This is a genomic window from Streptomyces sp. NPDC049541 (assembly GCF_044465725.1).
In the GTDB taxonomy this organism is placed as follows: Bacteria; Actinomycetota; Actinomycetes; order Streptomycetales; family Streptomycetaceae; genus Streptomyces.
On sequence record NZ_JBITLY010000006.1, the window covers coordinates 226,512 to 283,882 of the forward strand.

45 protein-coding genes, 1 tRNA gene and 3 pseudogenes (2 of these 49 cut by a window edge) are annotated in these 57,371 nt (G+C 70.5%); 25 read left to right on the forward strand and 24 right to left on the reverse strand.

All coding sequences use genetic code 11. The features are described from left to right. The 4 genes from ACIBW9_RS23565 to ACIBW9_RS23580 form a co-directional block, all read left to right on the forward strand. Positions 1 to 258 carry the 3' portion of a low temperature requirement protein A gene (locus tag ACIBW9_RS23565; RefSeq protein WP_398958020.1) on the forward strand. Its footprint begins 999 nt before the window's first position, so only the last 258 of its 1,257 coding nucleotides appear in the window; the start codon falls outside the window, past its left edge; it ends in the stop codon at positions 256 to 258. Between the two features lie 38 nt (positions 259 to 296). Next, a complete protein-coding gene (locus ACIBW9_RS23570; RefSeq protein WP_398958022.1) occupies positions 297 to 1,325 on the forward strand; it encodes a P1 family peptidase in 1,029 nt (342 codons plus the stop codon). A 147-nt stretch (positions 1,326 to 1,472) separates the two neighbouring features. Next, positions 1,473 to 2,711, forward strand: coding sequence for an Ig-like domain-containing protein (locus tag ACIBW9_RS23575; RefSeq protein ID WP_398958024.1), 1,239 nt, complete (start codon positions 1,473 to 1,475; stop codon positions 2,709 to 2,711). Between the two features lie 168 nt (positions 2,712 to 2,879). Then, positions 2,880 to 3,626, forward strand: a complete 747-nt coding sequence (locus ACIBW9_RS23580; RefSeq protein ID WP_398958026.1) for a DUF6227 family protein — start codon at positions 2,880 to 2,882, stop codon at positions 3,624 to 3,626. 15 nt (positions 3,627 to 3,641) lie between these two features. Here ACIBW9_RS23580 and ACIBW9_RS23585 read toward each other — a convergent pair whose 3' ends face one another. The 4 genes from ACIBW9_RS23585 to ACIBW9_RS23600 all read right to left on the reverse strand — a co-directional run bounded on the left by ACIBW9_RS23585 (position 3,642) and on the right by ACIBW9_RS23600 (position 8,013). Further along, complete coding sequence (locus ACIBW9_RS23585; RefSeq protein ID WP_398958028.1) at positions 3,642 to 3,869, reverse strand: hypothetical protein; 228 nt, start codon at positions 3,867 to 3,869, stop codon at positions 3,642 to 3,644. Between the two features lie 81 nt (positions 3,870 to 3,950). Continuing rightward, positions 3,951 to 6,038 (reverse strand): fructose-specific PTS transporter subunit EIIC, encoded by a 2,088-nt coding sequence (locus ACIBW9_RS23590; RefSeq protein ID WP_398958030.1) that lies wholly within the window; start codon positions 6,036 to 6,038, stop codon positions 3,951 to 3,953. Between the two features lie 226 nt (positions 6,039 to 6,264). After that, positions 6,265 to 7,212: a 1-phosphofructokinase gene (pfkB, locus tag ACIBW9_RS23595; protein ID WP_398958032.1), complete on the reverse strand. Its 948-nt coding sequence runs from the start codon at positions 7,210 to 7,212 to the stop codon at positions 6,265 to 6,267. A gap of 39 nt (positions 7,213 to 7,251) precedes the next feature. Continuing rightward, on the reverse strand, positions 7,252 to 8,013 hold the full coding sequence (locus ACIBW9_RS23600; protein ID WP_398958034.1) for a DeoR/GlpR family DNA-binding transcription regulator: 762 nt from the start codon (positions 8,011 to 8,013) through the stop codon (positions 7,252 to 7,254). 249 nt (positions 8,014 to 8,262) lie between these two features. On the opposite strand from ACIBW9_RS23600, the gene ACIBW9_RS23605 reads away from it, so the two are divergent. From ACIBW9_RS23605 to fxsT, 4 genes are all read left to right on the forward strand, one after another. Beyond that, positions 8,263 to 9,102 carry a toll/interleukin-1 receptor domain-containing protein gene (locus tag ACIBW9_RS23605; RefSeq protein ID WP_398958036.1) on the forward strand — a complete coding sequence of 280 codons (840 nt, stop codon included), beginning with the start codon at positions 8,263 to 8,265 and terminating at the stop codon, positions 9,100 to 9,102. Then, complete coding sequence (locus tag ACIBW9_RS23610; RefSeq protein ID WP_398958038.1) at positions 9,099 to 10,646, forward strand: hypothetical protein; 1,548 nt, start codon at positions 9,099 to 9,101, stop codon at positions 10,644 to 10,646. Before ACIBW9_RS23605 ends, ACIBW9_RS23610 begins: the two co-directional genes overlap by 4 nt. A 50-nt stretch (positions 10,647 to 10,696) precedes the next feature. Then, positions 10,697 to 11,617: a MoxR family ATPase gene (locus ACIBW9_RS23615; protein ID WP_398958040.1), complete on the forward strand. Its 921-nt coding sequence runs from the start codon at positions 10,697 to 10,699 to the stop codon at positions 11,615 to 11,617. Between the two features lie 163 nt (positions 11,618 to 11,780). After that, on the forward strand, positions 11,781 to 15,626 hold the full coding sequence (fxsT, locus tag ACIBW9_RS23620; RefSeq protein WP_398958042.1) for an FxSxx-COOH system tetratricopeptide repeat protein: 3,846 nt from the start codon (positions 11,781 to 11,783) through the stop codon (positions 15,624 to 15,626). 91 nt (positions 15,627 to 15,717) lie between these two features. On the opposite strand, the gene ACIBW9_RS23625 is transcribed toward fxsT, so the two are convergent. Continuing rightward, on the reverse strand, positions 15,718 to 17,505 hold the full coding sequence (locus ACIBW9_RS23625) for an HEXXH motif domain-containing protein (protein WP_398958044.1): 1,788 nt from the start codon (positions 17,503 to 17,505) through the stop codon (positions 15,718 to 15,720). 415 nt (positions 17,506 to 17,920) lie between these two features. After that, entirely contained in the window at positions 17,921 to 19,465 is a 1,545-nt protein-coding gene (locus tag ACIBW9_RS23630; RefSeq protein ID WP_398958046.1) for an MFS transporter, read from the reverse strand. A 61-nt stretch (positions 19,466 to 19,526) separates the two neighbouring features. Between ACIBW9_RS23630 and ACIBW9_RS23635 the strand changes: the two genes are divergently transcribed. Further along, positions 19,527 to 20,504 carry a helix-turn-helix transcriptional regulator gene (locus tag ACIBW9_RS23635; protein ID WP_398958048.1) on the forward strand — a complete coding sequence of 326 codons (978 nt, stop codon included), beginning with the start codon at positions 19,527 to 19,529 and terminating at the stop codon, positions 20,502 to 20,504. A 462-nt stretch (positions 20,505 to 20,966) separates the two neighbouring features. Here ACIBW9_RS23635 and ACIBW9_RS23640 read toward each other — a convergent pair whose 3' ends face one another. Beyond that, on the reverse strand, positions 20,967 to 21,965 hold the full coding sequence (locus ACIBW9_RS23640; protein WP_398958050.1) for an RNA polymerase sigma factor RpoD/SigA: 999 nt from the start codon (positions 21,963 to 21,965) through the stop codon (positions 20,967 to 20,969). A gap of 198 nt (positions 21,966 to 22,163) precedes the next feature. Here ACIBW9_RS23640 and ACIBW9_RS23645 point away from each other — a divergent pair, with 198 nt between their 5' ends. Continuing rightward, positions 22,164 to 22,679, forward strand: coding sequence for a GNAT family N-acetyltransferase (locus tag ACIBW9_RS23645; protein ID WP_398958052.1), 516 nt, complete (start codon positions 22,164 to 22,166; stop codon positions 22,677 to 22,679). 167 nt (positions 22,680 to 22,846) lie between these two features. Here the strand turns inward: ACIBW9_RS23645 and ACIBW9_RS23650 are convergent, their stop codons facing one another. Continuing rightward, positions 22,847 to 23,638, reverse strand: coding sequence for a dioxygenase (locus ACIBW9_RS23650; RefSeq protein ID WP_398958054.1), 792 nt, complete (start codon positions 23,636 to 23,638; stop codon positions 22,847 to 22,849). Positions 23,639 to 23,735: 97 nt separating this feature from the next. Between ACIBW9_RS23650 and ACIBW9_RS23655 the strand changes: the two genes are divergently transcribed. Next, a complete protein-coding gene (locus ACIBW9_RS23655; protein WP_398958057.1) occupies positions 23,736 to 24,275 on the forward strand; it encodes a MarR family winged helix-turn-helix transcriptional regulator in 540 nt (179 codons plus the stop codon). A gap of 279 nt (positions 24,276 to 24,554) precedes the next feature. On the opposite strand, the gene ACIBW9_RS23660 is transcribed toward ACIBW9_RS23655, so the two are convergent. After that, positions 24,555 to 26,096 carry an MFS transporter gene (locus ACIBW9_RS23660; RefSeq protein ID WP_398958059.1) on the reverse strand — a complete coding sequence of 514 codons (1,542 nt, stop codon included), beginning with the start codon at positions 26,094 to 26,096 and terminating at the stop codon, positions 24,555 to 24,557. A gap of 133 nt (positions 26,097 to 26,229) precedes the next feature. After that, positions 26,230 to 26,889, reverse strand: a complete 660-nt coding sequence (locus ACIBW9_RS23665) for a TetR/AcrR family transcriptional regulator (RefSeq protein WP_398958062.1) — start codon at positions 26,887 to 26,889, stop codon at positions 26,230 to 26,232. A 274-nt stretch (positions 26,890 to 27,163) separates the two neighbouring features. Between ACIBW9_RS23665 and ACIBW9_RS23670 the strand changes: the two genes are divergently transcribed. From ACIBW9_RS23670 to ACIBW9_RS23680, 3 genes are all read left to right on the forward strand, one after another. Beyond that, entirely contained in the window at positions 27,164 to 28,447 is a 1,284-nt protein-coding gene (locus ACIBW9_RS23670; protein WP_398958064.1) for a M6 family metalloprotease domain-containing protein, read from the forward strand. Positions 28,448 to 28,516: 69 nt separating this feature from the next. After that, positions 28,517 to 30,223 (forward strand): IclR family transcriptional regulator C-terminal domain-containing protein, encoded by a 1,707-nt coding sequence (locus ACIBW9_RS23675; protein WP_398958066.1) that lies wholly within the window; start codon positions 28,517 to 28,519, stop codon positions 30,221 to 30,223. A gap of 63 nt (positions 30,224 to 30,286) precedes the next feature. Then, positions 30,287 to 30,359, forward strand: a tRNA-Arg gene (locus tag ACIBW9_RS23680). A 91-nt stretch (positions 30,360 to 30,450) separates the two neighbouring features. Here the strand turns inward: ACIBW9_RS23680 and ACIBW9_RS23685 are convergent. From ACIBW9_RS23685 to ACIBW9_RS23695, 3 genes and pseudogenes are all read right to left on the reverse strand, one after another. Beyond that, positions 30,451 to 30,594: pseudogene (locus tag ACIBW9_RS23685) on the reverse strand (site-specific integrase); the annotation flags it as partial. A gap of 263 nt (positions 30,595 to 30,857) precedes the next feature. Then, a complete protein-coding gene (locus ACIBW9_RS23690) occupies positions 30,858 to 32,336 on the reverse strand; it encodes an aldehyde dehydrogenase (protein WP_398958068.1) in 1,479 nt (492 codons plus the stop codon). A 151-nt stretch (positions 32,337 to 32,487) separates the two neighbouring features. After that, entirely contained in the window at positions 32,488 to 35,457 is a 2,970-nt protein-coding gene (locus ACIBW9_RS23695; protein WP_398958070.1) for an AAA family ATPase, read from the reverse strand. A gap of 637 nt (positions 35,458 to 36,094) precedes the next feature. On the opposite strand from ACIBW9_RS23695, the gene ACIBW9_RS23700 reads away from it, so the two are divergent. Beyond that, positions 36,095 to 36,568, forward strand: a complete 474-nt coding sequence (locus ACIBW9_RS23700) for a hypothetical protein (RefSeq protein ID WP_398958072.1) — start codon at positions 36,095 to 36,097, stop codon at positions 36,566 to 36,568. 254 nt (positions 36,569 to 36,822) lie between these two features. On the opposite strand, the gene ACIBW9_RS23705 is transcribed toward ACIBW9_RS23700, so the two are convergent. Further along, positions 36,823 to 37,485 carry a TetR/AcrR family transcriptional regulator gene (locus tag ACIBW9_RS23705; protein WP_398958074.1) on the reverse strand — a complete coding sequence of 221 codons (663 nt, stop codon included), beginning with the start codon at positions 37,483 to 37,485 and terminating at the stop codon, positions 36,823 to 36,825. A gap of 112 nt (positions 37,486 to 37,597) precedes the next feature. Here ACIBW9_RS23705 and ACIBW9_RS23710 point away from each other — a divergent pair, with 112 nt between their 5' ends. The 3 genes from ACIBW9_RS23710 (at position 37,598) to ACIBW9_RS23720 (ending at position 40,287) form a co-directional block, all read left to right on the forward strand. After that, on the forward strand, positions 37,598 to 38,800 hold the full coding sequence (locus ACIBW9_RS23710) for an FAD-dependent oxidoreductase (protein ID WP_398958076.1): 1,203 nt from the start codon (positions 37,598 to 37,600) through the stop codon (positions 38,798 to 38,800). Between the two features lie 792 nt (positions 38,801 to 39,592). Next, positions 39,593 to 39,844: a type II toxin-antitoxin system Phd/YefM family antitoxin gene (locus ACIBW9_RS23715; protein WP_398958078.1), complete on the forward strand. Its 252-nt coding sequence runs from the start codon at positions 39,593 to 39,595 to the stop codon at positions 39,842 to 39,844. Continuing rightward, positions 39,841 to 40,287, forward strand: coding sequence for a PIN domain-containing protein (locus tag ACIBW9_RS23720; RefSeq protein WP_398958081.1), 447 nt, complete (start codon positions 39,841 to 39,843; stop codon positions 40,285 to 40,287). The genes ACIBW9_RS23715 and ACIBW9_RS23720 overlap by 4 nt, the downstream gene beginning before the upstream one ends. Before the next feature lie 137 nt (positions 40,288 to 40,424). On the opposite strand, the gene ACIBW9_RS23725 is transcribed toward ACIBW9_RS23720, so the two are convergent. Together ACIBW9_RS23725 and ACIBW9_RS23730 are read right to left on the reverse strand one after the other, a co-directional pair. Then, entirely contained in the window at positions 40,425 to 40,955 is a 531-nt protein-coding gene (locus tag ACIBW9_RS23725; RefSeq protein WP_398958084.1) for a hypothetical protein, read from the reverse strand. 58 nt (positions 40,956 to 41,013) lie between these two features. Continuing rightward, positions 41,014 to 41,610, reverse strand: coding sequence for a hypothetical protein (locus tag ACIBW9_RS23730; RefSeq protein ID WP_398958086.1), 597 nt, complete (start codon positions 41,608 to 41,610; stop codon positions 41,014 to 41,016). Positions 41,611 to 41,844: 234 nt separating this feature from the next. On the opposite strand from ACIBW9_RS23730, the pseudogene ACIBW9_RS23735 reads away from it, so the two are divergent. Then, positions 41,845 to 42,262 (forward strand): annotated as a pseudogene (locus ACIBW9_RS23735) (Uma2 family endonuclease). A 253-nt stretch (positions 42,263 to 42,515) separates the two neighbouring features. Here the strand turns inward: ACIBW9_RS23735 and ACIBW9_RS23740 are convergent. From ACIBW9_RS23740 to ACIBW9_RS23755, 4 genes are all read right to left on the reverse strand, one after another. After that, positions 42,516 to 43,385 carry a polysaccharide deacetylase family protein gene (locus tag ACIBW9_RS23740; protein ID WP_398958088.1) on the reverse strand — a complete coding sequence of 290 codons (870 nt, stop codon included), beginning with the start codon at positions 43,383 to 43,385 and terminating at the stop codon, positions 42,516 to 42,518. 138 nt (positions 43,386 to 43,523) lie between these two features. Further along, a complete protein-coding gene (locus tag ACIBW9_RS23745; protein ID WP_398958090.1) occupies positions 43,524 to 44,309 on the reverse strand; it encodes a hypothetical protein in 786 nt (261 codons plus the stop codon). A gap of 500 nt (positions 44,310 to 44,809) precedes the next feature. Then, positions 44,810 to 46,321 (reverse strand): ricin-type beta-trefoil lectin domain protein, encoded by a 1,512-nt coding sequence (locus tag ACIBW9_RS23750; RefSeq protein ID WP_398958092.1) that lies wholly within the window; start codon positions 46,319 to 46,321, stop codon positions 44,810 to 44,812. 294 nt (positions 46,322 to 46,615) lie between these two features. Next, the gene (locus ACIBW9_RS23755) at positions 46,616 to 47,458 is read right to left on the reverse strand and encodes a serine hydrolase domain-containing protein (protein WP_398958094.1); all 843 of its coding nucleotides are present in this window, start codon (positions 47,456 to 47,458) and stop codon (positions 46,616 to 46,618) included. A 143-nt stretch (positions 47,459 to 47,601) separates the two neighbouring features. Between ACIBW9_RS23755 and ACIBW9_RS23760 the strand changes: the two genes are divergently transcribed. Then, entirely contained in the window at positions 47,602 to 47,823 is a 222-nt protein-coding gene (locus tag ACIBW9_RS23760; RefSeq protein WP_398958096.1) for a hypothetical protein, read from the forward strand. A 361-nt stretch (positions 47,824 to 48,184) separates the two neighbouring features. Here ACIBW9_RS23760 and ACIBW9_RS23765 read toward each other — a convergent pair whose 3' ends face one another. Then, positions 48,185 to 48,496: a hypothetical protein gene (locus ACIBW9_RS23765; RefSeq protein ID WP_398958098.1), complete on the reverse strand. Its 312-nt coding sequence runs from the start codon at positions 48,494 to 48,496 to the stop codon at positions 48,185 to 48,187. Positions 48,497 to 48,658: 162 nt separating this feature from the next. Further along, a complete protein-coding gene (locus ACIBW9_RS23770; protein WP_398958706.1) occupies positions 48,659 to 49,555 on the reverse strand; it encodes an EamA family transporter in 897 nt (298 codons plus the stop codon). A gap of 8 nt (positions 49,556 to 49,563) precedes the next feature. On the opposite strand from ACIBW9_RS23770, the pseudogene ACIBW9_RS23775 reads away from it, so the two are divergent. Both ACIBW9_RS23775 and ACIBW9_RS23780 read left to right on the forward strand, forming a co-directional pair. Next, positions 49,564 to 49,816, forward strand: a pseudogene (locus ACIBW9_RS23775) (LysR family transcriptional regulator); the annotation flags it as partial. A gap of 135 nt (positions 49,817 to 49,951) precedes the next feature. Continuing rightward, the gene (locus tag ACIBW9_RS23780; RefSeq protein ID WP_398958099.1) at positions 49,952 to 52,903 is read left to right on the forward strand and encodes a SpoIIE family protein phosphatase; all 2,952 of its coding nucleotides are present in this window, start codon (positions 49,952 to 49,954) and stop codon (positions 52,901 to 52,903) included. Positions 52,904 to 52,921: 18 nt separating this feature from the next. Here the strand turns inward: ACIBW9_RS23780 and ACIBW9_RS23785 are convergent, their stop codons facing one another. Further along, the gene (locus ACIBW9_RS23785; RefSeq protein WP_398958102.1) at positions 52,922 to 53,215 is read right to left on the reverse strand and encodes a putative quinol monooxygenase; all 294 of its coding nucleotides are present in this window, start codon (positions 53,213 to 53,215) and stop codon (positions 52,922 to 52,924) included. Between the two features lie 41 nt (positions 53,216 to 53,256). Then, positions 53,257 to 54,201, reverse strand: coding sequence for a carbohydrate kinase (locus ACIBW9_RS23790; protein WP_398958104.1), 945 nt, complete (start codon positions 54,199 to 54,201; stop codon positions 53,257 to 53,259). Between the two features lie 190 nt (positions 54,202 to 54,391). Between ACIBW9_RS23790 and ACIBW9_RS23795 the strand changes: the two genes are divergently transcribed. The 3 genes from ACIBW9_RS23795 to ACIBW9_RS23805 all read left to right on the forward strand — a co-directional run. Continuing rightward, positions 54,392 to 55,408 (forward strand): sugar ABC transporter substrate-binding protein, encoded by a 1,017-nt coding sequence (locus ACIBW9_RS23795; RefSeq protein ID WP_398958106.1) that lies wholly within the window; start codon positions 54,392 to 54,394, stop codon positions 55,406 to 55,408. A 154-nt stretch (positions 55,409 to 55,562) separates the two neighbouring features. Continuing rightward, positions 55,563 to 56,576, forward strand: a complete 1,014-nt coding sequence (locus tag ACIBW9_RS23800) for an ABC transporter permease (protein ID WP_398958108.1) — start codon at positions 55,563 to 55,565, stop codon at positions 56,574 to 56,576. Further along, positions 56,573 to 57,371, forward strand: partial view of an ATP-binding cassette domain-containing protein gene (locus tag ACIBW9_RS23805; protein ID WP_398958110.1) — the 5' portion only. The gene runs 38 nt beyond the window's last position; 799 of the gene's 837 nt are visible here — the first part of the coding sequence; the start codon lies at positions 56,573 to 56,575; its stop codon lies beyond the right edge, outside the window. The genes ACIBW9_RS23800 and ACIBW9_RS23805 overlap by 4 nt, the downstream gene beginning before the upstream one ends.

Sequence of the window (57,371 nt, forward strand, 5' to 3'; positions counted from 1 at the left end):
ACGGCGCTGTATCTGCTCACCGTGTGGGCACTGCACTCGCGTTACTACAAGGTGGGCATCGCCCAGCAACTGGTGCTGCCGGGCACGGCGTTGCTCGTGATCGTCTGCACCTTCCTGGGCCACTGGGCGGTGTTCGCGGCGGGCCTGGTCTCGGCGCTGGCGGTGGCGTCCGGGGTGGTGCTGGCGGCACGCAGGGGCGCCGGGGAGCGTGGGGCGAGCGGATCGAGCGGGCAGCGCACGACGAGTCCGGTCGGCTGACGGGGCGCTGCCGTGCCGGGTCGGGCGAGACTGACTCCATGACAGTTGACGCTTTGACGGACGTCACCGGGGTGCGGGTGGGGCATGCGACGCGCACCGGCGGCGGGTGGCTCACCGGCACCACGGTCGTCCTCGCCCCGGAAGGCGGCGCCGTCGCCGCCGTGGACGTGCGCGGCGGCGGTCCCGGCACCAAGGAGACCGACGCGCTCGACCCGCGCAACCTCGTGCAGAAGGTCGAGGCGATCGTGCTGACCGGCGGCAGCGCCTACGGGCTCGATGCGGCGTCGGGGGTGATGGCCTGGCTGGAGGAGCAGGGGCGCGGGGTGCGCGTGGGGGTGGACCCTGCGCACGTGGTCCCGGTGGTGCCCGCCGCCTGTGTCTTCGACCTCGGACGGGGCGGCGACTTCCGGGCCAGGCCCGACGCCGCCACCGGCCGGGCGGCCATCGAGGCGGCCGCGGCGAGCGCGGTCGGGGCGCGGGTGCGGGAAGGATGCGTGGGCGCGGGCACCGGGGCAGCCGTGGGGCCGGTGAAGGGCGGGGTCGGCACCGCGAGCACGGTGCTCGGCTCCGGGGTCACGGTGGCTGCCCTGGTGGTGGCCAACGCGGTGGGGTCGGCGATGGATCCGGAAACGGGCGTCCTGTACGGGGAGTTGTTCCAGGGGCGCGTGAACTGTCCCGAGCCGCACGTCCATGAGGCCGCGCGCCTGCGCCTGGCCGAGGCCGCGCAGAAGAACGGGGTCCCGCCCCTGAACACCACGCTCGCCGTGGTCGCCACCGACGCGGACCTGTCGAAGGCGCAGGCGCAGAAGCTGGCCGGTACGGCGCACGACGGCATCGCGCGGGCCGTGCGGCCGGTGCATCTGCTCAACGACGGGGACACGGTGTTCGCCCTGGCGACCGGAGCGCGCCCGCTCGACGCGGGGCACCCGCTCGCGCTGAACGAGATCCTCGCGGCCGGCGCGGACCTGGTGACACGGGCGATCGTGCGGGCCGTGCGCGCCGCCGAGCCGGTGGACGGGCCCGGCGGGATGTGGCCGTCGTACGAGGAGTTGTACGGGAGTCGGTAACAACAGGGCTGCGTTCGCCCGCGATTGTCCCGGTTCTGTCACGTGATCGCGTTCATCGCGCTCGGAGGGAACCTCACGGTCCGCCGAATCCCTCCTTTCCCACGCACTGGAACGGACAACGCACATCACACGAACCTGGAGCAGCCCGTGACAACGCCGGACATTGCCGCGCGGCGCGTACGCGTACTGGGAGCCTGTGCCGCCCTGATGGTCGGCGCCCTCACCCTGACCGCCTGCGGTGGCGACGCCAACGCCAACTCCTCGAACTCCCCGAGCAACAGCAAGGGCGGCGGGAGCTCGTCCAGGACATCGACGGCGAAGATCGTCATCTCGGCGAAGGACGGCTCGACCGACGCGTCGATCAACACGACCGGTGTGAAGGTCAGCGACGGCAGGCTGACCGAGGTGAAGATGACGGTGGCCGGGTCGGGTCAGGCGGTTCCGGGGGCGGTATCCGCGGACGGCGGGACGTGGAAGCCCAAGGGGCAGCTGGAGCGCGGGACGAAGTACCAGATCTCGGCGACCGCGAAGGACGGCAGCGGCCGTACGGCGGCCGCCAACTCGATCTTCACCACCGTCACTTCGGCCAACAGCTTCATCGGGACGTACACACCGGACAACGGGACGACGGTCGGCGTGGGCATGCCGGTGTCGTTCGACTTCGACAAGGCGATCAGCGACAAGAAGGCCGTGCAGTCGCACATCACGGTCACGTCGAGCAGTGGGCAGAAGGTGGTCGGGCACTGGTTCGGGGCGCAGCGGCTCGACTTCCGGCCCCAGGAGTACTGGAAGGCCGGCTCCAAGGTCACGATGAAGATCGACCTGGACGGCGTCGAGGGCGCGAACGGCGTCTTCGGGGTGCAGAAGAAGACCGTCACCTTCACCATCGGGCGCTCGCAGGTCTCCACGGTGGACGTGAACACGCAGACCATGACGGTCGTGCGGGACGGCCAGACACTCAAGTCGGTGCCGATCTCCTCGGGCAGCCCGGAGCACACGACCTACAACGGGCAGATGGTGATCTCCGAGAAGTTCGTGCAGACGCGCATGAACAGCGAGTCGGTGGACCTGGGCAGCGAGTACGACATCCCGGATGTGCCGCACGCGATGCGTCTGACCCGGTCCGGCACCTTCATCCACGGGAACTACTGGTACAACAGGGGCAATCCGCCCTTCGGCCGTCAGGGCACCAGCCACGGCTGCGTCGGGCTCGCGGACGTGCAGGGCGCCCAGGGCGCCACGAACGCCAAGTGGTTCTACGACAACTCGCTGATCGGCGACGTCGTGATCGTCAAGAACTCCCCCGACAAGACGGTCGCCCCCGACAACGGGCTCAACGGCTGGAACATGCCGTGGAGCGAGTGGGTGGCGGGGAGTGCCGCTTGATCGCCGTCTGAGCAGCACTTTCTGACAGATCGTCGGGCCGTGTGGGAACTTCTCACACGGCCCGCGCGTTTTCTGTGCGTACGTTTTCTCGGTTCCCGGACATGATGTCCGACCGAGGGGCTACGGTATGCACCCACAAGGTGACATGCAGCAACGCCGGGAGAAACCTTGAGCGTTCCGTACGAGACGGCAGCGTACGAACCAGCCGAGTCGCCCGAGTCTCCGGAGGAGCATCTCGAGCGACTCCTCGGCCGTGCCCTGAACTCCTTCGAGCTGCCGGACGAGACGATACGGCAGCTGGACAGCGCGCTGGCGCACGACAGTTCGCTGCACTCCGCGCACCACAGCGCGGGGCTGCACCGCGAGACGTACCGGCACACCTGGCTGCTGGTCGACGGCTCGGCGCTCACGCTGTGGGAGCTCGTGCACAACACCGCCCCGGGCAGCCCCGCGCAGCACGAGGTGTATGTCGACGAGGAGGAGCTGCGTGCGGCCACCGCCCGGCTGCCGCTGTCTCCGGACGCGCCGGACTTCGAGCTTCCGGTGACGGTGCAGCTGTCGCCGGTCCCGGCGCCTCGGCACGCGTATCTGCCGGACGACTCCGCGGATCATGCGCGCCGGCTGCTGCGCCGCGCGGAGAACCCGGACCGGCCGGGCGCGGAGACGGCCGCGCTGCTCACGACGGCGTTCGCGCACCAGATCACACAGGCCTTCGGGCGCCCGTGCCGCGCGGGGCGGGCCGGGCTGTACTTCTCGCTCTACGAGCACGCGTTCCTGCTGCGTGACGGCGTGGAGGTCTCCCTGTGGGAGGTCGAGCACACCGCGACACCCGACGGACGGCACATGTGCGAGGTGTACGACAGCGAGGACGCGGCCCGGGACGCGATGGAGCGGCGGGCGGCGCAGGTCTCCTGACCGCCGGCCGGCCCCTCAGGGGCCGTCGCTGAGCTGTCGTACCAGGCCCGCGAAGGCGGCCCGCTCCGCCGGGGTCAGTTCCACGGACTCCCGGTGGGGAGGCGCCTGCCGCTGCTGCGGGAGGACCTGCGGGGAGCGGCCGCGGCGCACGACGCCGAGCAGGCCGAGCACCCAGACGACGGCCGCGAAGGCGAGGACGGCCACGCCCAGCGACTGGAGGATCGAGACGTGCTCATCGGGCATGCGCCCCAGTAGACATCACGGTCCGGGACTTTGGTCCCGGACCGTGATGTATCCCACCAAAGGGATGGGCGCACCCGGCGGTTACGCCGCCACCGGCTGCTTCGCCTGGGCCGTCGCCGTCGAGCTGTCGTCCGTGGTGCCGGGCTTCACGGCCCCCGGTGCCGACTTGCGCATGCCCTTCAGGAAGACCACCAGCGTGGCGCTGACGCAGACGCCGACCGCGATGGCGATCAGGTAGAGGAAGGCGTTGCCGATCAGCGGGACCACGAAGATGCCGCCGTGCGGGGCGCGCAGGGTGGCGCCGAAGGCCATCGACAGGGCCCCGGTGATCGCGCCGCCCGCCATCGAGGAGGGGATGACGCGCAGCGGGTCGGCCGCGGCGAAGGGGATCGCGCCCTCGGAGATGAAGGAGGCACCCAGCACCCAGGCGGCCTTGCCGTTCTCACGCTCGGTCTCGGTGAAGAGCTTCCCGCGGACCGTGGTGGCCAGCGCCATCGCCAGCGGCGGGACCATGCCGGCGGCCATCACCGCGGCCATGATCTTCATCGCGGAGTCGCTCGGGTTGGAGACCGCGATCCCGGCCGTGGCGAAGGTGTACGCGACCTTGTTGACGGGGCCGCCGAGGTCGAAGCACATCATCAGGCCGAGCAGCAGGCCGAGCAGGATGGCGTTGGAGCCGGAGAGGCCGTTCAGCCAGTCGGTCATGCCCTTCTGGGCCGAGGCGATGGGCTTGCCGACCACGACGAACATCAGGAACCCGACGACCGCCGAGGAGATCAGCGGGATCACCACCACCGGCATGATGCCGCGCAGCACCGCCGGGATGTTGATCTTCTGGATCGCCATCACCACACCACCGGCGAGCAGACCGGCGACCAGGCCGCCGAGGAAGCCCGCGTTGATGGTGGAGGCGATCATGCCGCCCACGAAGCCGGGGACCAGGCCCGGCCGGTCCGCCATGCCGTAGGCGATGTAGCCCGCCAGGACCGGGACCAGGAAGCCGAAGGCCACGGCGCCGATCTGGAACATCAGCGCGGCCCAGCTGTCGGTCTGCGTCCACACGAAGTGGTCCATCACCGACGGCGCCGACTTGATCTTGTAGCCACCGATCGCGAAGCCGAGGGCGATCAGCAGACCGCCCGCCGCGACGAACGGGACCATGTAGCTCACGCCGGACATCAGCCACTTGCGCAGCTTGGTGCCGTAGCCCTCGCCGGACTCACCGGCGCGCTCGACCGGGGTGCCGGGGGCGGCCCCCGCGGTCACCTCACCGCGCTCGGCCTTGCCGCGCACCTCGGTGATCAGCTCGCCGGGCCGGTTGATGCCGGCCTTCACGCCGACATCCACGGTCGGCTTTCCGGCGAAGCGTTCCTTCTCCCGTACGGGGACGTCGTGCGCGAAGATCACGGCGTCCGCCGCGGCGATGACGGCCGGGTCGAGCCGGGTGAAGCCGGCCGAGCCCTGCGTCTCGACGGTGACCTCGACGCCCGCCTCGCGGCCCGCGTTCTCCAGCGACTCGGCCGCCATGTACGTGTGCGCGATGCCGGTCGGACAGGACGTGACGGCGACGATACGGAAGGGGCGCTCGTCCGCGGCGGGGGCGCCCGGCGCCGGGGCGGACGCGTCCTCGACGCTCTCACCCGGCGCCGGGGCCGTGCTGCCCGCTGCGGCGTCGGCGGAGGCCGCCCCCGACGCCGCAGCGGAGTCTTCGGAGCCGGTCGCGGCCGGCTCGTCCCCGCGGATCAGTGCGGCCGCGGCCGCCGCGTCGCCCGCCGACCGCAGCGCGTCGGTGAACTCGGCGTTCATCAGCTGCCGGGCCAGCGACGACAGGATCGTGAGGTGGGCGTCGTCAGCGCCGGCGGGGGCCGCGATCAGGAAGATCAGGTCGGCGGGGCCGTCCGCCGCGCCGAAGTCGATGCCGGCGGCGCTGCGCCCGAAGGCCAGCGTCGGCTCGGTCACGTGCTCGCTGCGGCAGTGCGGGATGCCGATGCCGCCGTCGAGGCCGGTGGGCATCTGTGCCTCGCGGGCGGCCACGTCGGCGAGGAAGCCGTCCAGGTCGGTCACCCGGCCGAGGGCCACCATGCGCTCGGCGAGGGCACGCGCCGCCGCTTCCTTCGTATCGGCGGACAGGTCGAGGTCGACCAGGTCCGCGGTGATCATGTCGCTCATCGCGGGCTCCTTCGCACGCGTATCGCCCGGGGGGTGGGGTGGGCGGGGGTGGGGACGGGGGTGCTGCGGGGGGTGGGATCAGTGGAGGTGGAGGCGGGGCCGGGGAAACCCCGCCTCCGGTCGGCCGCGAGGAGTAACGGGGAGCCTCGCCGCCCTGGTGCCCCACTGGCTGTGTCCGTGCGCGGCTCCGCCACGGGGTCGCGGTACGCCGTCTTTCGCCTGTACGTCATGACACCGGCTCCTCAAGTACACGATCCACCGGCACGTCGGCCGTCACCGTCACCGCCGCCGGGTCCAGGTCCCGCGGCGTCGGCATCACGCTGCCCGGCAGCTGGACGGCCGCCGCGCCGTGGGCGACCGCCGAGGCCAGGGCCTCCGGGCCGCTGCCGCCTGCGATCAGGAATCCGGCCAGCGAGGAGTCCCCGGCACCCACATTGCTGCGTACGGTGTCCACGCGCGCGCTGCCGAACCAGACGCCCGAGGCGTCCACGAGCAGCTGTCCGTCGGCGCCCAGGCTCGCGAGGACGGCGCGGGCGCCCAGCTCGCGCAGCTCCTCGGCCGCCTTCACCGCGTCGCCCACGGTGAACAGGGGGCGTCCGACGGCCTCCGCGAGCTCCTCGGCGTTGGGCTTCACCACGTCGGGCCGCTCACGCAGCGCCTCGAGCAGAGCGGGCCCGGAGGTGTCCAAAGCGATCCGCGCGCCCCCGGCGTGCACCCGGGCGACGACATCGGCGTACCAGGCCGGCGCGAGCCCCCGCGGCAGGCTTCCGCAGCAGGCGATCCAGTCCGCGTCGGGCGACTGCCGGTGCACGGTGTTGAGCAACAGCTCCTGCTCCTGGGCCGACAGCTCGGGACCGGGAGCGTTGATCTTCGTGAGCACCCCGTCCGCCTCCGCGAGCGCGATGTTCGAGCGGGTGGCCCCGGCGACCGGGACCGGCGCGACCTCGATGCCCTGCGCGTCGAGCAGCTCGGCGACGAGCGCGCCCGGCGCACCGCCCAGGGGCAGCACCGCGACCGTGCGCTGCCCGGCGGCCGCGACCGCACGCGAGACGTTCACGCCCTTGCCGCCCGGGTCCATGCGTTCACCGGTGGCGCGGATGACCTCGCCACGGTCGAGCGAGGGGACCTCGTACGTACGGTCCAGGGACGGGTTCGGGGTGACGGTGAGGATCATGCGCACTCGTTTCTCGACACACAGCACTTCCGTGCCGCTCTACACACACAGCACTTCCGTGCCGCCGCGCTCGATGGCGGTGGCGTCTTCCGGGCTGAGCCCGCTGTCGGTGATCAGCAGGTCGACGTCGCTCAGGTCGCCGAAGCGGGCGAAGTGCTCCTGGCCGTGCTTGGACGAGTCGGCGAGCAGCACCACCCGGCGGGCCGCGGCCACCGCCGCGCGCTTGACCGCGGCTTCGGCGAGGTCGGGGGTGGTCAGACCGTGGTCGGCGGAGAAGCCGTTGGCCGCGACGAACAGCACGTCCGCCCGGATCTCGCTGTAGGCCCGCAGTGCCCAGGCGTCCACGGCGGCGCGCGTACGGTGCCGTACCCGACCCCCGACGAGGTGGAGCTGGATGCCGGGGTGGTCCGCGAGGCGGGCCGCGATCGGCAGGCTGTGCGTGACGACGGTGAGGGACGCCTCCAGGGGCAGCGCGGCGGCGAGCCTCGCCACCGTCGTACCGGCGTCGAGGATCACCGTGCCCTCGCTCGGCAGCTCCGAGAGGGCGGCCTTGGCGATGCGGTCCTTCTCGTCGGTGGAGGTGCCCTCGCGCTCGGCGAGGTCGGGCTCGAAGTCGAGCCGCCCGGCCGGTATGGCACCGCCGTGCACCCGCCGGACGAGCCCCGCACGGTCGAGGGCCTTCAGGTCCCGGCGGATCGTCTCCGCCGTCACCTGGAACTCCTCGGCCAGCGACACCACGTCCACCCGCCCGCCGTCACGGGCAAGCCGGAGGATCTCCTGCTGCCGCTCCGGTGCGTACATGTCCGTTCACCTCCGACCTCATGCCCGAACTTGTGGTTTCACTCGGAGGCTACGCCCGGATTTCTGGAAAGTAAACAGGTTCGGGCACAACTCAGACACAAACGGGCATCGATGCCAGATACACGAGATCGCTCCGGGATCCGTGCCGAGAACCGTGCCCAGAAGTGAGCAGCCGACTGCGGAAGCCCTGACGGGCTGTCACCCCGTCCGTATCCTGGACGGCGGGACGCAACTTCTTCGGGGGGTGTTGTGGACACGGACGACCCCAACCCGCTTGCCCGGGCGGACGGCGGTCGCAGCTGGCCCATCAATGTGGTCCAGGCGCTGCTCGCCTCGCCCAAGCTCGCGGACGGTCTGACCCGGGCACTGTTGTTCGAGCTGGTCGGGGCGGAGCTGGAGCAGCCGCCGGAGGCGGCGGACCCGCCGAGCCTGATGCGCGAGTTCCTGGAGCTGGTGCGGTACTGCGAGGAGCAGCAGGGTGGTCTGATGGCGCTGGCACACGCGGTGGAGCAGATCGAGGGCCCGAGCTGGACCTCCCATGTGGTGGGCGAGCTGGTGCGCCAGCGGCTGGCCCGGGCGCCTGCGGCCGTCAACGGGGCCGGAGTACCGGCGCACCGGATCGACGAGCGCCGGGACTTCTTCGTCTCGTACACCGCCGCGGACCGCAGATGGGCCGTGTGGATCGCGTGGCAGCTGGAGAAGGCGGGCTACAGCGTCCTGGTGCAGGACTGGGACTTCGTCCCGGGCACCAACTGGCTGTTCGGCATGGACGGGGGCGTGACACAGTGCGAGCGCACCATCGCGGTCCTCTCCCCGGCGTATCTGGAGTCCGTCTACGGCCGGCTGGAGTGGCAGGCGGTCCAGAACGGCGACCCGACCGGTCTGCTGCGCAATCTCGTGCCGGTGATGGTCCACCGGTGTGCACCGCAGGGCCTGCTGGCCTCGGTCGTGTACATCGATCTGTCCTCGCCGGAGCTGAGCGTCGAGTCGGCCCAGGAGCAGCTGCTGGCGGGCGTCGGCGGGGCCCGCACCGGCCGCTCCAAACCCACCGTGGCGCCCCCCTTCCCCCGCTCGGAGGGACCGCGTTGACGGAGGCGGGCGGCGAGGACCGCAACGCCTCCTGGATACGCAAGTGGATCGGCGCGCGGACGGCGCACACGCTGCTCGACATGCGTGCGCTGGGCTCGGCCGAGGGGCGCGCAGAGCTGGTCGCCGCGGTGGGCCGGGAGACCGGGCGTCCGCTCGCCACGCGGGACGAGGACACCGCGGCCGAGCAGTTCCTGCACGTGTTCCGGCACTGCTCCGTGGACCCGGACGGGCTGTCGGTGCTGGCGGGCGTGGTGCACGGGATGGACCCGTACTGTCCGCAGGTGTTCGCCGTGCAGCGGCTCGCCGACGAGTGGACCGCGGTGGGCTCGCTGGAGGGGCTGGCGGTCCTCGGGTCCTGGCAGTATCTCGCCGAGGCGCTGCAGCCGCTGCAGCCACTGCCGTACCCGTACAAAATGCGCTCCGCCCTGGTCTGGCTCGCCACCGGGAAGCGGCTGAGCGAACCGCCGCCGCACGCCGAGAACCCGTGGCACGACTTCCTCTATCTCGCCGGGCAGAACACGGCACCCGGTGAGCTGCCTCCGTGGATGCTCCACCTGGACGTGTGCGCCCCGTACATGAGCCGGGAGCTCTGCGAGGAGGTGATGGCCCGCAACCGGCACTGGTCGCTGGGCCTGGGCCTGTCCGAGCTGCTGGACGAGGAGCGGAACCGGGCGCGCGGGGCGTCGGTGTCCGGGGTGGCCCGGCAGCTGAGGCGGTACCTGGCGATCCGTATCGAGGCGGACCCGCTGAACAACACCCAGTACAACGTGTTCCCCTCGCACATGTCGGACGGGCCGGGCCGCGGCTGGGTGCAGGGGCAGCCGCGGCACCAGGTGCCGGTGGAGCAGCTGGAGGACGTGGTCGGCTCGATCGTCCGGCAGACCGAGCGGCACCGGCGGGCGGGGATCTCCGATGCGGCCGAACCGGCGCCGCTCTTCCTGGAGTTCGTACTGCCGTTCGAGCTTCTGAACCTGCCGGTGGAGTGGTGGCCGCACGACTGGGACTGGGCCTCGCAGGCGACGTCGGCGAGCGAGTTCCCGGTGGTCATCCGCAGCCTGGACCGCCTGCAGACCCGGGAGTGGCACGAGTTCTGGAACACCCGCTGGCGGCAGCTCGGCGCGGACGAGCCGCCCTCGCGCTCGGTCTGTTACGCGGCCGACACCCGGGCCCGCTCCGGTGCGCCGCACGCCCTGGAGCAGCGTCTCGGCGAGGACGAGCACCTGGTCGCCCTGGTGCTGAGCGAACCGCCGCTGACCGGCACCGGGCACGGCAGCGAGGAGTTGCACACCGCGCTGCGCCTGGGCCTGCCGGTGGTGATCTGGAACCGGGCCGACCGGGCCACGTCGGGGCTGCGGGAGGTCCTGGACGAGTTGCTCCGCGGCGGCCTGAAGCGGTTCCCGGCCAGGGTCGACGCGTATCGCCGCGAGGCCGCGGGCCACCACGGCGAGGCCGCCGCCACCGTCCGCAACGGCCATATCGGCCGCCATCTGACGGTCCTGTGGGACGACGCCGAACGCAACCCGATGGATCCGGACCCGGCCTGACCGCGGGCGGGGGCACGTGCACAGCCGTACGACCGGAGAGGACACCGCTGATGTCGCCGACCGCCGAGCCCTGGGGCGTCTACCGAGGAACCGGCCTGCCCGGCTCTTCGGCCGCCGGCACCTGGCCGGAGCCGCCACCCTGGCGCCGGTTCCACAACGGCCCCTGCCTGCCCGCGCCGCCCGACGACCCGTATGCGTCGTCCGTGCTCGGGGACGGGACGAAGCCCCTGCCGGCCGCGCCCGGCGAGGCCGAGCGGGTCAACGCGGCGCTGGCGCTGTGCCGCCCGCTGCTGGTGACCGGCGAACCCGGCAGCGGCAGGTCGGCACTCGCGTACCGGATCAGCCGCGAGCTGGGCCTCGGCCGGGTGCTGCGCTGGCGCCTCACCAGCGTGTCCACCCTTCAGGAAGGCCTCTACGACGGGTCCGGCCGGCTCGGCCCGCTGGGCACCGCCTTCCTGCCGTACCGCAGACCACGGGTACTGCTCCTCGACCGGCTGGACCGGGCGGAGATCGCGCTGCCGGAGGATCTGTGCACGGTGCTGGACGCGGGCGGGTTCACGGTGCCCGGGGCTCCCGCGCAGGTGGCGACCGACGACGACGCGGAGGCCGCGGTGGCGCTGCGCGGCGGGGCCGTGCAGTGCCACGCCTTCCCCCTCGTGGTGATCACCACCGGCGGCGACCGCGACATTGCGCCTGCGCTGGCCGCGCAGTGCGTGCCGTTGACGCTGGCGCGGCCGGACCGGGCGGCGCTGCAGGCCATCGCGGCCGCACGCTTCCCGCAAGGCCTCGCGGAGGACGTCCTGGCCGCGTTCCTGGACCGCGCCGAGGCGGCCCGAGGCCCGGTGGTGCGCCGTCTCCTGGGCGCCCTGCACCTGACGACCCAGGGGGCACTGGCCTCCCTGGCCGAGGAGCGCAGTTGGCAGGAGGCCCTGGACACGGTGTGGGCGTGGACGGAGGCGGAACAGCCGTGAAGGGCGCTCCGCTGGAGAGAGCGCGTTGTGCCGTCTGTTGTCTGCGGCGCCGTCGTGGCTGGTCGCGCCCTGCGGCGGAGCCGCTGATCGGCACAGCCCCGCGCCCCTCCGGGGCGCGACCTGTCGGCCCCACCCCCGGCACGGGAGCGGAGGCCGGCACCCCATGACCCCACCCCCCACCTGGCCCCCGCTATCCCCCGAACTGCCCGAAGCACTACGCCGCACCGGCACCGCACTGCGGCGGCCCGCCGGGCACCCCGCAGGCACCCGCTGGGACGTCGCCGTCGTCGCCGACTCCGGCCCCACCATGGGGATCTGGGAGCCGACGGTGCAGGCCTTCGCGGGCGCGCTGCACCGCACCGGCTGCTTCGGCCGGATCACCGTGCACCGGCTCCCGTACGGGGGCGGAAGGGCCCCGGCGACCCTGCCGCGGCACGGTGCGGCGGGCAGGCTGACTCTGCTGCTCACCGACGGTGCCGGGCCGCACTGGCGCGACCGCGCGGTGGAGCCCTTGCTGCGGCGCTGGGCGCAGGCCGGGCCGGTCTGCCTGATCCATCTGCTGCCGCATCCGGTGTGGCCGGTGACGGGTCTGCGCGGCTGGCAGGTGCAGCTGCGCTCCCCCGCTCCGGGAGCGCCCAACAACCGGCTGCGCTGGCGGGCCCGCGGGCTGGGCCCCGACCCGTACGACCTGCCGCCGGCCGGACGGCCCGACGTACCCGTCCCCGTCCTCGAGCTGTCCGCCCGCTGGCTGGACGCCTGGTCGGGCCTGCTGAGCGGGGCGCCGCCGCGCTGGCTGCCGCTCACCGTGACCTTCCCCCGCGCGCACGTGCCCGCCCCTGCCGAGCCGGACCCGCTGCCGCAGGACGCCCCCGCGCTGGTGGCCCGGCTGCGGTCGGCCGCGCCCCAGCAGGTCTTCACGCTGGCCACCATGCTCGCCGCGATCCCCCTCACCGACCCGCTGGTCCGGCAGGTGCAGGACGCGCTGCTGCCGGGCAGCTCGCTCACGGACTTCGCGCTGCTGCTCGCGCAGGGGATCGTCCGCCCGGCCGACCGCGCGTTCCCCGCCTACGAGTTCGCGCCCGGCGTACGCGAGGAGCTGCTGGCCGCCGGACGCCGTACCGACCTGGTCCGGGTTGTCGAACTGGTGGGGGATCGCCGGGGACTGGGCGGGGAACACTTGTGGCGACTGCCCCGGCTGCTGCGCGGCGAGTCCGTGTCCCAAGTCCCCTCCGTGGACGCGGAGTCCGGTCCGTGGCTGCTGGCGGAAAGCGCCGTGCTCCACGCCCTGTCCGGGCCGTTCCTGAAACCGGCCGGAGAGGTGGACGAGGCGGTCGCGGACCTCCGTGAGGAGCCCGCGCACCGGCACTCGTCCCGCACCAGCACCACCGCACCGTTCACACTCAGCGACCCCGTCGCCCGCACCCCGGGCGACGCCGACCACCCGACGCATCAGGGGAACAGGAGGCCGGTGATGCCAGAGCAGGCCACGGCGCACACGGCGGGTACCGAGCGCACCAGGACCACCCCCACGGTCTGGGGGAACATCCCGCCGCGCAACCCGAACTTCACCGGCCGCAAGGAGCTCCTGGAGGCCCTCCACCAGCGGCTGCTGCAGGAGAAGACGACGGCCGTCCTGCCGCACGCCCTGCACGGCATGGGAGGCGTCGGCAAGAGTCTGCTGGCGGTGGAGTACCTGTATCGCCGGATGTCCGAGTACGACGTGGTGTGGTGGATCTCCGCCGAGCGCACCGCGCAGATCTCCCTGTCCCTGGTGGAGCTCGCCCCGCGCCTCGGCATCTCCGCGGGCAGCGACGCCTCCTCGACGGTCGCGGCCGTCCTGGAGGCGCTGCGCATCGGACGGCCGTACGCCAACTGGCTGTTGGTGTTCGACAACGCCGAGAGCCCTGAGGCGGTACGGGCGTTCTTCCCGGCGGGCGGCCCCGGCAACATCCTCATCACCTCCCGCAACCCCCAATGGGCCTCCATCGCCCGCCCGTTGGAGGTGGACGTCTTCCTGCGCGAGGAGAGCAAGCAGCTGCTGCGGCTGCGCGGTCCTGAGATCAGCGACGAGGACGCCGACCGGCTGGCCCAGGCGCTGGGCGACCTGCCGCTGGCCATCGAGCAGGCGGCCGCCTGGCACGCGGAGACCGGCATGCTGGTCGACGAATACCTGCGCCTGCTGACCGAGAAACGCGTGGACCTGCTGCGCGGCACCGCCCCGCTGGACAACCAGCACCCGGTCATCGCGGCCTGGAACATCTCCCTGGACCAGCTGGAGACCAAGAACCCGGCCGCCTACCAGCTCCTCCAGGTCTGCTCCTTCTACGCCCCCGAGCCCATCGCCCGCTCCCTCTTCGCCCGTATGCCGCGCGGCTCGATCGCACCGGAACTGGACCTGGCCCTGGAGGACCCGATCCGCCTCGGCCAGGTCATCCGGGAGATCGGCCGCTACTCACTGGCCCGCTTCAACCACCGCAACAACTCCCTCCAGATGCACCGCCTGGTCCAGGCCGCCCTGCTGTACCGGATGACGGAGGAGGACCGGTCGACGATGCGCCGGGGGGCGCATCTGCTGCTGGCGGCGAGCGATCCCAACGACCCGGACAACGTGCTGCGCTGGGACCGGTACGGCGCGCTCTACCCGCATGTGCTGGTCTCCGAAGCGGCCCAGTCCGACGAGGGCTGGGTGCGCAACCTCGTCGTCAACGAGGTCATCTACCTCCTGCGGTTCGGCGACTACCAGCCCTGTCTGGAACTCGCCCGCACCGCGCACGAGACCTGGTCCGCCAAGCTCGGCCAGGACCATCCCCAGACCCTCCAGGTGGCCCGCTGGCTGGGCTTCCTGCTCTTCAGTCTGGGCCGCTACCGGGAGGCCGCCGAGCTCAACTCGGCCACCCTGGAGGCCTACCGGCGCACCATCGGCCCCGACGCCCAGGACACCGCCGACGCCCTCGGCAACGTCGCCATCGACCACCGCGTACGGGGTGCCTTCAGCGAGGCCCTCAGCCTCTCGGAATCCGTCCACCAGCAGTACTTACGGCTGCTGGGCCCCGACGACCCCGAAACCCTGCGCGCCGCCCACAACCTCGGCGTCAGCCTCCGCCTGGTCGGCGACTTCGCCCGTGCCCGCGACCTCGACCAGCAGACCTGGAACGGCTACACCGAGATCTACGGCCAGGACCATGTGCTCTCGCTGCTCAGCTGGCTCGGCTTCATCCTCGACACCCGAGAACTGGGCGAGTACGCCGTCGCGCTGACGTACCACCGGGAGCTGGTCGACCGGTGCAACTCCCTGCTGGGCAGCACCAACCCACTCAGTCTCTCCTGCTACCGCCATCTCGCGGTGGCCCTGCGCAAGGCCGGCGAGCACCGGGAGGCGATGGAGACGGCCGAGCAGGCCCGCGCCGACCTCATCCACCGGTACGGCACCGACAACCCCGAATCCATGGCCGCCACCCTGGAGTTGTCGGTGCATCTGCGGCACAGCGGCGACCTCCCGGAGGCGCTGCGGCTGGGCACGGAGATCTGCGAGCAGTACGAGAAGACGTACGGCAAACACCATGCGCACGCCCTGTCGGCCGCGCTGAACCTGGCGATCACCTACCGGCTGCTGGGGAACGCGGCGGCCTCCCAGTACATCAACTCACTGGTGCTGGAGGAGTTCACGGCGACACTGGGCGAGATGCATCCGTCGACCCTGGTGTGCCGCACCAATCTCGCCAGCGACCACTACGCCCTGGGCGACCCGGCCACCGCCCACGAACTGGACACCGAGACGCTGCGGCGGTCCCGTGAGGTCTTCGACGACGATCATCCGTCGACCCTCGCCTGTGCCGCCAACCTCGCCATGGACCTGCGTGCGCTCGGCCATACCGAGGAGGCGGCCACGCTCCACACCGACACCCATGAACGTCTCAGCCGCAAGCTGGGCAGCAGCCACCCTGCGGTGCGGCTGGCCGCCGATTGGGAACACCGGGCCGATTGCGACATCGACCCCATGCCGTTGTAACCCTGCCTTGGCTCGTCGGTCGTCTGCTGCGCCGTCGTGGCGTGTCGCGCCCACGCGGCGGAGCCGCATATCGATACAGCCCCGCGCCCCTTCAGGGCGCCAGCCACTGCGCCAGTGCTAGCGGATCCGGCGGTTCCGGCAACAAACGGCTTACTGCCACGGCCAGTTCGGGGCTGTTGGTCAGGGCGGCCCCGGCGGTCTCCTCGCCCGTCTCGGTCAGCGCCAGGCCCAGGCCTGCCCAGGCTGCGGGTCTGGCGCCGGGGAGCGCCAGTTCCTCGGCGTAGAGCTTGACCGCGGTTCTTGCGTCGCCCGCCACCAGGGCGAGGTCGGCCGCGGCGGCGCCGGGGATCTGGGCGGCCGGGTCGGCGTCGGCGAGCAGCCTTGCGTACTCCGCGGGGTCCACGAGGCTGAGGCGGGACAGCAGTGCCAGGGTGTCGAGCCGGCAGGCGCCGGGGTCCGTGCGCAGTTCGGGCTCCGGCACCGGCCCCAGCGGGGCGCCGCCGTGCTGCCAGGCCTGCGCCAGCGCCTGTGCGTAGGCCTTGGGGGTGTGCAGGTGGTGGGCGCGCCAGGTCGCGTGGTGGTGGGCGGACGCCAGCCGGGCGAGGTCCTGCTCGTGCTGTCCCACCGGCTCCGTGCTCCAGGATGCGGTCTGCTCGGTGAGCGCCTCGCAGAGCCGGCGCCCGAGCGGGGTCAGCAGGGGGTGGTCCCGCAGCGTGGTGAGCACCTGGTCCAGGGCGTCCCGCAACAGCGCGAACTCGAAGCCCGCGAGACCCTCCTCGCCTCGTGCCCGCCAGTAGCGCGCGACCCCGGAGAAGGCGTACGCCCCGTGCACCAGCCCGCCGAGCGGACGCGGATCGTCCCGCCAGGGGGCGTAGAACAGGTCGGCGCAGTCCTCGAAGAGCGGGGCGAGGAAGATGAGGCCGTTGAGCAGGGTGTGCCGGAACTCATGGATGAGGGCCACCCCGAGCTGCGGCGGCAGCACCGCCGTGTCCTGGTCGGGTTCCGTCAGCAGTACGCAGCCGAAGGCGTCGCTGGAGGAGGCGGTGCGCCCGCGCAGGCGCTCCCGGTGGGGCAGCGGGACGAGGGACAGCAGCCCGGCGGAGAGCGCGCGGGCGTCGGCCCGGTGGTCGGCCACCAGAAGGGGCCACATGGCGGAGATCCAGCGCTGCCAGTCGGCGAACTGCTCGGGTGCCAGCCGCCGGGAGGCGGCCAGCCCGGACACCGCCGGGTAGGGGCCGAGGTCGTCGATCGCGAGCGTGAGGGTGAGGCCTTCGGCGGTGGCGCGCAGCCGGCGCAGCCCCTGCCAGCCGGGCCCGTCCCGTTCGGGATCCTCCGGCAGTGTCACCACCGTGGCGTCCCCGACGACGCTCACCACACCGTCCTGCGCCCGCACCTCGGCGGTCCCCCAGCGCTCGGCGGTGTCCAGCCGCGCACGCCCCAGGCAGGGCAGGAAAACACTTCCGTCCCGCACCGGGACCGGTACCCGGAAGGAGGCGTCCGCCATGATCGACACGGTGGCCGCGAACTGGCTGAGGAAACCCAGTTCCACCCACAGCGGCACGTCCTGCGCGCTCTCGTCCCGCTCGGTCCGCGACAGCCGCCGGAACAGGGCCGCCGCCCACAGGCCGACCTGCGGATCGAGCAGTACGGCGCGAACGGCCTCGGGGGCCCGCTTCTCGACGCTCTCCAGCAGCCGCCAGGCCTCCTCGACCCCGGCTCTCTCGGCCTCGGGGGTCCCGGCGCAGGAGTCCAGGATTCCCCGCATGAGGAGCAGCCGCCGGCTGTACTCCGCGTCCAGGAGCACGGCGACCGCCGTGTCGTCCTCGGTGGTGGCCAGCAGGGACCGCAGAACGGACCCGGAGAGCTGGTGATGGTGCATCGGCACGATTTCCTCGTTCCCGGCCGGGGTGACGTGCCGTGAAATTTAACCGCTCGGGTCCTGCACGGAGACCGTGTTGCCAATTCTTTCGGGGACTCCTGCAGGACGGGGCGATTACTAGCTACCGCTGCTGCCACCGATGGTGGAAAGCGGTTGGTTGACGCAGCGCCTCAGATGCTTGACGGAGGATTCCAGAACCATGCTGTCCAGGCTGCTGAGCTCGCCGAGGGAAAGCCCCGAGAGGTCGGGAAGCCAGCTGGACATGGCCGTTTCCGACGCCGCCGCCTCGGATGGAGTGGCCTGATTCCTCGATGCCATGACGTCCCGTCGCTTCCCGGATGAACACGTGTCGAGGACACCCTGCTACACAACACCCCGCCCCTGCAAAGACTCTAGGGACAGGGTGTCAGGTCCGCTACCGGACAGGGGCCAGATTCTCCTCGTGAGCGGTGGCGTCCTGTGCGCTCCCGGCGTGCAGCTCGGCCGTCTCGGCCTGCTCCACCGGCGCCTCCGCCTCCCCCGCCCGCTTCGGCAGGGCGAACATCAATACGAAGATGGTCGCCATCACCGCGGCGACCCATCCGAGTGCGTGCTGGAAGGCGTTCACGAACGCCGGGCCCACCTCGGACCGCGTCAGCCGGTCGCCGATCTCCCCGAAGAACACCACCGAGACCAGCCCGAGCCCCAGCGCGTTCCCCATCTGCTGCACGGTGTTGATGAGCCCCGACGCCGAGCCGGCGTGCTCGCGCGGCACGTCCGAGAGCACCGCGTCCGTCAGCGGGGCCACGATCAGGCCCATGCCGACGCCCATCACGACCAGGGGCAGCGCCATCTGCCAGGAGGCGATGGCGAGGCCGTAGCGGCCGGACTCCCAGATGTAGAGCAGGACGCCCGCGGCCATGAGCAGCGCGCCCGCCTGGAGCACCTTGCGGCCGAAGCGCGGCACCAGTTTCTGCACGGACAGGCCGGCCGCCGTGGAGACGGAGATCGAGAACGGCACCCCGGTCAGCCCCGCCCGCAGCGGGCTCCAGCCCAGCCCGGTCTGCATGTAGAGCGTCCACACCAGGAAGAACACCCCGAGCGCGATCCCGAACACCGTCTGCACGGCGATCCCGGCCGCGAAGCTCTTCACCCGGAACAGCGACAGCTCCACCAGCGGAGACCCGTCCCGTACGGCCTTGCGCCGCTCGTACGCCACCAGCACCGCGAAGACGACGAGCGCGCCCGCCATGGAGACGTACCCCCACAGCGGCCAGCCCAGCTCACGGCCGCGGGTCAGCGGGTAGAGCAGCATCGTCAGACCGAGAGTGACAAGGGCGACCCCGACCAGGTCGAGCTTCAGCGCCCGCGGTGCCTTCGACTCGGTGATGAAGCGGCTGCCGAGGACCAGGCCCGCGATACCGACCGGGAGGTTGATGAGGAAGATCGGACGCCATTGCAGACCCCACAGGTTCCACTCCGTCAGCAGCGCACCGAGCAATGGGCCCGAGACCGCCCCGAGCCCCACGATCGCGCCGAACAGCCCGAACACCTTGCCCCGCTCGTGCGCCGGGAAGGTGGCATGCACGATCGACAGCACCTGCGGCACCATCATCGCCGCCATGCCGCCCTGCAGGATCCGGGAGGCGACCAGCATCTCCGGGTTCGCGGCGAAGCCGCACAGCGCGGAGGCGAGGGTGAAGCCGCCGATGCCGAGGAGGAACAGCCGCTTGCGGCCGTGGATGTCACCGAGCCGCCCGCCGGTGATCAGCCCCGCGGCGAAGGCGAGCGCGTAGCCGGCGGTGATCCACTGGATCTGGCTCACGGAGGCGCCGGCGTCCCGCTTGATCGACGGGATCGCGATGTTGACGATCGTGACGTCGACGAGGTCCATGAAGGCCGCGGTCATCACGATGGCGAGGGCGAACCAGCGCCTGCGGTCGCCGGAGGGAGGAACAGATGGGATCTCGGTGGAGGTCATACCCCGAAGCTAGACCCCTAGTAGGTCAGATCGTGTCCTACTTCTGCGGCATGCTCTCACCATGACGACGGACACCCCGGCCCGGCTCCTCCAACTCCTCTCCCTGCTCCAGACTCCCCGCGAATGGCCCGGCGGCGAGCTCGCCGAGCGGCTGGGCGTGTCGCGGCGCACGGTGCGGCGGGACATCGACCGGCTGCGCGAGCTCGGCTATCCCGTGCAGGCGACCCTGGGCGCCGAGGGCGGCTACCGGCTGGTCGCGGGCAAGGCGATGCCGCCGCTGGTGCTCGACGACGAGGAGGCCGTGGCGATCGCGGTCGGACTGCGCGCGGGCGCCGGGCACGCCCTGGAGGGCGTGGACGAGGCCTCCGTACGGGCCCTGGCCAAGCTGGAACAGGTGCTGCCCTCCCGCCTGCGGCACCGCGTCTCCACCCTCCAGGCCGCGACCACACCGCTGACCAGCGGGGACGGGGCGAGCATCGCACCGGAGACACTGACCGTCATGGCGTCCACGGTGGCCGGGCACGAGCGTCTGCGCTTCGCGTACCGCGCCGGCGACGGCACCGAGTCCCGGCGCCTGACGGAGCCGTACCGCCTCGTGTCGACCGGCCGCCGCTGGTACCTCGTCGCCTACGACCTCGACCGCGCCGACTGGCGCACCTTCCGCGTCGACCGGGTGAGCGATCCCTTCGCAACCGGCGCCCGGTTCGCCCCGCGGGAGCTGCCGACGGGAAACGCGGCGGAATATCTGCGCCGCTCGATGCAACGGCACCAGGAGTCGTACGACTTCGAGGTCACCTTCGCGGCCCCCGCGGAAACCGTCGCGACCCGCATCCCGTCCTGGCTGGGCACCCCGGACCCGATCGACGAGCACACCTGCCGCCTGCGCGCCCGCACGAGTGACGCGGCGGACTGGCTGGCGGTCCGGCTGGCCCTGCTGGGCCACGAGTTCACGGTACGGGAACCGCCTGAACTGGTGGCGAGCGTACGGGAGTTGGGGGAACGGCTGGTCCGGGCGGGGGCGGCTGACACCACGCGCTGAAGGTGCCTCGGGGCCCGCCTCACCTTGGGGGGTTAGCGAAACGTGACGACCATATGGCAGAGTGTCACGCTGCGGGACACACGCGACGGCGGGCCACCCCAGTGTTCAGGTCTGGGGTGGCCCGCCGTCATGTGTGTCCGGGCGAGGATCCAGCACGCCCCAGAAGGAGAACCGGGCCCCGGCGCCCGGGGGGAGGGGCGCCGAAGCCCGGCTCAGGAAAGTCCCGCCGCCGGGGGGGGATGTGCGTCGGGACGTGGTCCAGTGGTGGCAGTGCGGTCGTTCAGGGGGCGGGATGATGCCGCCGAACTCCTGTGCCCTGAAGTCTTGTTCCCTGCTTCCGACGGTTGAAGCGGCGTTGAACCGCCATGTTTGCGCGGTCTTTCGCCACCCGGCGTGCGCGGCCACCGGCGCGTACGCCACCCGGCTCTCACCGGGTGCCGTACGCGCCCCCGTGACCGCTCGTCAGGCCGCCGCCTCGAAGCCCGTGTCGCGGGCCAGCTTCTTCAGCTCCAGCAGGGCGTGCTTCTCGATCTGCCGGATCCGCTCGCGGGTCAGACCGTGCTCCTTGCCGACCTCCGTCAGGGTGCGCTCGCGGCCGTCCTCGATGCCGTAGCGCATCTTGATGATGGACGCCGTGCGCGGGTCGAGCCGGCCGATGAGGTGGTCGAGCTCCTCGCTGCGGAGCAGGGTGAGGACGGACTGCTCGGGGGAGACCGCCGAGGTGTCCTCGAGCAGGTCGCCGAACTGGGTCTCGCCCTCGTCGTCCACCGACATGTTCAGCGACACCGGGTCGCGCGCCCAGTCCAGGACGTCGATCACACGGTCCGCGTTCGAGCCGAGCTCGGCGGCGATCTCCGCGGGCTCCGGGTCGCGGCCGTGCTCGCGGTTGAACTCCCGCTGCACACGGCGGATCCTGCCCAGCTCCTCCACCAGGTGGACGGGCAGACGGATGGTGCGCGACTGGTCCGCTATCGAGCGGGTGATCGCCTGACGGATCCACCAGGTCGCATACGTCGAGAACTTGAAGCCCTTGCGGTAGTCGAACTTCTCGACCGCGCGCACCAGACCGGCGTTGCCCTCCTGGATCAGGTCGAGCAGGGGCAGACCGCTACGGGGGTAACGGCGGGCCACGGCCACGACCAGGCGGAGGTTGGAGCGGATGAAGATGTCCTTGGCGCGCTCGGCCTCGGCCACGAGGGCCTCGAGCTCCTCGCGGGTGGCCTCGGCCTTGGACTCCTCGTACCCGTCGAGAACCTGTCGCGCGAACACACCCGCCTCGATGATCTGGGACAGCTCGACCTCCTTGGCGGCGTCGAGCAGCGGTGTGCGCGCGATCTCGTCGAGGTACATGCCGACCAGGTCACGGTCGGCGATCTCGCCGGCGTGGGCGCGAACACTGCTTGCCGCGTCGGCCGTCTCGCCGGTGGCGGACTTACGACGGGCGACGGCACGGGTTGCCATGCGTGCTCCCTTGCGATGGTGGGCTGGCGGGTGGTCTCTCAGACGCGGGGCACTCGCCTTCGAGTGCCGCTGAGCACTTTGGTCGGGTGCCCTGCATCCGAAGGAAACAACGACTGGAATCCGGACAGAATTCCCAACCCGCCCCCCAATTTTTCTGATCATGCAGTACCCTGTCCGGCCACAGAGGGAGGCCTGACGGTGTCGGAACGTACAGAGGTGCAGGTCAGACCAGGAGTCGAGGAGGACCTCGAAGCTCTCACCGACATCTACAACCACTACGTACGTGAGACGCCCATCACATTCGATACCGCCGTCTTCACTCCGGAAGAGCGTCGTCCTTGGCTGCTCTCCCACCCTGTAGACGGGCCGCACCGGCTGATGGTTGCCACGGATGCGGACACACAGGAAATTCTGGGCTACGCCACATCCAGCCCTTACCGCATGAAACCGGCCTACGGGACGTCGGTGGAGGTCACGGTGTACGTGGCCCCGCACGCGGGCCGCCGCGGCATCGGCACGCTGCTGTACAAGGCCCTCTTCGAGGCCCTGGCGGAGGAGGACCTGCACCGCGCCTACGCGGGCATCGCCCAGCCCAACGAAGCGTCCACGCGGCTGCATGAACGCTTCGGGTTCCGCTACGTCGGCACCTACCGGGAGGTGGGCCGGAAGTTCGGCAGGTACTGGGACGTCGCCTGGTACGAGAAGGAGCTCTAGCAGGCCAGGGCAGGGCGAGGTCCGATGCGGTGCGGCAGCGCCCTGAAGGGGCGCGGGGCTGTGCCCGATCAGCGGCTCCGCCGCGATGGGGGTCCCCCGCTCGAGCGAAGCCGAGAGTGGGGGAGCGACCCCGACGGCGCCGCAGGCGATCGATGGCGAGCCCAGGCTCAGCCGAACTGCACCGACCGCTTCGCCATCCCCATCCAGAAGCCGTCGATCACGGACCTCTGCGCGTCCAGCTCGCCGGTGACGTCCGCCGCGCCCATGGTCACGAACAGCGGGGCGAAGTGCTCGGTGCGCGGGTGGGCGTAGCGGCCGGCCGGGGCCTTGTGGAGGAAGTCCAGCAGGCCGTCCCAGTCCCGGGCCTCCAGCGCCTTGCGGCCCCAGTCGTCGAACTCCGAGGACCAGCTCGGCACTCCCCCGCCCGTGTGCCGCAGCGCGGCCAGGTTGTGGGTGAAGAAGCCGGAGCCGACGATCAGCACGCCCTCGTCGCGGAGCGGCGCGAGCTTGCGGCCGATCTCCATCAGCTTCACCGGGTCGAGGGTCGGCATCGAGATCTGCAGGACCGGGATGTCGGCGGCGGGGAACATCTCGACGAGCGGGACATAGGCGCCGTGGTCGAGGCCGCGGTCCGGGATGTCCTGCACGGGTATGCCGGGGGCACGCAGCAGCTTCCGTACGGATTCGGCGAGTTCGGGCGCGCCCGGCGCCTCGTACTTCACCTGGTAGTAGTGCTCGGGGAAGCCCCAGAAGTCGTAGACGAGCGGGACCGTCTCCACCGCGCCCAGCGCGAGCGGGGCCTCCTCCCAGTGGGCCGAGACCATGAGGATCGCCTTGGGGCGCGGCAGGTCGGCTGACCAGGCGGCGAGTTCGCCGGGCCAGACCGGGTCGTCCGCGAGCGGTGGCGCACCGTGGCTGAGATAGAGGGCGGGCATGCGCTCCTGAGTGGCGGCGGACATGGCGTCGACTCCCAATGCTTGAACTCTCAAACTCTCTGCTTCAGAGCATACGCCCCGTTTGTTTAATTTTCAAGGAGACCTCTCGTACGATGGATACATGAACACGGCACCCACATCCGCTGAAGAAGCAGACACAGCGGCGAAACCCGCCGGGCAGACCCGCTGGCTCACCGACGAAGAGCAGCGCATCTGGCGCTCCTACCTGCACGCCACCATGCTTCTCGAGGACCATCTCGACCGCCAGTTGCAGCGGGACGCGGGTATGCCGCACATCTACTACGGGCTGCTGGTCGGCCTCGCCGAGGCCCCGCTCCGGCGGCTGCGGATGACCGAGCTGGCCATGAAGTCGAAGATCACCCGGTCCCGTCTCTCGCACGCGATCGCACGGCTGGAGAAGAACGGCTGGGTGCGGCGCGAGGACTGCCCCTCCGACAAGCGGGGGCAGTTCGCGGTGCTGACGGACGCGGGCGCCGAGGTGCTGGGGCGGACCGCTCCGGGCCATGTGACGGCCGTACGCCAGGCGGTGTTCGAGCGGCTCACCCCGCAGCAGCAGGAGGCCCTCGGCGAGATCATGGAGATCGTCGCCGAGGGCCTCCAGCCCAGCGATGCGGGCGCGGACCTGCCCTGGCTCCGCTGAGCCGCTCACTCAGGGAGCCAGGGCAGGCAGGCCCTGCCGCCACATTCCCGCCTGCCCCGCGATGCCTGGCACGCCCGCTCGCCGCGTTGCCGAAAAGCCCTGGTAGCTCCGCTACGAGGACTTTCCGGCGCCTTGCGATCGCACGCACCAGACGCCGTGGGGCCCGCCTTTCGGGCGGACGGCCCGAATGTGACGGCAGGGCCTGGGGGTCGTACGCGAGAGGCGTCCCCTTCCTCTCGCGTACGGATGGTTCCGAAGAGGTACCCCGGACGGCCGCCGTCAGTGGGCGACCACCGGGACGGCCAGCTCGTCCTCGACGCCGTCCGCCGAGCCCGACACGGTGGTCGAGCCGGGGCTGCCGGCGTTGACCAGGGCCACGACGATCGCGGCGGCCAGCACCAGCATGCCGACGGCGAACCAGATCGCGTTGGTGTAGCCGTGCACCGCGCCCTGCATCTGGACCAGCTGCGCCTGCGACTTGGAGGTCGCGCCCGCGATGTGGTCCTTGATGTACGCCGTCGTCGCGGACGCCGCGATCGTGTTCAGCAGGGCCGTGCCGATCGCGCCGCCCACCTGCTGCGAGGTGTTGACCATCGCGGAGGCCACACCGGCGTCCCGGGGCTCGACGCCCAGGGTGGCCAGGGACATCGCGGGCATGAACGCCGTACCCATGCCGAGGCCGAGCAGCAGCATCGCCGGCAGGACCAGCGAGGCGTACGACGAACCGATCTCCAGCCGGGTCAGGAAGAACATGCCGCCGGCCGCGACCAGGAAGCCGGGGCCCATCAGCACCCGGGCCGGGACCCGGGTCATCAGCCGGGCGCCGATCTGGGTGGAGCCGACCATCATGCCCGCGATCATCGGCAGGAAGGCGAAACCGGTCTTGATCGGCGAGAAGCCCTTGATGACCTGCAGGTAGTAGGTCAGGAAGAGGAACGTGCCGAACATCGCGATGATCGCGATACCGAGCGAGAGGTAGATGCCGCCCCGGTTGCGGTCGGTCACCACACGCAGCGGCAGCAGCGGCGCCTTGACCTTCGCCTCGGTGACCACGAAGGCGATCAGCAGGACGGCCGACGCGACGAACAGCGAGACGGTGGTGGTGTCGCCCCAGCCGTCGGACTCGGCACGGGTGAAGCCGTAGACGAGCGAGACCAGACCGAGGGTGGACAGCAGCACGCCCGGGATGTCGAGCGGGTTGCGGTTGCGGCCGCCCTCCGGCTCACGGATGACGAAGTACGCGCCGAGCGCGGCGATCACGGCGAACGGGATGTTCACGAAGAACGTCCAGCGCCAGTCCATGTACTCGGTGAGCACACCGCCGAGGATGAAGCCGACGGCGCCACCGCCACCGGCGATCGCACCGTAGATGCCGAACGCCTTGGCGCGCTCCTTGGCGTCGGTGAACATCACGGCGAGCAGGGAGAGCGCGGCGGGCGCGAGCAGCGCGCCGAAGACACCCTGGAGGGCACGGGCGCCGAACATCATGGCGCCGGTGGTGGCGGCTCCGCCCAGCGCGGAGGCGGCGGCGAAGCCGACGAGGCCGACGACGAAGGCGCGCTTGCGGCCCCACAGGTCGGCGATCCGGCCGCCGAACAGGAGCAGACCGCCGAAGGCGAGGGCGTAGGCCGTGACGACCCACTGCCGGTTGCCGTCCGAGATGCCCAGATCGGTCTGGGCGGACGGCAGGGCGATGTTCACGATGGTCGCGTCGAGCACGACCATCAGCTGGGCGAGCGCTATGAAGACGAGCGCTTTCCAGCGGTTGGCGTCGCCGGTGTTCTCGACGGCGCCTGGAGCCTTTGAGGCTGTTGCAGACATGGGGGTACCCACTTCGGGACTTCGTGACGGAAAAAAGGCGTCTTACGGGGACGGCTCGTCCACGGGCTTGCGACGACGGCCGGTGACTCGGTGTTCGGTGTGTTCGGTGTAGTGACTGGCTTGGGGTGCGGAACTAATCGCAGGGCCGGCGCAGATCCTCCACGGTCACGGGCGCGCCCGGCAGGACCGAGCGGGCCGGGGCCCGCAGTCCGTCCAGGAACAGCTGCAGATGGCGGTGTACGAAGCGGTCGTTGACGAAGCAGTCGGTGCCGGCCGGGGGCCGGCTGAGCTGCGAGACGACGATCATGAGGTCCCCGACGGCGACGTCGGGGCGGAGCTGACCGGCCTCCTTGGCGCGGTCCATCAGCTCGTTCACGGTCTGCTCGACCCGCTCACGGGCCGCTTCGAGATCGGGATGGTTCTTGTCGAAGGTGCTCTGGACCATCGGGCACAGCGCGCTGATCCGCTCGTCGGCGGCGGTGTGCACAAAGCGCTCGAGCGCCTCGAAGGCGTCCCCGGTCTCGGCGAGCGCGAGCTCGGCCGCCTCCGACGTCCGGTCCATGACGGAGCAGACGACCTCGCGGACGAGTGCGTCGCGGTCGGGGAAGTTGCGGTACACCGTGGCGTTGCCCACGCCGGCCCGGCGGGCGATCTCGTCGAGCGGCACCTCGGGGCCGAACTCGGTGAACATCTCCCGGGCGGCGGCGACGATCCGCTCCCGGTTGCGCAGGGCGTCGGCGCGCGGCCGGGTCACCTTGCGCTGCGGGGCCTTCGCGGTCGTCGTGGCGGTCACGGTGTGCTCCTCGGTGAAGGTTGCTGCGAGTGGTCGGCGGTGCCGCGATCCGGGGAGGCACTCCCCGTTTCGCTCGGACACCTGACTAAACGGGGAGACGCTCCCCGGTTATTTCAGGTTGACGAAGAGATTTGATGTGACCTGAATCACATCCACCTCTCCTCGAAACCCCACGTTCGGGCTCCTCCAGCGCGCGCCCGCGCAGCCCCCGAACCAGGGTGATCGAAAGGGCGCAGTCCGATGCCGCCGGCTGCCATGGACGAAGGACGCGTGCATGCAGCTCTGCCGTGGGATACGTCCACGCCGCGCGGCCGCCCTCGCGTCCGTGACCGCCCTGACCCTCGCGGTCAGCACCTCGGCCGGCACCGGACATCTGACGGTGCCCTCCACGGCCGGAGCGGGCCCGATCGCGCCGGCCCGCAGCGCCGTGCTCAATCCCTGCATGATCAGAGGCGGTCACGCCATCCAGCTGTCGGAAGGCGTCCCGACCGGCGCCGGCTACTCCCGCTCCACGGGCACCGTCCACGCCCTGACCCTGATGGTCGACTTCTCCGACGCACCCGGCCCCGGCAAAGCCCTCGACCGCTTCCACGAGTTCTTCCCGAAGACCCGCCAGTGGTTCCGCACCGCCTCCTACGGCCGCCTGGACTACCGCCCCGAGACCCCCGTCCGGCACTGGCTGCGCATGCCGAAGCCGTTCAAGGCGTACGGCATAGAACGCGGCGCCCCCTTCGACTCCGGCTACCGCGAGTTCGTCCAGGACATCGTCAGCGCCGCCGACCCCAAGGTGAACTTCCAGGACTACGACTTCCTGAACGTGCTGGTGACGCCGAACGCCGGCCCGTCCGCCCTGGACACCGTCCTGTCGGTGACCTTCGCCGGCAACACGGAGGCACCGGTCGCCGACGGCGTCCCCGTCGCCAACGTCTCCTTCGTGTACTCCCGCCAGGACGACGGCTCCGGCTCCTACGGCAGGACCGGCTACCGGGTGCTGCCGCACGAGAACGGCCATGTCTTCGGCCTGCCCGACCTCTACACCCAGGCCGGCGGCGGCGCGGTCGGGCACTGGGACATCATGAGCGAGGACTGGGGGGCCGACAACGACCTGCTCGGCTGGCACAAGTGGAAGCTCGGCTGGCTGGACCCGTCCCAGGTCAGCTGCGCCTCAGGGCACGGCACCATGGAGCACACGCTGACCCCGCTGGAGCGCGCGGGCGGCCCGAAGCTGGTCTTCGTACCGCTCAGCAGCCGCACCGGGTACGCCGTGGAGGTACGCACCCGCGCGGGCAACGACGAGGCCGTGTGCCGCCCGGGCGTACTGATCTACAAGGTCGACGCGGCCGTCGACACCGGCATGGGGCCGGTGAAGGTCTACGACTCCCGGCGCGACAGCGGCGGCTGCACCCGCAGCCCCAATGTGCACGCGGAACTCTCGGACGCCCCCTTCACCCCCGGCGAGGTCTTCAAGGACCCGAAGCGGGGGATCCGCATCGCGGTGGCGGGGGCGGACGGCTCCGGAGGCTCGCGCAGCTACCGGGTGCTGGTGACCCGGCGCTGAGCGGCCCGCAATGCACCGGGGTTCTCCGCATTACGGTAGGCATGCCCCGACCGCCGTACCGGAGACCCGATGCCCGCCAAGCCCACGATGGACGCCGCTTCTCCCGCCGTACGCGCCGCCGCTTCCGCCGCACCGACGGGCTCTTCCGCCGTACCGGCCGAGGCGGTCGCGCCGCTCGTCCGTGGGGTGGCCGTGCTGCGACGGCTGACCGAGGAGGGCGGGACGCTGAGCCCGAGCGCCCTGGAACGGGCCACGGGCCTCGCCCGCTCCACGGTCGACCGGATCACCGCCACCCTCGCCCGCATGGGGTACGTCCGCCTCGACGGCCGGGACGTGATCCTCACCCCCCGCCTGATGGAACTGGGCAACGCCTACCTGTCCGCCCTGCGGCTGCCCGCCCTGCTGGACGCACGTGCCGACGCCCTCGCCGACGAACTGGACGAATCCGTGTCCCTGGCGGTCGCCGACCGCGACGGCATCCGCTTCATCCACCAGGCCACCCGCCGCCGCGCGATGTCCCTGAGCTTCCGCATCGGCGACCTGCTGCCGGCCGAACGCACCGCGCCGGGCGCCCTGTTCGCGACGGAGTGGACGCAGGACGACTGGCGGGAATGGCGGCACCGCAGGGCAGCGGACCCGGAAGCGGCGCTCTTCCCGGCCGTACCACCACCCCAACACCCCTCCTCCGACGAGGACTTCGAGCGCCGGGTGTCCGAATCGACCGCGCACGGCTGGGCCTTGGACGACCAGCTGATCGAACCGGGCCTGGTCGCGGTGTCCGTCCCCGTACGGGACCCGCGCACCGGCCGTATCGCCTGCGCCGCGAACGTGGTGAGCCACACCAGCCGGCACACCGCCGCGGACCTGCGCGACACCCTGCTCCCCCGGCTGCGGGCGGCGGTACGGGTGATGGAGGACGACCTGCGCGAGGTACCGCCGCCCCAGCCGGCCGCAGCGCCCTCGGGCCTCGCGACCTGGACCGGCGCGTCGAAGCAGGAACTGGGCCGGGAGTTCGTCGAGTCCCTGGCCCGCGGCCTGACGGTCCTGACGGCCTTCGGCGAGGGCCGCGCCGCCCTGACCCTGACGGAGGTGGCAAAGGCAACGGGCCTGGCCCGCGCGACGGCCCGCCGTGCCCTGATCACCTACGAACACCTCGGCCTGGTCCATGCGCAGGACCGCACCTTCACCCTGACCCCCCGCGTCCTGTCCCTCGGCTTCCCGCCCCTCTCCCGTACGTCCCTCCCCGAGATCGCGGCCCCGCACATGGCCGAACTCGCCCAGAGGGTCCACGAGTCGACGTCTCTGGCCGTGCTGGCGGGCCACGACATCCAGTACACGGCCCGCGTCGCCACCAGCCGCATCATGAGCGTGAACATCACGGTGGGCACCCGGCTGCCGGCCTACGCGACCTCCATGGGCCGCGTCCTGCTGTCGGACCTCCCCCCGTCCGACCGCCCCCTCCCCCTCCCCCTCCGCCCCCTGACCCCCCACACCCTGACCGACCCGGAGGTCCTGACCCGCGTCCTCACCGAGGTCCGGTCCCAGGGCCACGCCCTGGTGGACGAGGAACTGGAAGAGGGCCTCCGCTCGATCGCGGTCCCGGTCCGCGACCGCACCGGCCGAGCGGTCGCCGCCCTGAACGTGGCCATGCACGCGGCCCGCCACACGCCCGAGGAGTGCGAACGGGACATCCTGCCCCACCTCCGCGCCACGGCGACCCGCATCGAGCAGGACCTCCACGTGGCAGGCCGCTTCACCCGCGTCCCGACGACCTGACCCCACCCCCCACCCGAACAGATCCGGTACGCTGACGCCTGTGGCCTCCACGGCCACGACCCCGCCTTCGTAGCTCAGGGGATAGAGCACCGCTCTCCTAAAGCGGGTGTCGCAGGTTCGAATCCTGCCGGGGGCACAGCAAAACGCCAGGTCAGAGGCCCTTCCGTCCATCGAACGGGAGGGCCTTCGTCCTCGCAGCACACATATGAACCTGACCTGGCCTTTCGTCATCCACGGGCGGCCCTCCAGGGGGCTGCCCAGCCGATCGCCTTGCGAGTGCGCGTCCATCTCGTCGGCAGCAGGTGCGTGTAGGTACGCAGGGTGAAGCCTGGGTCGGAGCGCCCGAGGTACTCGGAGAGCGCCTTGATGGCCCCCTCCACCCCGCCAGCGCCGGCTGGCTCCTCCAACGCACCGGGCGCCACCCCGGCCACCAGTTCGCCCCCGGCATCCACTGCTCGACACCGCGAACGCTCACACTTTCCGTCTCCGCAGGCGGCACAACCACGGCCTTCGTCGAATCGGTGATTCGACCGAGACAGGGCTGCGCCCTAACGGCCAACGCAGAGGCGGGACGGCCCTATTGGGGCCGTCCCGCCTAACGGTTCAGGGCCTCGGAGCGGTCCGTACTTCCTCATCAGTGGGCCGTTCCGTTGGGGAGGTTGACCGTCTTGTACTCGAGGAAGGAGCTGAGCCCCTCGGGTCCGAACTCGCGTCCGATGCCCGATTCCTTGTAGCCGCCGAAGGGAGCGGCGAACTCGATCCGGTACCCGTTGATCGTCAGGGTTCCCGTGCGTACTTGGCGGGCGATCCGCATGGCGCGGTCCGCGTCACTGCTCCACACGCTTCCCGACAGGCCGTACTTCGAGTCGTTGGCGATGCGGACGGCGTCCTTGTCGTCGCCGAACGGGATCACGACGAGCACGGGGCCGAAGATCTCGTCCTGTGCGATGCGCATGCCGCTCTCGACGTCGGCGAAGATCGTCGGCTCGACGTACCAGCCCTTCGGCTGGCTCGAGGGTCGGCCGCCGCCAACGGTGACTACCGCACCTTCTTGCCGCCCACTGGCGATGTACTCCTCGACCCGCCGCCGCTGGCGTTCCGCCACCAGCGGGCCGACCTCGGTGGCGGGATCGTGCGGATCACCGACCGTCAGCTCGGCGGCTGCTTGGGAAATCGCGTCGACAACCTGCCGGTAGCGGCTGCGATGAGCGAGGATCCGCGTCTGCGCCAGGCACTGCTGGCCGGACATCATGATCGCGAACGGTATGAGGGCCGGCACGACGCTGTCGACGTCGGCGTCCTCGAGAATGATGGCGGGCGACTTCCCGCCGCACTCGAGGGTGACCCGCTTGAACTGCTCGCCGCACAGGGCGGCGACCCGTCGCCCCGTGGCAGAGCTGCCGGTAAAGCTGATCTTGTCGACCAGCGGATGGCGCACCAGCGCCTCGCTGCTCGGCCGGTCAGCAGGCACGATGTTCAGCACACCCGGAGGCAGGTGCGCTTCCATCGCGGCCTCTGCGAGCACGTACGCGTCGAGCGGCGTCTCGGGCGCCGGCTTGAGGACCACCGTGCAACCGGCGACCAGGGCCGGGGCGAGGTTCACCATCGTGAGGATGAGCGGGACGTTCCACGGCACGATCTGGCCGACGACGCCCACCGGCTCCCGAAGGATCCGCGCCGGTCCGGTAAGACCTGCTCGGTCCTCCTCGAACGGGAACGTCGCCGCAAGCCCTCGGAAGTAGTCGAGGAGCATCACGGGAAGAGGTGCCTGCAGCTGATGGGAGAAGCTGATCGGCGAGCCCATTTCCTCGGTGATGAGCTGAGCGATCTGCGGGACGCGCGACCGCAGATAGTCCGCGAAGGGTTCCAGCGCGTCCGCTCGCTCCTGAGGCGACATGTGCGGCCACGGTCCGTCATCGAACGCAGCACGGGCCGCGCGGACAGCGCGGGCAACGTCGGCAGGCGTAGAGGAAGGAGCCGAGCCGATCTTCTCCTCGGTGGCCGGAGAGATGACCTCGATCAGGTCGTCAGCCTCCGGCTCGACCATGTCGCCGCCGATGAAGAGGCGGTCCTGTACGAGGGCCGGCGCTTGGATGATCGCGTGCGAAGACATCGCATGCCTCCTTGTTGCCGGCGGGATACGGACGCCACGGCCCTGGCCCGCTTTTCGTTGTCGGTCACTCACGATGGTGGGCGGCCGTGAGGTGGCTTCGCATCGATGGGCCGACGCTGAGATTTTCCGGGCGGGACCCTGAGGATTGCGCCTACGAGGCCGCGGGCTCGTGTGATCCGCCGAGGTGCGCCGCGAGCTGCTGGCGCGAGTGGATGCCGAGCTTTTGGAAGACATGACGCAAGTGGGTCTCCACGGTGGCCAGGCTGATGACGAGCTTTTCCGCGATCTGCCGGTTGGCCAGGCCCTGGCCGGCGAGGTCGGCAACGCGACGCTCGGCGCCCGTGAGCGCTTCGACCCCGCTGAGCGCCTGGCGGCGGGGACGCGCACCGCCGGCCCGCAGTTCCTCGCACGCCCGCTGTGCCAGCGCTGTCGCCCCGCAGGACCAGGCGCTGTCCATCCCGCGCTCCAGAGCGGTCCGTGCCTCGGAGCGTTGGCCTCGACGGCGCAACGCGGCGCCCAGCTCGACCAGTGAGCGCGCGTGCTCCAGACGTGCCGGCGAGCCCTCGAGCACCACAACCGCCTCTCGCAGCAGGCCCACACACTCGCTCGTGGGGGCCGTCAGCGCGGCCGCGCGTAGCGATACCCCGAGTGTTCGCGGCGCGCCGAACGCTCGTGCAAGATCGAGCTCCTCACACGCCAGCCGATGTGCCGCACCAGCATCTGCGGCTGCCAGCGCAAGCGCCGCCTGCGACCGCCAGGGCACGATTCCCGGGGTCACAACCGCGCCTTCCATCCGGGCTCCCAGGGTCACCAGCTGATTGATCGCCTCCTCCGTGCGGCCCTGGGCGGCCCGCAGCCGGGCTCGCGCGCCGATCAGGAATGAAAAGAGCAGCAAAGGACCATCGGCGTCGGCCAGCCCGGTCTCGGTCAGCAGTCGCTCGGCATCCCTGGTTTTCCCTCGTTCGATCAGGGTGTCCACCAGCACGGCGACCGCCATCGGAGCATGCAGGGAGTGAGCCGGCGGCCCGCTGCCGGTCGGCCCGGTCCCCGGATGGAGCTGAACCACCTCCAGCGCGGCTCCAGCATCGGCCTCGGCCTCGGCCAGCGCGCCCAAGCGGTAGAAGAGCATCGAACGGAGCACGGCCGCATTCAAGAACTGCGCGGCCGACCCGTGTCGGCGAGCATCCTCCACCTCGTCGTCGAGCAGCCGCCGGGCGAGCGAGTGACCCTCGGCGAAGATCAGCGCCACGAGGAGCTGGGCGCTCATCGGTGCACGTGCGAATTCGGGCGCCTGATACCGGCCGCGGGCTGCCTCCTCGGCCAGGCGGAGAACCCGTTCGGCCGGTTCGTTGGCGAAGAGTGCCTCTACAGCCGCCAAACTGGAGATGTGGGGAGGGGCAGGTTCGCCGGCGAGGGCAGGCCCTACGACCTGGCGGACGCGGTTGCGCAGGCCGCGCGGTGTCGAGAGATCCACCTGCAAGGCCCCGGCCACGGCTGCCTCCAGGAGCAGCGCGCCCTCGGAGTCCCGCTCAGCGGCCTCCGCAATGAGGCCGTCCAGAGCGGGTGCGACCTCGTGCGCACGGTCCGACCACACGAGCGCGGTGCGCAGACGGAACCCGATCTCGATCTTCGCCGCGATGTTGCCGGTGCACTCGAGCGCGGCCCCCAGGTCTTCCGCAGCCGCTGTGAACTGGCCGGCGCGCTGCTCGGCCGTACCGAGCTCGCGCAGCACCTCGGGCCTGCACGTATCGGGTGCCGGCTCCGCGAGCGCCCGCTTGAGATAGCGCACCGCCAGGTCGGGGGCGCCCTTGCGGGTCGCCGAGCGGGCGGCGTCGAGCAGGATCTCGACGACCTCCCCATCGCCGGCCGGGGCGGCTGCCAGCAGGTGCGACGCCACACGCTCGACCGCGGCTCCCGCGCGCCACAGCAGCCGGGCGGCGTCGCGGTGTCCTCGTGACCGGCGGCGAGGGGGAAGCTGCGCATAGATCGCCCAGCGGACGAGCGGGTGCACGAATGCCAGGCCACCGGTGCCGCGCACGATACTCATCGAAACAAGGCCATCGACGGCCTCGTCGCAGCTCGCCGGATCGAGCCCTGCCAGGCGGGCTGCCTGCACGGCCTCGGCGCCATCACCCAACACCGCCACAGCCGCGGCCAACGCCGCAGCCGACGGCGGCAGGCCCGCCAGACGCAGGTTGATCCACCGCGACACCGTCTCCAGGCCCATCTCGCCGACCTGCTCGACTGCCGCCGAGGTCGGCTGCGCGCCCCGGGCACGCAGGGCGCCGATCAGCTGCGTGAGCAGGAACGGGTTACCGCCCGTAGTCGTCCAGCAACCATGGACGACCTCTGGATCGATGGGCGCTGCCGCGAAGGCTTCCTGCACCAGGGTTCGTACCGCGTCGAGTTTGAACGGCTCCGGCCGGACGACTTCGGTCTCCGGGCCCGCAACCAGCTCCGTGAACAGCAGGCCCTGGGCGCCGGGGTCCTCCGGGCGCACCGCCAGCATCAGCAGCACGGGCAGGCCGTGCACGCGCCGAGCCATAAAGCCCAGGAACCGCAGTGACGGCATATCGGCCCAGTGTGCGTCGTCGACCACCATCAGCAGCGGCGCGCGCGCCGCCAACTTCGCGGTCAGCCCATAGAGCCCATTCAGCGTGGCGAAGCTGCGATCGCCGCCGCCGGCTGTTTCACCGAGACGATCCACAGGGCCGCCACCGAGCAGCCACCCGGCAGGAGCGGCAGCTCCCTCGAGCAACACCCCACGCTCGCCGGTCTCCGCGGCGGCCAACACAGGCTCGAACAGCTGCCTGGCGACGCCGAAGGCAAACTCGGTCTCCATCTGCCCGCCGCGAGCGCTGACCACGGCCACGTCGCTCTCCGCTGCAAGCTCCATCGCCGCCCACAGCAGCCGGGTTTTGCCGATCCCCGCCGAGCCCTCCACCACGACGACCGCACCTCTGCCGGCCTTCGCCCCTGCAATCGCCGCGCCGAGACACCGCAGCTCGTCCTCACGCTCGAGCAGCGACAGCCCGGCGTCGGCCCGGTCGAGTCCGTCAGGCACCGCAGGGCGAAGGCCCCCTTCTGTACCGCGCTCGCCTTCGCGGCCGGACGGCTTCACGGTGACTTCTCTCGTCTCCGGGCGGCTGCCAGCCACCCGTCATCCCCCTCCCACCGTACGACTCATGCGCCGACCGGGAAGGGTCTGCCATTACCTGTCCAGCCTCGGTAGGCCAGCGAATGGGTAGGCGAAGGAGGACTTCGTCCAGACCGGGCTTCTCCCCGCCTCCGCTCAGATGCTTCAACCCACACCACGCGCCCCGAGGGCTCGAAGAGGCTTCGCCGTCTGATGTCGCTCCGTATGAGCCTGCGCACCCTGGTTGTGCCCTCAGAGGGCACAACCAGGGCACATGGCGACCGGAAACGGCGGCGATCAGTGAGAACTACCGGGTTGCATTTTCGCTGGTCAGCACACGTCTTCACGCAAAGCCTCAGGTCAGAGCCGTGCCCTGATCATTCGCTGCACGAGTGGCAGGACTTCTCGCTGTGACATCGCCGCCGGTCACCTCGTCGCGGGGCGTGTTGACGCCGCCTTCGCGCTCGCTTCCTGCGCGCTGGAAACCGGATTCCGCTACCGTTCCGGCCGGATCGTGGAAAGGGCGCGTGCCGTGCGCCGATCACTGACCACCAGCTCACCGCCCAAGGTGGTGCGCGAGTTCGACGAGCGGCTACACGGCGTCTATCTGTAGAGGACAGACATGCGGGTGGGGATCACCGGTCACCGCGGGCTGAGCCCAGAGGTCGAGCAGCGCGTGCGGACGCTTCTGGGCGACGCGGTGGGCGGGTACGACGCGGCGGAACTGGTGGGGGTCTCGTGTATCGCGGACGGCCCCGATGCATGGTTCGCCGAGGCCGTGCTGTCTTCCGGCGGACGCCTTGAGGTCGTCGTCCCGGCCACCGAGTACCGCGACAGCCTGCCGGAGTGGCACCACTCCACGTACGACGCGCTGAAGTCCCGCGCGAGCGACGTGCACGAGACCGGCATGACCGCATCAGACTCCGAAGCGCACATGACAGGCTCTGAAATCCTCGTCGGACTCGCCGACGAGCTGGTCGCCGTATGGGACGGGAAGCCAGCATGGGGGTACGGCGGCACGGCGAACGTCGTGGCCTACGCCGAACGGAGCGGCGTCCCTGTCCGGGTGCTGTGGCCGGAAGGTGCCTCACGCTGACAAACGCCCGGTACGGCTCCGTCGTCCACGTAGATCGCCAGTTCTCTTCGCAGCGATTCGGTGGACACTGGGGCCACGGCTGGATCAGACCCCACCCGCGCCGTCCCTGGTGGCGCATACCAACCCGGCCCCGAAGTCCGTCATTAGCGGGCCCACACCCACACAAAAGGCCCGTCAGTGCCTGTGTCAGAAGTCGGTGACGGCAGCCCCGAGCGCGGCTTGGCTGTCGGCTGCCGCTGTTGCTGTTGCTGTGATCAGGCGCGGGGGTATTCACCGCCCAGCAGGTAGCGCACCGCCGTTTCCCCCATGTCGACGACGAACCGGTGGTCGTCGACCGGGACGGGCGTGGCGAATGCGGGGCCGTACGCGACCCGGATCATCGAGGCGCCGAAGAGGGTGTCGAAGCAGGACCAGATGGCGGCCTCCGGGTCGTCGTGCGTGATCACGCCCGCCAGGCGGCGCAGGACCGTCGTGAACCTCTCTCCGAGCTCCCGGCTGTGACGGGAGCCGCGCCGTTGGACCTCCGGGTGCGCGGCTGAGGTGAGGACGACGGCCCGGAGGAACTCTGTGTGGCGGAGTGAGATGCCGATCATCTCCGCGACGGCCGAGCGCACGAGCGCATCCGGCTCCAGTCCGGCCCAGTGGTCCGCGTCGGTGAAGACCTCCTGCTCGGCGCGCAGGCGCGCGATGCCGTGCTCGTACACCGCCAGGAACAGGGCGTCCTTCGTGTTCGTACGGGCGTAGATGGCGGGAGGGGCCACTCCCGCGCGATCGCACACGGCCGCGATGGTGAACGCCTCGTAGCCGCCGTCCTCCAGGAGCGTCACCCCGGCGTCGAGGACCCGGTTCCAGGCTTCGCGGCTGCGGCGCTGTTTCGGCGGCCGGACCTCGAAGTCATCGGCGGCGACGTCTGCCACGACCCCATCCTCCCTGGTTGACGGCCTGAAGCCTTGACAAAACTGTAGCGCCCACTACCGTTCACCGCTAACAGTAGTGGGCGCTACTGTTTTGCCTCGCGGAAGGTGTCGTATGTCCTCCACTCCAGCCCGTCCTGGTCGGGTCGCCGTTCTCGGCGCCGGTCCCGCCGGCATGGCAGCCGCGCTCGGCATCGCGCAGGCCGGCCACGATGTTGTCGTCTTCGAGCGCTACCGGGAGGCCCGCCCGGCCGGCAACATCCTCAACCTCTGGCCCCCGCCGCTGAAGGCGCTGCGCTCGCTGGGGGTGGACACCGACGACCTCGGCGCCCCCACCGACACGGAGTTCCGCAATCTGCGTGGCAAGGTCCGGGTGCACGTCAAGCTCGACGAGGAGGTCAAGCGGGCCTACGGCGGCGGCTTCATCGGCCTGCTGCGTCCGGAGCTGTACGAGCGGATGCTCGCCGCCCTCCCCGAGGGCATGCTGCGGTTCGGCCGGCGCGTCGAGCGCATCGAGCAGGACGACCGGGCGGTGACCCTGGACTTCGCCGACGGCAGCAGCGCCGAACACGACCTGCTCGTCGGTGCCGACGGCATCGACTCGCTGGTCCGCCGCACGCTGTGGGGCGACGCCCCTAAGCGGGAACACCGGCTGCACGTCTTCGGCGGCTTCACACTGACCGACGTCCCCGGCACCCGGCCCAACATGTCGGTCCTCACCCACAGCGCGACGCTCCAGGGCAGCTGGACCTCGATCCGGCACAAGGGCCGCGACGGCCACCAGTGGTGGATGCTCGCCGCCACCGACCCCGACGCCCCCGCACCGGACGACCTCAGGGCCGCCGCCGCCGCGCTCGCCGCCGGATTCCCCGCCCCGCTTCCCGGCCTGATCGAGGCGACCGACCCGGCGAACGTGCAGCGCTGGGTGCTTCGCGACCGCCCGCGGCTGAAGCAATGGAGCAAGGGGCGGGCCACCCTGGTCGGCGACGCCGCCCACCCGACCTCGCCGTACGCCGCCTATGGCGCCGGCATGTCGATCGAGGACGGCTACTTCCTCGGCAGGGCACTGCGCGGCGTCGACCTCACCGACCTGGCCGCCGTCCGCGCCGCACTGCAGGCGTACGAGGGCCCGCGCAAGCCGCACACCGCCCGCCAGGTCCAGCAGGCCTGGATGCTCGGCAAGGTCTTCCACCACACCCCGGCGCTGCTACGGCCCCTTCGCGATCTCCTGTTCGACCACACCCCCTTCCTGCAGATGGTCGCCGGCGACACCAACCCGAAGGAGATCAACAAGCAGCTGGCCCTGATCGAGAACTGACCGAGCACTGGGGCCGGTGATTTGTGTGTGGTTCCGCGTCAACCACCCGCGCGCTGGCCCCTTCCGCCCGCGGCCACCGCGCCGAGCAGGTCCTCGACGACCCAGCCCGGCCGGTCCTGGCCGCCGCCCTCACCCAGGCCGAGGCCGCCAGCCACGACCCCAACAGCTCCTCCAGCACGCCGCCCGCCAACACCGCTGAGCGCAGAGCCAAAGGGCTGTGGCGACGGTGACAGCAGTAAACGTAGCTGGGCTGACCTGCGAAACGGATTCAGCACACATGCGGCCGGGAAACCCCGCGAACACGTGAGAACTACGGAGGGGTGTTTTCCCAGGCCAGACGGACCGCAGTCGACGTTTCCGAAGGTCACAGCCCCGTCCCGAGAAAACTCCTGAAGCGGGTGTCGCAGGTTCGAATCCTGCCGGGGGACAGCAAAACGCCAGGTAACTGGACACAACGCCCCTCCGTGGATGTCACGGAGGGGCGTTTTTATCCCTGATGAGAACCTGCCGGGAACGGCACGATGAGTAACACCAGGTAGCTTTATGTCGATGACACCGCGGGGTTTCGCGTGGTTTTGTCATGACTCGTACGGCATTTCCGCCCTGGCGCACCACTTCGGCGATGCTGGGCACCAACGGAAACACCTGGCCGCGCGCGCCGGAGAACCCTCCAGAGAAAGCGGTCCGCACCGCTTCGATCGCCATGGTGCGCGCCGGGCCGGAGTCCCGCTCGTCAGAGCCGTACTTCATGTACACGAGGTGCTCACCGATGCACACCACTAGCGTAGTAACATGTACTACATGGAGACCACGGCCCGCGAGTTCAACCAGAAGTCCTCCCAGATCCTCGCCGCAGCAGCCCGCGGCGAGACCGTCACCGTCACCAAGAACGGCACCCCCGTCGCGCGGGTCGTCCCGATAAACGACACCGAGGTACCCCCGTACCCGACCGACGCCATGGGCGACCTTGACCTGCCCGACCTCGGCCTGCCCGACCTAACCGACGACGAGATCGAGGACACCCTCAAGGGGATGGGCGCGTGAGCCTGGTCGCCGTCGCCGACACCAAGGGCCTGTACCGCCTACTCGACCCGAAACTCACCGGCCACCAGGAACACAAGAAGGCCCTGGCAGCAACCAGCCACCTCATCATCTCCCCCATGGTCCTGGCCGAACTGGACTACCTGATCTCAACCCGTGCCGGAGCTCAGAAGGCCCTGATCGCGGCGCGCTTCATCGAACGTAACGTCGCGACCCGACGCTTCGAGGTGCCCTCCGTGAGCACTCACCTGAGCGCGGCGATCGCGGTCGCCGAAGGCTACGCGGATGCCGACGGCGGCAAAGGCATCGGCCTCACCGACGCCATGAACGTCGCCCTCGCCGCCGCCTACCGCACCGACGCCCTGCTCACCACCGACCACCACTTCCGCATGGTCCGGCCCCTGACCGGCCACCCGGCATTCCGGCTCCTACCCGAAGATCTGTAGTCCCGACGGCCCTACATGCCCCAGGACGCCCGCTCACCGCTTCGCAGGGCACCGTCTCGCAATGGTGTGCTCACCGGAACCCGCCCGGGAAACGGACCTGCGTGCAGACACTCCTGCGCGCCTCGACTTCCGACGCCTCATCCTCCCCGGGCCGTGACGTCGGTGATCTCCACGGACACTTTCGTGCCCGCCGAAGCAATGCTGATCGCGGACGGCGTGTAGTTCAGGCTCGTCCGGTCCGACAGCTCGGCGGTCTCGATGACCGGGCCGGACTCGTCGCCATGGATCTCGTAAGTGATCTCGTACACGGCGCTCGGATCGATGCCCTCGCTGTCCCCCAGGTAGGTGAGGTCCGGCTCGACCGTCACATTGCAGCCGGCCGTCCCGAAACACTGCCGTTTCGTGGTTCTCAGCTCGATGGTGAAGCTGTCGACGGTCACCTCGCCGTACGACGGCGTGGGGGTCGGCGGGTCCGCGGGGCCGCCCGTCGGTTCGGCGGCCGCGGCCCGCTTACCGCCGTAGCCGGAGTGCATGACGACCATTCCGGTGCCTAGGACCGCCGCGATGACGGCGGCGGCTGAAGCCGCGATGATCAGGTTGGTGCGGGACTTCTTCACCGGTGGTGTCGGGCTGTACGGCGGCTTCGGCGGTGGGTCGGCGTCGGTCATGGTTCCCCCAGGGCAGTTGTTCGGTTCGAGGACGGGCGGCCGGGAATCCGGGCCCCTCTTACTGCCATCCGCCGGTGAAGTCGCTGCTGAGCTGGGCATCGCAGATGTTGTAGCCGCCCGACGCGTGCCCGGACTTCGTTTGCCCGTCCACGGTCACGCTGCAGTTGATGTCCCCCGAACCCTGCAGCTGGGCGTTCAGCGTGTAGTACATCGCCCCCTCCTTGAGGGGCAGGGTGGCCTCGAACGTGCCGTTCTTGAAAACGCCCTTGCGGGTGTCGCTGTCGGAGCCGTAGTTGATGTCGAGACCGCCAAGCGCTCCGGCCGGGGCGGTCCCCCAGACTTTGAAGACGACGGTCTTCGGGGCGCCGGCCTTCTTGCTGTCGCCCTTGCTGTTGTCCCTACTGTCGTCCTTGGCGCCGACGGCCGCCTTGTTGCCGGTTGGGGACTTTGCGCCGCTGCCGCCGACGGCCGCGACGGCGATGCCGAGCACGACGGCCACGCCGACGAGGCCGAGACAGCCGAGACCGATGGCCTTCCCTGCGCCGAGTCCCTTTCGCGGCGGCTGCGGCTGAAACGGCTGCTGGCCGTGAGGGGCCTGGCCGTAGGGCTGCTGCGGGCCCGCCCATCCGGGATGCTGCGGCTGCTGGTTACTCACGGGTCCCCCCAAGATGTCTGCTGGCGAAAGCAAGATGTGGGACATGTGACGATGGCAGGCAGTTGCCGCTTACCTACTGGATTCACCCCATCGTGGTAACACGCCAGGCGTGCAGGGCCAGTTGACCCGCTACGGAGGCTCAAACCGGGCGGAGCGGGTCTTGGCAGGCTGCGGTGGCGGGATCTGCCCGAACCCGTGGACTGCTGGGGAGAGGGCGCCCTCGACGCCGGTGCGGTGTCCGTTGCGGCGGTGGCCCCGGCATGGATGCATGAGCAGATCACTGCGTACGACTCCTGGTTCGAGGAGCAGTGCGCTGGTATCGAGGTCGTGGACGGGATGGTCGTCGTGAGTCCGAGCGCGTCCAAGCGGCGCAACCGGCTCGCTCGGATTCCGGCGAACGCCCTGGATGCCGCCCCGAGCCCGGAGTGGAACGCGGACACGGACCACCGACCGGCTCGTGAAGGCCGACCAGTACGCCAAGGCAGGCATCGGCTTCTACTGGCGGATCGAGCAGGCCGTGACAGGCGTTCCTCTCGTGTATACGTACGTTCTCGACTCCGCGACGAAGACCTACCGGGACGGAGACGTCTTCACCGGCGTCCTCAAGGTCGCGGCCCCCTTCCCGGTGGAGGTCGACCTCGGCCTGGTCTGACCATGCACTGCTTGGCGGCGGCATGAGCCGGATCAAGCGGCTCGCCGCGCGTTCTGACCGGGGAAAACAGCTCCGTACGGCAGCGCCAGGCAGCCCTCGGCAGGGACTCGGTCCCACTCCCGAAGCGGGTGTCACAGGTTGGAATCCTGCCGGGGGGACCAGGTCAAACGGCCCGGACCGATCATGGGCAGTCCAACCAGAGGCCTGGACGATCCGGTTACAGGATGGCTCCTCGGCCCACCGAGGCCCTTCCTCAGCGGGCCGGTGGCTGGATGTAGTCCTCGAGGCGTGCGACGGCGAAGCCCTGCTTCTGGATGAGCCTGAGCATGCTGGCGAACATCTGGGTCATCGTGCGGCCCTTGAGCTCGGAGGGCCCGCGGAAGTGGGCGAGGATGATGTCGCCGTTGCGCAACTTCTTGTCCGGGGTCTGGTACTGCATGCTGCGGATCTGCATCGATTCCCGCCACCACACGATCGCACGGGGCCCGCACTCCCCGACCGCGGTCTTGGTGTTGGTGTTGTACGCGCCGTAGGGCGGCCGGAACAGCAGCGGAGCGGTGCCGTACTCCTCGGTGAGGATCTTCTGGTCTCCGCACACCTCTTCCCGTTGACGGGCCAGCGGGACGGAGCTCATGACGGGATGGTGCAGGGTGTGGTTCTGGATGTGATTGCCCAGCGCCTGCAGCGGTTTGAAGTACGCGTAGTCCGATTTGATCGCGTCGTTCATCAGGAACATCGTGATCGGGACCTTCAGGTCCCGCATCATCTTGATGAACTCGGGATCCTTCTCCTGGCCGTCGTCCACCGTGATGAAGACGACCTTCTGCGAGGTCGGTATGTGGGTGAGGACCGGAACGGTTCCCCTGGCTGAGAGCTTCACCGGCTTGTCGGCCGGCGGCTGCGGAGCGGTCCGCAGCGGTGTCAGACCCCACCTGTGCCAGGCCGCGAGTTCGGCGGCGCGAGAAGTGCCGGCCGGGTTGCCCTTGGGTGCGGCGCCCTGCGCCGTGGGAGCGGAGTGACCGGTTCTGCTGCCGCCGCCCCCACCGCAGCCGCTGACGGCGACGGCCACCGCGACCGTCCCGGCGACCGACGTGTACAACCTGCCCCGGGCCGTCCGCTGCACCGTTCCTCGCTTCCGTCTGAAATATGACGCTTGGCCTGAATGAAAATAGCTTGATAATCAAGGATCACGATCACCCTGTTTGATGGCGGACGCGGGGGCAGGGTTCCCGTCGGCCATGGTTCACGGGCAAATCGCGGGTTACTTCAGGACGTTGACTGCGCGCGCGATGATCAGCGCCAGGGTCAGCAGGGAGATCGTGGACTGCACGGACATCAGCAGCTTCGCCCACCGGGACAGCGGCATGGTGTCGGTGGGGCTGAAGGCAGTGGCGTTGGTGAGGGCGACATAGAGGTAGTCCATGTACTGCGGCTCCCAGTCCTCGGGCGCGATGCCCTCCTGCTGCATCTGCGGGAAGAGGAAGTCCGGGTTCTGGTGCGTGCCGAGGGCGCGGGCCACCGGACCGCCCCGGTCCCACTCCCAGTACCAGAGGCTGAAGGCGATGACGTTGGTCAGCCAGATGCCGCCGCCGGTCATCAACAGGGCCACGGCGTTGGAGCCTTCGGTGCCGTGCAGCAGGTCACGTACCAGGATGACGGCCGACCAGCCGTTGGCGAGGCTGACCGCGGCGGCCAGCAGCAGGCCCAGCGGGCGCAGCAGCCGGGAGCCGTGCTCGATCCGCCGGTGTGGATGGGCCACCCACAGCGCCGCCATCATGACCAGCTCCAGTACGGGCAGCAGCCAGTGCGGGTGGATGGTGAGCCGTTCCGGCAGCGCCCACTGCACCCAGACGGCGACCAGCAGTGCCGCCATCACGGCCCAGCGCTGCTCGCCGCGGGTGCGCCGCCGCCAAGCGGGACGCTCGGACTCGGACGTCTGCTCCGCCGGAGCGAGCAGGCCCTCTATCCGTTCCAGGCGGACTTGCAGCAGCTCGGCCCAGTGCTCGGGGCCGGGATGCTGCGGAGGTGGGGTGTCATGGGTGGTCACGGGCCTATCTTCGCCAGGCGCTTGCCCCGTTGCGCAAGTCTGCAATCAATGGGAATCGTCTTAGCGACTCGGTTCGGGGCGGGGGCGGGGGCGGGCGGGTCGATGGCGAGGTCGGTGCCGAACTCGCGCCGGACCTCCGCCGCGACGGCCGTACCGCCGGACCGGGCGGAGCCGGGTGTGCCCGCGGCCACCGGCATGGTCGCCAACTGGCGGCTGTCGCCCTTCTCATCAAGGTCAGCGACACCGCCCGCCGACCCGCACCCCAGCCCGCCACAGACCTGAGCGCCACCGAGACACAGATCGTGCGGCCGTGACCGGGCAACGCAGAAGGAGCCGCGAGCATGCGGGCAAGCGGCAGGAATCCGGTGTGGAGGTCACCGGGCGGGTTCGCCTGCCCCCGACCGCCCTCGGCCCCCGCCCCGGGCGGCACGGTCACCACCAGGGGCGGGGCCTCTCCTTGCACGGGGGGCTCCACCGAACCCCGGCGCGCTTCTTCCGCGTTACTGCCGGGTCCACTTCTGGTTGGTGCCGCCGTTGCAGGTCCACAGCTCGACGAGGGCGCCGTTCGCGGTGGCGCCTCCGGTGACATCCAGGCACAGCCCGGACTGGACGCTGGTGACGGTGCCGTCGCTGTTGAGATTCCACTGCTGGTTGGTGCCGCCGGTGCAGTCCCAGATGACGACCTTGGTACCCGGGGAGGTCCCGAAGCCGCTGGCGTCCAGGCACTTGTTCCCGTAGACCCGCAGCTCCTTGGCGGAGTCGGGGGTCCACTGCTGGTTGGTGCCGCCGTTGCAGTCCCAGATCTCGGTCTGCACGCCGTTGGTGGTGCTCGCGCCGGGCACGTCGAGGCAGCGGTTGGAGCCGGCGCCGCGCAGCACGTTGCCGCTGCCGCTGCCGCCTCCGGGGTTGGTGCCGGTGCCCCAGCCCCACTGGAGACGGTCGAGGCCGGACCGGTTGTTGAGGGTCAGGGACAGGTTGGTGCCGGTGCCGTTCAGGGAGGTGATGGCGCAGGAGGCGTTGTCGCAGGGCCCGGGGCCCTGGGTCTGGTTGGTCTCCTTGACGCCGGTCCACAGGACGGAACCCATACCGAGGCTCCGTACGGTGTCGGTGATGGCGTAGAAGTAGGAGATGTTGTTGGTGCCGTCCTTGGGGCCGTTGTAGTCGACGCCGGTGTTCATCGGGACGCCGAACTCGGTCAGTACGGCGCGGTCCGCATAGCCGCACAGGTTGTTGGTGAACTCCTTGACCCAGTCGGCCTCGGTGGTGTGGGAGGTGCCGAACATGCTGTAGATGTGGATGGACAGCAGGGTGTTGGACAGCCGCGAGTCGGCGCCGACAGCGCACAGGTTCCCGTCGGACCACAGGCCGGGGACGATCACGTGGTCGCGGGGGAGGCTGGGGTAGTGCGCCAGCCAGTCGGCCTCGAAGTTGGTGAGGTCGGTGGCGTTGTAGCCGTACGGCTCGTTCATGATGTCGAAGTAGAAGTTGCTCTTCGTGCCGTACTTGTTGATCATCGTGTTCCACATCGCGTAGAACGACGCGGTGTCACTGACCTTCCCGTTCTGCAGCCACGGCGCGACGATGACCTTCATGCCCAGCGCGGTGGCGGCGTCCAGCGCCGCGGTGTAACTGCCCCACCAGGCTCCCGAGGTGGTCGCCGCGTTGAATCCCATGCGGACGGTGTTGGCCCCCAGGTTCTGGAAGCCCTTGAGGATGGCCGTGGACTTCGTGTACGTGGTGGCGTAGTCGTCCGACGTCGACAGACCGACGGGGATGTTCGGGCCGGTGATGAAGTTGTCGTTCGGATCCGCCCAGTTCACTCCGTGGAACTGGCTGGTGGCCGCCGCCGGGGCGGCCTGCGCCTGCGTGGCGGCCCGTGCGGTGCCGCCGGCCAGCAGTCCCAGCAGCGCCAGGGCCGAGGCCGCCGCGCCTGCGATGAGGCGCCGGCCGGTCTGCAGGCCGCTGCGCCGGGCGCCCGGCCGTCTCAGTAAGCGCGTCGTCGTGATGTTCACGAGGTCTCCTCACAAAGCCATGTTTATTTGTGTTCGGTTTTTCCAATCCATTGCGATGCGGCGCCCACGGAGGGCAGTCGGCATTGCCGCTCGATACGTGGGATGAAAAAGACAGGTGGATCTTCATCGCCTCGACGGCGTGACCCTGCACCCGACTCGCCAGGACCGGAAAGAGCTTGCCTGCGACCCACAAGGCGGTCAAGACTCAGCGCACACATTCGTCACGCAGACATGGGATGATCCAGCCACCTCTGTGGAGCGTTTGATCGTGCGACATCTTGTGGACTTGGACCCTCAGGTCTGGGTGGACGCACCATCGAGGAAACGTCTGAACGTCTCCACGGCCAGCCGGTCCGTCGCGGCGCTCCGGCCGGACAGGCGGTGGACGAGGATCCAGCCCTGGGGTGCGGCGCCCGCGAAGACCGAGGCGCTGCCCGTTGCGCCGTTGTGCCACAGGAGGTGTCCTGCCTTCTGCCAGGCCGGGGCGGGTTCGCCGAGCCTGCGGTCGACGAGCAGACCGGTGACGAGGCGGGCGGTGGCTTCGGGAGTGGCCCACAGGCCGCCGGCGGGCAGGATCGCGCCGGTCATGGTCCAGGGCCGCTGCGGTCGTCCGAGGAGCCCCCGGCGGCACAGCCGTCTGCCGGGCGGCGGGTCGGCGGTGACGTCGGTGGCGCCGAGCGGATCGAGGACATGCCGGTGCAGGAGTTCCTCGTACGGGGTGCGGGTGGCCGCGACCAGGGCGGCGCCCAGCAGGGCGTATCCGAGGTTCGAGTATTCCTCCGTGGTGCCCGCGGGCGTCGTGACCAGGGTGTCCAGTTGTCGTACGACCGCATCCAGGGCCTGGGCGTCGAAGGCCGCGTAAGGGTCGCGGCCGCCGACGCCAGGGGGCAGCCGTGGCAGGCCCGAGGTGTGTTCGGCGAGGTGCCGCAGGGTGATTCCGGTGCCCTCGGGCGCGGGCAGGAAGGACTTCAGCGGGTCGTCGAGGCTCAGGGCACCGCGGTCGGCCAAGGCGGTCAGGACGGTTGCGGTGAGCGGTTTGGTCAACGACCCGATCTGCACGAACAGGTCCAGGCTGTGGCCATTGCGCAGTCGGGGCGGCTCGAAGCTGCTCAGTACGCAGGTGGGAACTCGGATCATGTCGGACTTCCGTCGTGCGTTCGGGGCAGCGCGCATGCCACCGTACCCGCCGGCATGCGGTGCGGGCGGGGGTTTGCAGGCCCCCGTGTGGATCTGTGCCGACGGCCACAGCGTTCGACGGGTGCGTGGGTTCATACTGAGCCATGACCAAGCCCGCGGCACCGAAGCGTCATCTGCCCACCAGCCCCTTCAAGGCCCCGGTCGCACCGGCCCCCAAGCACTTCGCGATGGGCGACCAAGTGACACACGACGTGTACGGCCTCGGCCGGGTGATCGGCGTCGAGGACGGGATCGCGGCGCTCGTCGACTTCGGCTCGACGCAGATGCGGATCTTGAGCCCGTACGCCAAGATGACCAAGCTGTAGCGCCGCCGTGCCCGGCCGCGGCACGCCAGGACCCATCAGGGACCTGTAACGAAAGGCAGACCTGTCATCGACTCGACGTCGCTGTTCTCCGCCCCGCTGGAAGGGCGACCCCGCCGTTCCACGGCACCGTCGCCGCCTCCGACGACGACACCCTTCCAGGCCCCGGACTTCGGAGAGGACGAGATCTTCTGGCCCGAGGACGGGCAGGACCCCGTCCCGGACCCCCGTGCGGCGTGATCCGAGGCTGCCTGAGGAAGCCGGGTCAAGAGCTGTATGAGCATGAGGAAGGCCCTCCGTGGAGATCACGGAGGGCCTTCCTCACAGGTGCCCGGGTGGGCTGGTTGACAGGTGCCCGGGTGGGCTACTTGCCGAAGCTGACGGTGTTGTTGCAGCCCAGGCTCGAACCGACGTTGGTGTTCTGCGTGGCGGGTCGGCCGTAGGGGCCGAATGAGGCGGTCTCGCCCTGTACGTCGCTGTTGTCTTCGGTCACCGTGCAGGTGGTGCTCTGGTTGACACGGATCGTCTGGTTTCCGTGGCCGTGGTGCTCGCGCGAGTGACCCTGTCCGTGTTTGCTCCCGTGCCCGTCCCCGTGGGCGTAAGCGGTGCCGGCGCCGAGGAAGCCGACGGTGCCGAGGAGGACGGCCACGACAACGGTCTTGCGAGGCTTGCGCATTTCTTCTCCGGGTGTTGAAACGGACGCGAACGAGATCCGCCACGTCTTAGGGTGACTGGAGGTTAATGCGCAAATTTCCTATATCTGCTTGTTGGCACGCCGGATCGTCCGATCAACGAGCGCGGGCGACGGGTCGGCTCCCGGCTCAAGTCCCTTGTGGCGTCAAGGCTTAGCGAGGACTGGGCGGGCGTAGGCGCTGCGTACGGAACCACCCGTGCGGCGGTGCCGCGAGCGTGAGGCGGCTTGAGCCGTTCGGCTCCCCGGCCGGGCTCCTACGCCGGCTGCTCGTCGTGGTGGACGACCGTGATGAGGGGGTCGCTTCCAGGGGGGTCTCGAGTTCGTCGACCACGGCGACCGCCTGGTGGGCAGACCTGATGGGCATTCATGTGGGACTGGCACGTGCGCAGTTGGGCGATTCAGGCGGTGGCACCGGCTCTTCTCCCCAGGCACGTACGCCTCGTTGTCGGTGACCAGCAGGTTGCGGTCCTCGGGGCCGCGCAGGGCTCCGGCGCCGCCGATCACGAGGACGCGGATGCCGAGGCGTGCGGCGATGTCCAGCACCGTACGGGTGGTGCCGACCAGGAACTCCTCGTCGACCTGCACGGTCCGCACGGCCAGCACCTCGGCGTTCACGGCGGGTTTACGGAACATGGCCGGCACCCGGTGTCCGCGGGCACCGGCCTCGTCGATCCCCCGGCTGCCGACCATCCCGGTGGCTCCCGGTACGGCGATCGTCAGGCCGCTCTTCGTCGGGGCAGCCTTCTTTCGTGGGGCCGAGTGGTGGGCGGTGCCGCGGGTCAACCGGCCCGAAAGCTTCGGGGCGTTGAGCTGCGCCGCCAGCAGCGCGGCCAGGGCGAGGATGAAGCCGAAGGTCTGCAGGAGGCTCAGCGACTCGCTCAGGGCGACGCCGATGACGGCCGCGACCAGCGGGGACAGCAGGACCAGCGGTGCGGACGCGCCGACCGGCAGTTTTCCGATGCCGCGGAACCACAGCGTGGACGCGATCAGCCCTCCCGCGCTGCCGAGCCACAGATACCCGGCGGTGGCCGAGGCGTCGATGCGCGGCGGTGCGCGATGTCGCGTACGAGGCCGGTGTCGTGGAGCTGATCACGCGCCTGATCGCGCGCGGGCTCGGCATCGTGCTGCTGCCGTCGGCGTTCATCCGGCCGCGGGCCGCCGGCGATCCCGGACTGGCGCTCGTCCCGGTGGTCGTCGACGGACCTCGTCGGATCGAGTGTCTGGTGTGGACCCGGTTCAACCCCCACCCCGGCGAGCCGGGCGATGCTCGGCGTCCTCGGACTGCTGTCAACGGCGTCCTGACCCACGGTGCACTGGGCGGCTACGGCCGGTGAGGTTTGTCGATCGGCTGCCAAAACCTCCCCAAGCTCGGGGAAATCGCCTAAATTGCTCGGGTCGGATGGATCCCCGAGCGGTGAGCGGAGGCGACAGTCGGGCGTGGTGAATGCCAGAGGCGCCGTGCGGCCCTTGGAGCGGCAGCGGATGCGGCTGCGACTGCTCGGCGCCGTGGACGAGGACCGGCGCGATGTCGAGGTGCTGCTGACCGCGCTGCAGCAGGCGGTGGCCGAGGTGCACGGCCTGGGCGGCATGGTGCATCTGCCGGGCGGCGGAATGAGCGGCGTTCTCTACCTGGTCGCCGACAGTGGGCTGCCGGAGTCGATGACCCGCCCCTGGCTGATCATCCCGGCCCGGGGCGAGGCGCCGCCCAGCAGGGCCGCCCGCTGTGACACCGTCGCCTGGCAGCCCGATCTGGCGCCGCCCGATCCCGTGCCCGGCCGGGACCCCGCCGCGTTGTGGCCTTCCGGGCTTCCCGTGGGCATCGGGCAGCTGGCCGTCCCCGTCCCGGGCGTGGGCGGCAGGCGCGGCGCGCTCTCCGTGCTCTTCGCTCCCGGCACCGAGCCCGGCCCGGCGGAGCATGCGTTTCTGACCGAGGTGGCGGCCTGGATGTCCGGGAGGCTCAGGTCGTCCGGGATCCTCAACCCGTCCTGCACCCTGCTGCGGGCCCTGCAACACGGGCCGGGGCCGCGGGATGCTCCGGCGGAGGAGGCGGCAGGGGCGCCGGCCCTCACGTACACCTGGGACCTGCGTACCGGCGAGCTGACCGCCGGCGGCCCGGTCGACGAGGTGCTGCCCGGCATCGATCCGGAGATCATGACCGGCGGTATCGAGGCGTGGGCGGCGCTGATCCACCCGGACGACCTGCCGGCGGCGGTGGCCGGCTTCGACACCGGAATCCAGGAGCGCGGCGGCTTCCAGCACGAGTACCGGATCCGGCGCCAGGACGGCACATACGTCTGGATCGAGGCCCGGGCCCGGACGATCACGGACGAGGCGGGCGCGCCGGTGAAGGTGACCGGCACCATCCGGGACAGCAGCGAGACGCACTCGGCCGCCGAGTCGGTGGGGCGGGCGCTGCGGCACATGAGCGACGGCTTCGTCTCCCTGGACACGGACTGGCGCATCGGGTTCCTGAACCAGGCCGCCGAGCGGCTCTTCGGACCTGCGGGAGAGGTGGCCGGGGCGCTGCTCGGGGACGTTCCCGCGGTGCGTGCCGTACCGGGGCTCGAGCAGCGGTGCCGGGCCATCGCGGCCGAGGGCCGGCCGGCCGGCTTCGACGTGCCGTGGCCGGACGGGACCTCCTGGTACCACCTGCGGCTGGTGCCGGTGCCGGAAGGCCTCACCCTCTACATCACCGACACCACCGAGCGGCATCTGCGGGAGGTCGAGCGGGCCGCCGCGGAACGGGCGGCGGCGGAACGGGCGGCCCTGGTGCAGCGGATCACGCGGGAGCTGGCTGAGGCCGTCACCGCCCAGGACGTGATGGCGGCGGTGGCCGACTGCGTGATGACCCCCCTCGGCGCCACCGGACTGATCATGCTCGGCGTGGTCGACGACCGGCTGGCCGTGGTCGGCTCCCGGGGATACCCGCCGCACTTCACCCGGGCGCTGGAAGGACAGTGGACGGTACGGGACACCACGAACCCGGTGGGCGACGCCCTGAACACCCGCACCCCCCTGCACATCGCCTCCCCGGAGGAGTTCCGGAAGCGTTATCCGCAGTCCGAGGCCCTGATCCGGGAGGGCGACGAGCAGGCGTGGGCCTTTCTGCCGCTCGCGGTGTCGGGGCGCGGGATCGGCGCGGCGGTGATCTGCTTCGACCGGGCGCGGGCACTGGACGACGACGAACGGACGCTGCTGACCGCGCTCAGCGGACTGATCGCGCAGGCCCTGGAGCGGGCCGGGCTCTACGACGAGGCGACGACCCGGGCCCGTACCCTCCAGCGCAGTCTGCTGCCGCAGGCGCTGCCCGAGCTGCCCGAGGTGACGGTGGCCGCGCGCTACCAGCCGGCCAAGCAGGGGGCCGACGTCGGCGGCGACTGGTACGACGTGATCCCGCTCTCCGCGGCCCGGGTGGCGCTCGTGATCGGTGACGTCATGGGCCACGGCATGGCCGAGGCCGCCACCATGGGCGGACTGCGCACAGCCGTCCGCACCCTCTCGGAGCTGGAACTGCCGCCCGACGAGATCCTCGGCCACCTCAACGACATCGTCGGTGAACCGGGCACCGACGCCTTCGCCACCTGCCTGTACGGCATCTACGACCCGGTGACCCGGCAGCTGTCGTACGCCAGCGCCGGTCAGCCGCCCCCGGCGGTGGCCCGGCCCGACGGCACGGTCACCTTCCTGCCCATGACCCCGGACCCGCCGCTGGGTGTGGCCACTCCCCCGTTCGAGACGCTCGAGACCGAACTGCCCGCCGAGAGTCTGCTCGCCCTCTACAGCGACGGGCTGGTGGAGAGCAAGGACAGGGATGTCACCACCGGCATGAACCGCCTCGCCGCGCTGCTCCTCGAGTCCGTGAACGCCGGGCCGGGCGCACCCGCGGACGGCTTGGACGGCCTGTGCGCCGCCATCACCTCCGCTCTGCTCCCCGCCCACCGTGCCCTGACCGACGACGCCGCGCTGCTGCTGGCCCGCACCCACCCGCTGGGCGCGGAGAACGTCGCCGAGTGGCCGCTGCCGGAGGACCCGGTGGCGGCGGGCCGGGCCCGTGAGCTGGTCCGCGCCCAGCTCGCCGACTGGGAACTGGCCGACGAGGACCTGGTCATGACCACCGAGCTGCTGGTCAGCGAGCTGGTCGGGAACGTGATCCGGCACGCGAACGGGCCCATCCGGCTGCGCATGCTCCGCAGCCGCGCACTGATCTGCGAGGTCTCCGACGCCAGCCTGACCACCCCGCACATCCGGCACACCTCCGCCACCGACGAGGACGGCCGCGGCCTGCAGCTCGTCTCCGCCCTCTGCCGGCGCTGGGGCACCCGGCACACCCGCACCGGCAAGTCCATCTGGACCGAACAGGCCCTGCCGACCGGTTCAGCTGACACCTGATGCCGTGAGCCGGCGAGGTCAGGTCAGGGGATCGAGGAACGTCAGTACGGAGGCGTCCTCCTCGATCAGCGGGGCGAGGGCGGCGTTGAAGGGAGCGCCGTACGGCTGCTTCAGATGCGCCTGGAAGGCGTCCTCGTCGCGGTACACCTCGAAGATCCAGAAGGCGCGCGGGCCGGCTGCCTTGGTGTAGGCGTCGAAGGCGAGGTTGCCCTCCTCCTCGCGGACCTTCTCGGCGTACTCCCGCAGCAGACGGGTGACTTCGCCCTCCGCTCCCTCGCGGGCGGTGAACTCGGCGAACAGGGTCTTGGTCACAGCGGTCCCTCTCCTTGCGTTGTCGTGGGATGTCGGGGGGCTCAGGGCCGGGCCAGCTCGCTCTGCCACGGCGGGTTGGGTCCGGCGACCGCGCAGGTCAGGGCCGCGACCCGGGTGGCGAACGCACAGGCTTCGGCGACGGCGGCGAGGTCCAGCTCCTCGAGCCGGCCGCCGAGGAATCCGCCGGCCCCGAGGTGGTGCAGCAGACCGGCCGTGAAGGAGTCCCCCGCCCCGACCGTGTCGACCACCTGCGTGGCGACCGCGGGCACCTGGACCCGTTCGCCGTCGAGGGAGGCCAGGGCCCCTTCGGCGCCGCGCGTGATCACGACGAGCCGCGCGCCGGCGCTGTGCCAGATGTCGCAGGCCTTCTCGGGGGGTGTGTCCGGCAGCAGGAGTGCCAGGTCGTCCTCGCTCAGCCGCAGTACGTCGGCGAGGCCGCACCAGCGGTCCAGCCGCGAGCGGTAGACCTCGGGACGGACCAGCAGCGGCCGTACGTTGGGGTCGATGCTGATGGTGGTGCGGGGAGCGGCGACCGCCAGGAAGTCCTCCACCACGCCGGCGCCGGGTTCGCGTACCAGCGCGAGGGAACCGGTGTGCAGACAGGCGGTTTCGGACAGGTCCACCCTGGCCAGTTCCGATGGGGTCCACTGCCAGTCGGCCGTGTTCTGGGCGTGGAAGGAGAAGGCGGCCTGCCCCAGGGCGTCCAGTTCCGCGACCGCCAGGGTGCTGGGTTCGGCGGCCTCGACGGCGTACGACAGGTCCACGCCGGACGCCTCGAGACGGGTCCGGAACAGGCGCCCGAACACATCGCCGGACAGCCGGGCCAGGAAGCGCGCCGGGGTACCGAGCCTGGCCAGGGAGACCGCCGTATTCGCAGGTCCGCCGCCTGGCAGCACGCGCAGTGCGAGTTCGTTCGCAGTGTCTGCCGGTTCGGTGAAGGCGTCCGCGACGCACTCTCCGAGGACGGTGATCCGACGCGGGCTCATGGGCGCCCTTCTTTCCGAAGGCAGGGGGGACGTTGCCGATTTGTGACGAGTACAAGGCATTGACGTTGCCGCGAACGGGAGTCCATCATCCTCGCCAGGCGGTGTCAACGATGACATAAGTCAACGATGACACCGCGGGCAGCCGCTCCGATCCGACCGCTCGCCGTCCCGCATCCCGCAGGAGTCGTTCATGTCTCGCACCACTCGCCTGTCCCCCTCCCTCCTCAGGGCCGCCGCGGTCACGGGCGTCGCGGCCCTCGCTCTCACCGCCTGCGGATCCGGCTCCGGATCGAGCTCCACCAGCGCCGGCTCGGGCAGCGTCAAGGTCGGTCTGATCACCAAGACCGACACCAACCCGTTCTTCGTGAAGATGAAGGAGGGCGCGGAGAAGGCCGCCAAGCAGGACGGCGTCCAGCTGATGACCGCCGCGGGCAAGTTCGACGGTGACAACGCCGGACAGGTCACCGCCATCGAGAACATGGTCGCCGCGGGTGTGAAGGGCATCCTGATCACCCCGAGCGACTCCAAGGCGATCGTGCCCGCGGTCCAGAAGGCCCGCGCCAAGGGTGTCCTGGTCATCGCCCTGGACACGCCGACCGAGCCGCAGAGCGCGGTCGACGCCCTCTTCGCCACCAACAACCTCGACGCCGGCAAGCTCATCGGCCAGTACGCGAAGGCCGCCATGAAGGGCAAGACGGCGAAGATAGCCACCCTCGACCTCGCACCGGGCGTCTCCGTCGGCGTCCTGCGTCACAACGGTTTCCTGCAGGGCTTCGGCGCCACCGACAAGGACGTCGCCTGCGCCCAGGACACCGGCGGTGACCAGGCCAAGGGCCAGACCGCGATGGAGAACTGCCTGCAGAAGGACCCGGGCATCAACCTCGTCTACACCATCAACGAGCCGGCCGCGCTGGGCGCGTACACCGCGCTGAAGGCCAAGGGCCGCGAGAAGGACGTCCTGATCGTCTCCGTCGACGGCGGCTGCACCGGCACCCAGGCGGTCAAGGACGGCAAGATCGCCGCCACCTCGCAGCAGTACCCGCTGAAGATGGCCGCGGAGGGCGTCAAGGCCGTCGTCTCCTACGCCAAGACCGGCAAGAAGGCGTCCGGTTACACCGACACCGGCGTCAACCTGATCACCGACAAGGCGCAGCCGGGCGTCACGTCCAAGGACACGGCGTTCGGCCTGCAGAACTGCTGGGGCTGAGCCGCCCCCTAGGCCCGCGACACCTTCCCTTCCCCCTCAGCGGGGCGGCCGGCTCCTCCTCCCCGCCCGGGACGGCCGCCCCCTCGTCCTCCCGTCCTCCTGCCAGGAACGTGCCGGGCGGACAAGGACTTCTGTCTTCCGACAAGGACTTCGCATGACTGCCACGACCACGCCCCCGGGCACGTCCTCGCCGTATGCCGATCTCAAAGCACCGACCACGCTGCGCAGGCTGCTCACGGCACCGACCACCGGCCCTCTGGTCGCCCTCCTCCTGGCCTGTGCCTTCTTCTCGATCTCGACGGACCAGTTCCTCACCGGCGGGAACTTCTCGCTGATCGTCCAGCAGGTCATGGTCGTCGGCACCCTCGCCATCGGCCAGACCCTGATCATCCTCACCGCGGGCATCGACCTGTCGTGCGGTGCCGTGATGGCGTTCGGCAGCATCATGATCGCCAAGATGGCCGCCAACGGCACCCTGCCCCCGCTCGTCGCCATCGCCCTGGGCATCGCCGTATGCGCCGGATTCGGCCTGCTCAACGGGCTGTTGGTGCAGAAGATCCCGCTGCCGCCGTTCATCGTCACGCTCGGCATGCTCAACGTGGCCTTCGCGCTGACCCACATCTACTCCAACGAGCAGACCGTCACCAGCCTGCCCGGTCCGCTGACGGCTCTCGGGGAGACCTTCCCGCTCGGCCACACCGACATCACCTACGGCTCGCTGGTCACCATCGCCCTGTTCCTGCTGCTCGCCTACGCGCTGAGCAACACCAGTTGGGGCCGGCACGTCTACGCCCTGGGCAACAGCCAGGAGGCCGCACGCCTGAACGGCATCCGCACCTCCCGTCTGACCATCGGCATCTACACGGTCGCGGGTCTGCTCTACGGCATCGCAGCCCTGCTGCTCATCTCGCGCACCGGAGTCGGCGACCCGCAGGCCGGGCAGACCGACAACCTCGACAGCATCACCGCGGTGGTGCTCGGCGGCACCAGCCTCTTCGGCGGACGCGGTTCGGTCCTGGGCACGTTCATCGGCGTCCTCATCGTCGGTGTGTTCCGCAACGGCCTGCAGCTGATGGGTGTCGCCTCCATCTACCAGACCCTGATCACCGGTGTGCTGGTGATCCTCGCGGTGACCGTCGACCAGATCTCCCGGAAGAAGGCCCGATGACCGCCACCTCCTCCCCCACGCCCGTGCTGCAGGCCCGCGGTCTGGTCAAGCGCTACGGTCATGTCACCGCCATCGACGGCGCGGACTTCGACCTGCTGCCCGGCGAGGTGCTCGCCGTCATCGGCGACAACGGCGCCGGCAAGACCAGCCTGATCAAGGCGCTCACCGGTGCGCTGGTCCCCGACGCGGGCGAGATACGCCTCAACGGGAAGCCCATCACCTTCTCCGGCCCGCAGAGCGCACGCGCCCACGGCATCGAGACCGTCTACCAGGACCTCGCGGTGGCCGCCTCCATGGACATCGCCTCGAACATGTTCCTCGGGCGCGAGCTGCGCCGTCCCGGCATCCTCGGCAGCGTCTTCCGCATGCTCGACAAGAAGCGCATGCGCGAGGAGGCCTCCGAGCACATGGCCGACCTGAAGATCGGTCTGCGCTCGCTCACGCAGTCGGTGGAGACCCTCTCCGGCGGACAGCGGCAGGCCGTCGCGGTCGCCCGGTCCGTCGCCTGGGCCGGCAGCGTCGTCGTCATGGACGAACCGACCGCCGCCCTCGGCGTCAAGGAGTCGGGGCAGGTCCTGGACCTGATCCGGCGCGTCCGCGACAAGGGCCTGCCGGTGGTTCTGATCAGCCACAACATGCCGCATGTCTTCGAGATCGCCGACCGGATCCACGTCCACCGGCTGGGCAAGCGGGCTGCGGTGATCAAGCCGTCCGACTACTCCATGGCGGAGGTCGTCGCCATCATGACCGGCGCGCTCACCGTCGATGCGGCCGGAGGTACCGTCGTAGCGGATT

What these genes read in the sequence shown, in the direction of transcription:
- ACIBW9_RS23570 (WP_398958022.1), top strand. Translation starts at nt 297, where the DNA reads ATGACAGTTGACGCTTTGACGGACGTCACCGGGGTGCGGGTGGGGCAT.
- ACIBW9_RS23585 (WP_398958028.1), bottom strand. Translation starts at nt 3,869, where the DNA reads ATGCCCGATGAGCACGTCTCGATCCTCCAGTCGCTGGGCGTGGCCGTC.
- ACIBW9_RS23590 (WP_398958030.1), bottom strand. Translation starts at nt 6,038, where the DNA reads ATGAGCGACATGATCACCGCGGACCTGGTCGACCTCGACCTGTCCGCC.
- pfkB (WP_398958032.1), bottom strand. Translation starts at nt 7,212, where the DNA reads ATGATCCTCACCGTCACCCCGAACCCGTCCCTGGACCGTACGTACGAG.
- ACIBW9_RS23600 (WP_398958034.1), bottom strand. Translation starts at nt 8,013, where the DNA reads ATGTACGCACCGGAGCGGCAGCAGGAGATCCTCCGGCTTGCCCGTGAC.
- ACIBW9_RS23615 (WP_398958040.1), top strand. Translation starts at nt 10,697, where the DNA reads ATGTCGCCGACCGCCGAGCCCTGGGGCGTCTACCGAGGAACCGGCCTG.
- fxsT (WP_398958042.1), top strand. Translation starts at nt 11,781, where the DNA reads ATGACCCCACCCCCCACCTGGCCCCCGCTATCCCCCGAACTGCCCGAA.
- ACIBW9_RS23625 (WP_398958044.1), bottom strand. Translation starts at nt 17,505, where the DNA reads ATGCACCATCACCAGCTCTCCGGGTCCGTTCTGCGGTCCCTGCTGGCC.
- ACIBW9_RS23630 (WP_398958046.1), bottom strand. Translation starts at nt 19,465, where the DNA reads ATGACCTCCACCGAGATCCCATCTGTTCCTCCCTCCGGCGACCGCAGG.
- ACIBW9_RS23635 (WP_398958048.1), top strand. Translation starts at nt 19,527, where the DNA reads ATGACGACGGACACCCCGGCCCGGCTCCTCCAACTCCTCTCCCTGCTC.
- ACIBW9_RS23640 (WP_398958050.1), bottom strand. Translation starts at nt 21,965, where the DNA reads ATGGCAACCCGTGCCGTCGCCCGTCGTAAGTCCGCCACCGGCGAGACG.
- ACIBW9_RS23650 (WP_398958054.1), bottom strand. Translation starts at nt 23,638, where the DNA reads ATGTCCGCCGCCACTCAGGAGCGCATGCCCGCCCTCTATCTCAGCCAC.
- ACIBW9_RS23655 (WP_398958057.1), top strand. Translation starts at nt 23,736, where the DNA reads ATGAACACGGCACCCACATCCGCTGAAGAAGCAGACACAGCGGCGAAA.
- ACIBW9_RS23660 (WP_398958059.1), bottom strand. Translation starts at nt 26,096, where the DNA reads ATGTCTGCAACAGCCTCAAAGGCTCCAGGCGCCGTCGAGAACACCGGC.
- ACIBW9_RS23670 (WP_398958064.1), top strand. Translation starts at nt 27,164, where the DNA reads ATGCAGCTCTGCCGTGGGATACGTCCACGCCGCGCGGCCGCCCTCGCG.
- ACIBW9_RS23675 (WP_398958066.1), top strand. Translation starts at nt 28,517, where the DNA reads ATGCCCGCCAAGCCCACGATGGACGCCGCTTCTCCCGCCGTACGCGCC.
- ACIBW9_RS23690 (WP_398958068.1), bottom strand. Translation starts at nt 32,336, where the DNA reads ATGTCTTCGCACGCGATCATCCAAGCGCCGGCCCTCGTACAGGACCGC.
- ACIBW9_RS23700 (WP_398958072.1), top strand. Translation starts at nt 36,095, where the DNA reads ATGCGGGTGGGGATCACCGGTCACCGCGGGCTGAGCCCAGAGGTCGAG.
- ACIBW9_RS23710 (WP_398958076.1), top strand. Translation starts at nt 37,598, where the DNA reads ATGTCCTCCACTCCAGCCCGTCCTGGTCGGGTCGCCGTTCTCGGCGCC.
- ACIBW9_RS23715 (WP_398958078.1), top strand. Translation starts at nt 39,593, where the DNA reads ATGTACTACATGGAGACCACGGCCCGCGAGTTCAACCAGAAGTCCTCC.
- ACIBW9_RS23725 (WP_398958084.1), bottom strand. Translation starts at nt 40,955, where the DNA reads ATGACCGACGCCGACCCACCGCCGAAGCCGCCGTACAGCCCGACACCA.
- ACIBW9_RS23755 (WP_398958094.1), bottom strand. Translation starts at nt 47,458, where the DNA reads ATGATCCGAGTTCCCACCTGCGTACTGAGCAGCTTCGAGCCGCCCCGA.
- ACIBW9_RS23760 (WP_398958096.1), top strand. Translation starts at nt 47,602, where the DNA reads ATGACCAAGCCCGCGGCACCGAAGCGTCATCTGCCCACCAGCCCCTTC.
- ACIBW9_RS23765 (WP_398958098.1), bottom strand. Translation starts at nt 48,496, where the DNA reads ATGCGCAAGCCTCGCAAGACCGTTGTCGTGGCCGTCCTCCTCGGCACC.
- ACIBW9_RS23790 (WP_398958104.1), bottom strand. Translation starts at nt 54,201, where the DNA reads ATGAGCCCGCGTCGGATCACCGTCCTCGGAGAGTGCGTCGCGGACGCC.
- ACIBW9_RS23795 (WP_398958106.1), top strand. Translation starts at nt 54,392, where the DNA reads ATGTCTCGCACCACTCGCCTGTCCCCCTCCCTCCTCAGGGCCGCCGCG.
- ACIBW9_RS23800 (WP_398958108.1), top strand. Translation starts at nt 55,563, where the DNA reads ATGACTGCCACGACCACGCCCCCGGGCACGTCCTCGCCGTATGCCGAT.